The sequence below is a fragment of the Alkalilimnicola ehrlichii genome (assembly GCF_003399765.1).
Taxonomy (GTDB): Bacteria; Pseudomonadota; Gammaproteobacteria; order Nitrococcales; family AK92; genus AK92.
The window spans coordinates 55,922-102,817 of the sequence record NZ_NFZV01000017.1; the positions used below are offsets into that span (position 1 = coordinate 55,922).

The window sequence follows — 46,896 nt, forward strand, 5'->3', positions numbered from 1 at the left end:
ACCAGGCCCTAGGGGGCTTGCTAGAGCAGCTTGGCGAGACGGACGCGGCTCGGGAGTGTTTCCGGAAAGCCGTTGAGCTTTTCACCGGGCAGCCGACATTGGCCGAGTTAAGCGAAACCGATAAAGCGGCTTTGGCCGGTCATGGCACAAGTGCCGGGTCGTAAAGCGAGCTTGCCTACCGCGGGTCAGCTTATCTGCCCGCGGTAGATACCTACCTGTGCCGTGCTAACCCAAAGACTAAGCTTCGACGCTTTGTTCCTCTTCCATGGTAGCGCCGCGGTCGGCACAGCGAGCGCTGAATTGGCCGTTCTGGTGCGGTTGGCCTAGGCGCCCGAAACTGCCCGCGCCGTGTACCAGGCGATCCTCTATTCGTACCAGCGACGGGTCCAAGCGGGCGGCATAACTTGCTACTGGCGAGTTATAGCGCCCCAGTATGCGGACGACTACGGCTGCCGCTTCGGTGCCGCCATCGGCATGGACGGTGAAGGGACGTCCGTCGTCCGTCGTGCCCTGCCCAGTGATCATGAAGCGTCCCATGCTGGTCGGTTGATGAATGGAGCAGAGGCGGATGTCGAAGTTGTACCGCGTTTCCCCAATGATCACCGTGCCGCTGCGGGCCGGTAACGGGCTTGCCTCCCACTGCGTGGCATCGATGCCTGCGGTTTCTTCGCCCATACTCGTGGAATCGTGCTTGCCGGTGTCGCAGCCGATAGCCAGGGTGCCGATGAGCATCATCGCCGCAATAATGCGCGCATCCATACGTATTCTCCCTTTACGTTTTCGTTACGCACATACGTCGTTGTAAACCTTCTCGCCAATATTGCTCGGCAAGGCGAGCAAGCGCCGCCGAGGCCCGACAACATTGGCGAGAAGGTTAAGGCACGTTGCATGCCCGCTGTTTTATCGCCCCGTAATACCCGATGGAGAAGCCAGCCTTGCCTTGGCAGGCCGTTGTACGAGGTATCGAAGGGCGTATGCCGTCCCTCTCGGATATAAGGGCCGATGCGGCAGAACAGGAAGGCCGGCTGTGGGAAAAACTACTCGCAGAGTAACACGGTGGCACCAGTCGTTAAGCGTTGCTCCAGGGCGTCTTGCGCCTGTGCTGCCGAGGCAAGCGGATAAGTCTGGTTGACTGGAATGGTAAGCACGCCTTGGCGCACCCAATCGATAAGCTCAGCGGCAGAGGCTTCGAGTGCTTGGCGTTCGGCGATATAGGTAAATAAGCTCGGACGAGTGAGGTAAAGAGAGCCTTTGCCGGCGAGCAGCCCAATATTAAAGGGCGCAATAGCCCCCGAGGACTGGCCAAAGCTGACCATCGTGCCCAGCGGTTTGAGGCAGTCTAGCGAGCGCTCGAACGTGGCCTGCCCGACCGAGTCGTAAACCACATCCACTCCGCGCCCGTGCGTGAGCGCTCGGGTTGCCTCGACAAAGTCGTCCTGTCGATAGTCGATCGGATGATCGCAGCCGTTGGCGCGCGCCTGCTCGGCTTTCGCCGCAGAGCCGACGGTGCCGATGACCGTTGCCCCTAGATGTTTGGCTGCCTGGCATAGCAGGCTGCCGACGCCGCCGGCTGCGGCGTGTACCAAAACGGTGTGTCCGGGGGCAACGGGAAAGGTCCGCCGCAGTAAGATCTGGGCCGTCATGCCCTTTAATAGCATCGCCGCCGCGGTTTGGTCGTCGATATCGTCGGGTATCCGTACCAGCCGCTCGGCCGGCAGCGTGCGGCGTTCGCAGTACGCGCCAGGGGTAGGATAGACATAACCTACCCGGTCGCCGGGTTGTAAGTCTTGCACGTGTTCGCCGATGGCTTCGACTACGCCTACGGCCTCGACGCCGGGCGTAAACGGCAAGCTCGGCGGTGGGTATAGGCCGGTGCGAAAGTAGATATCGATGAAGTTAAGGCCGACTGCCCGATGTCTGACGAGCACCTCGTGCGGGCCGGGTGCGGTAGGGTCCGGAACGTTCTCCCAGCGAAGGACGTTGCTGTCGCCGTGTTCGTGCACGAGGATAGCTTGCATGTTCGTTGCTCCCTTGGGTCTACGGCGGCCTTCTTGTCTAAAGCCAGCTTTGTATCTGGCGACCGACTAGGCTCGCGAGGGCCGCGATGTGCTCCGGACGGTCGTTCAGGCAGGGGATGTAGCGGAAGTTCTCGCCGCCGGCGTCCAGAAATAAATCCCGGTTTTCCATGGCGTTTTCTTCCAAGGTTTCCAAGCAATCGACGGCAAAACCGGGGCACACCAAGTCTACCTTACGAGTACCGCTGCGCGCCATTTTCTTCAGTGTCTTGTCCGTATACGGTTTGAGCCATTCCTTAGGCCCGAAGCGGGATTGAAAGGTCATCACCCACTCTTGCTCGTGCAGGCCGAGCTTAGCGGCGATCAGCTCCGCTGTGCGGGCGCACTGGTCGCGATAGGGGTCGCCCAAATCGACGTATTTACGCGGAATACCGTGAAAGGAGAGAACTAGTTTGTCGGCAGTACCGCGTTGTTCGCGGAACTCGCGAATACTATGCGCCATGGCCTCGATATAGCGCGCGTCGTCATGATAATCGCGGACGAAGCGAAGCTCGGGTAGGTTGCGTCGTTTGCGCAGCAGCTTGCTCACAGCGTCGAACGTCGATGCCGTGGTGGTTGCGCTGTATTGCGGATAAAGCGGAAGTACGAGCAGGCGTTCGACGCCGGCAGCCTCCAGCTCGGCCAATGCCTGCTCAAGCGAGGGGTTGCCGTAGCGCATGCCCAACGCCACCGGTATCGGCTGTTCGAACCGCTCGCGCAGCGCTTTTTGCAAGGCTGACGCCTGGCGGCGGGATATGGCGAGTAAGGGCGAGCCTTCCTCGGTCCATACCCGCCGATAGGCTTGCGCCGAACGGCGCGGGCGAGTCCGCAGGATGATGCCGTTGAGCACCAGCCACCACAGCGCACGCGGGGCTTCGACAATGCGGGGATCGCCAAGGAACTCCCTCAAGTAGCGTTTCAACGCTGCCGGGGTGGGTTCGTCGGGTGTCCCTAGATTGGTTAGCAGTACGCCGATGCGGCTGCCATGCGGCTCCGTATCCATTGCTTATCCCCGCGCCGGGTGGCTTTACGTTTATTCCTCTTCGCTTGCCGGTCGTGGGTGTAGCATGGCTGCTTCCACGGCGGCCAGAGCGCTCATGTTAACGATGCCGCGCACGGTAGTGGACGGCGTCAGAATATGAGCGGGCTTGGCGCTACCAAGCAAAATCGGACCAACCGACACGCCTTCCCCAATCGTTTTCAATAAGTTGAAGGAGATGTTCGACGCATCCAAGGACGGCATGATCAGCAGATTGGCCTGTCCCTTGAGGTTGGAGTTGGGGAAAATGCGGTCGCGGATCTGTTCGGAAATCGCTGCATCGCCGTGCATCTCGCCCTCGACTTCCAGCGACGGGTCGCGATCCTGAATCAGCTGCAAAGCCTCGCGCATTTTCTGCGCCGACGGGTAGTCGGAGCTACCGAAGCTGGAGTGCGACAACAGGGCGACTTTGGGCGTGATGCCGAAGCGGCGCACTTCGTCCGCGGCCAGTACCGTGGCTTCGGCGATCTGATGCGCGGTAGGATCGTGATTGACGTAGGTATCGCACACGAAGAAGGTGCCCTTAGGCACGATAAGACCGTTCATCGCGGCCATGTGGCGTACGCCCGGGCGCGGCCCGATGATCTGCTCGACGTAGCCCATCTGCCGGTGATAGCGGCCGACGAGGCCGGCCAGCATGGCGTCGGCCTCGCCGCGCCGAACCATAAGCGCCGCGATGACCGTGTTGCGGGTGCGTACGATCTGCCGCGCCCGCGCCGGGGTCACGCCCTTGCGCTCCATGATTTCGTGATATTGCTGCCAATACTTGCGGTAGCGCGGATCGTCTTCGGTGTCGACCAGCTCGAAGTCTTTGCCGGCTTCCAATCGCAGACCCAGTTTCCGGACCCGCATTTCGATGACTTTGCGCCGCCCGACGAGCACCGGAAAGCACAGCCCGTCGTCGACCACCGCCTGCACCGCGCGCAGTACGCGATCCTCTTCGCCTTCGGCGTAGACCACCCGGCGCGTGTCCTGCCGGGCGCGCTCGAAGATCGGCTTCATGACCAGGCCGGATTGGAATACGAACTGGTTGAGGTTGGCGCGATAAGCGGCGAAATCCTCGATCGGCCGGTTTGCGACGCCGCTTTCCATCGCCGCGCGGGCAACAGCCGGCGCGATTCGCGTAATCAGGCGCGGATCGAAGGGCTTTGGAATTAAGTATTCCGGGCCGAATTTCAGCGGCTTGCCGCCATAGGCCGCTACTACCACGTCGGAGGATTCCGCCATGGTCAGATCGGCAATCGCCCGGACGGCGGCTAGCTTCATTTCCTCGTTAATCGTGGTGGCGCCGACATCCAGCGCGCCACGGAAAATAAACGGGAAGCAGAGAACGTTATTGACCTGGTTCGGATAGTCCGAGCGGCCGGTAGCAATGATGCTGTCCGGGCGAGCCTCCTGGGCGACTTCCGGCAGAATCTCAGGAATCGGGTTGGACAGCGCCATGATGATCGGCTTGTCCGCCATCGTCTTGATCATGTCGGCGGTAACCAAGCCCGGACCGGACAGGCCGAGGAAGATATCCGCACCGACCATCGCTTCGCTCAGGGTGCGTGCTTCGGTGTCCGCGGCATAGATTTCTTTGCGCGGGTCCATGCCGTCTTTACGGCCTTTATAAATCACGCCGCGGGAGTCGCAGGCGATGATGTTTTCCGTCTTCAGCCCCATGCTGACCAAGAGGTCCATGCAGGCGATTGCCGCTGCCCCTGCGCCGGAGGTGACCAGGCGGACTTCTTCCATCTTCTTGTCTACCACGCGCAGGCCGTTGAGAACGGCAGCCGCGGTAATGATGGCCGTGCCATGCTGATCGTCGTGGAAGACGGGAATATTCATCCGTTCGCGCAGCGCCGACTCGACCTGGAAACACTCCGGAGCTTTGATGTCTTCCAGATTGATGCCGCCGAACGTAGGCTCCAGGCTGGCAATGATATCGACCAGCTTGGCCGGGTCGCGCTCGTCGATTTCGATGTCGAACACGTCGATCCCGGCGAACTTTTTGAACAGTACGCCTTTACCCTCCATCACCGGTTTCGCGGCGAGTGGGCCGATAGCGCCGAGGCCGAGCACGGCGGTACCGTTGGTAATCACGGCGACCAGGTTACCCCGCGAGGTGACGGTGGACGCTTCTTGCGGGTCGTCTACGATGGCTTCGCAGGCGGCCGCTACGCCAGGAGAGTAGGCAAGCGCAAGGTCGCGTTGGTTGGCCAGCGGTTTAGTGGGCGTTACTTGTATTTTGCCGGCGGGAGCTTGGCGGTGGTACTCGAGTGCGGCATCACGCAGATCGTCGGACATTTATTCTCTCCGGAATGCGGTGGCGGCTGAGGCATTGGGGGGCGGCAAGCATGACTCGACAAGGCCCGATTTGGCGATAGCCAACAGGCCTCTTGACAGAGCTTATGCTGGTCCCCCGCAAGCGCAGGCGCATAGTATAGAATGTCGGCCCTATACAAGGCCACAGGTATCGATGTGCAAGGCCTGTGGAATTCTCTCCTCCACCTATCTTCGCCGGCATGTGAGAAAACGTTCGGGCGGAGGCTTTCCGCCTTGTCCTTTTCCCAGCTGCTAGATAGGTGCATATTCGTGGTCTGCACACCATAAGGAAACACTGAGTAACTCCCTAGCAGGAAGCGGCAAAAGTCGCTCCTGGCCTTTGGGTCGTTAGCTACTTCAAGACCCACCCGGTAGGGATTGGTAAGGAAGTTACCTACTGTTTCCTTAAATCTATGATATACGCCCGGACGCATTCTTAGAAATAGCGCAAAGAAATGCTGATAGTTGTCTTAGGTAACGAGCTTATGACGCTAACCGCCTTGAGTCTTGCCGCGTTATTAAAATATAGTTAGATCAACAAGATCCTTTCCTATCTGGCACGCTCTCATGGTCGAGAGTGCGGAAAAGCGAATAATAAGAATGGAAATTGGAATGTCCCATGCAAGGAGAGCCCCGGTGCTTGCTTGTCAAGAAAATGCCGGTTTACCGTTGTCGGTCGGTGACGTGACATGATGCGGCTACCCTATCTTAAAGGCCATCAGCGCTCGGCGGAGGGCCTATATAAACAACGCCTCATGTTTCTTGGCCAGCCTTTTACCGAAGCAACGCTATTAGACAGCATAGAATCTCGCTTACGGCGAGACGTAACCGCGGTTGCGAAAGCTGGGTATCCGAAGGACGCGCCCAATAAACCGGCGGAAGTTTTCGTTGCTTGTGCGTGCGCCGGTTTTCGCCAAGACGCCGATGCCTGCGGGCCGGCGGTGGACTTGGCTAAGTGCTCGCCCGCACATACTCGCGCTGTTCTGGACGCCTGGATGCTCTGCTCGCCACCGAATCTCGACGATGAGTTTCTAGGCCTGGCGCGTGCCTATGCTCCATTAGGCCCCGGTTTGGTCGAGCTTTATCAGGCAACCGGGCGGACCATTGCCAACGACTCGATCGAGGCGCTTGAATCCCTGGCTACGGAGGATGCGGCATTAAGAGCGGCGTTATTGCATTACGCGGCCGTTCGAACCGATGCGCCCGTAGAGCACTTCGCCTCTTTCTACGACAGCCAGGATGAGCGCATCCAGCTCAGCGCCGTATGGGGAGCGCTACTAAGACATGACATAGACGCGAAGCAGATCGTCCGGAATAAGGCCCAACAGACGGAAAACGTAACTCAATGGGGACGTTTGCTCGCGCTGCTCGGCGAAGTCGAAGACTTGCCGTTGCTACAACGGCTTGCCGAGGTCGAGCCCAAACAGGGGCTGCCGCTTTTGGCCTTGCACGGGCGGCGGGAGAGCGTACCGCTATTGCTGCATGCCCTCACGAGCGCGGAAACCGCGGAATCGGCGGCATCGGCCTGGTATCGCTTATTCGGCATTAACTTACCGCAGAAGCCCCGTTTCGCGGTGGTTGATAACGCCGGTAAGGAAGAGGTGCCGGTTGGCGGAGAGACGGCGGATGCTTCGGCCGCCGAGATGCAGTGGGAGCAGATGCGCGAGCAGTGGCCTGACGATGAGCGTCGCTTATACGGCTGTAGCGTCAATGCCCCGAATCTTGCGAGCTTAGCTCTGCAGCGGGCCGGCGAGCAGGCCGTCGACTTGTTGGATTTGCTGCTATTCATCAGCGGCGGCCAAGTATATTGCCACCCCCGCTTATTTATCGAGATCCGACAAAGTCAGCTCTCAGCTTACGAAAAGCCTAGGAGTGAGGACGGTAAACATGCTTGAACTCGTTAATCGCAGCGATTGGCAGGCAGGTTTGTTTCCCGGCTGGAACATACAAGCGCGCCGCCAATTTACCCTGGTTGTGAAAGCGGGGTTTCAATTCGACGAAGCGGGCACGGTCGAGCCGCTCGAAGAAAGCGCGGCCATCGAACCAAGCGAGCGCTATTTTGATAAACCGGCTGAGAGTAGCCTTGCCGCTGCTCCCGATGTGGCGCCGTTCAAACTGGGGAGCGAGGTACTGCTTACCGGCACGGCATACCCGGCCAAGCAGGGCGCGCGGGCGGCGGAAACCGAGCTGGCCATTGATTTTGGTCGCGGCGAGCCCTGGAAAAAGCGGTTGCTTGTTATTGGCGCCTGGCACTGGGCCAGGCAATTTATATCCGCCGCCCCGAGCGATCCGGAGCCGTTGACGGCGGTGCCGCTGCGTTATGAATATGCCTACGGCGGTGTTGACGAAGGCCACGGCATCGCTTTTGCCGCCAATCCGGTCGGCCTCGGTTACAGCAAATTCGACCGGCGCCGCATTGGCCGGCCCTTGCCGCAAATAGGCCAGGGTAGGGAATTTGCTCGCAATCCCAGCAAACGAAAAAGCCCGGCGGGTTATGGCCCTTTACCTTACGACTGGTCCCCGCGTCGCGAGTTGCGTCCGGCCACGGACGAAGCGGCGGCGGATGCCGGCGCGTGCCCGATGATCCCTCCGTTACCCGCGGCGATGCACAACGCAGCACCCGTCGATCAGCGCTTCGACGAACCTTTTTGCGGCGGAGAAAACGTTCGTCTGAGCGGTTTCTTTGCCGAGCAACGCTCGGTACAGCTCGTGCTCCCAAGCCTCCGGCCTCACGCATGGCTGCGGGTTGGCGAGGCGTCGGAAGTTCTTAACCTTGTCTGTGACACGCTAGTGATCGACACCGATCTGCGGCAGTTTCACCTGGTCTATCGCGCCGCCATTCCGTGGCGGTGGCAGCCGCCAAAAGCGGTTGGGTCGTGCTGAGCGAGCGGATAACGAGTGACGGCGAAACGCGGAAGGAAACCGCCTAATGATACGTATCATCGGAGTTGGCACTGCAACTCAGGCCGGGAATCAGCCTTTCGCCGCCCTGGCGGCGCTTGCGACCAATAGAGTCGGGGCCCGGCCCGAAGCCGACAAACGCGCACCGGCCGTGCGTGGCGGCGAAAACGTGCCGATCCTAGTCGCTCGTGCCGGTACGGAAGACGTCTACGGGCCCGATTGGGAGGAGTTGCTGCTGCCTTCTCCCTATGACTCCCCGCCGCCGCTGGCGGATGACCACATCGTCCGGGAGTTTTATCTCGCCGACACTCCGCAAGAGCGGATGATGCGCTTAGCGCATTTCGCTCTGAAGCCGCTTCTGGCAAGCCTTCCCGACAGCGCCCTAACGGAATCCACTCTCGTCTATCTATTAGTACCGCCTCCCGACGTAACCCGCAGCCGAGGCGTTGACTGGGAGCACGTTATCGAGCGGCTGCGGGTGAGCAATCGAAGATTGGCTCCTTGCCAATTCCGCTGTGTGCCGCTGCAAGAAAGTGCGGCCGACGAGTTGAATAGCGTCCAGGCCGAACTGGCGGCAGGACACTGGCACACGGTGCTATTTGGCGGCGTAGACTCTCTGGTGGACGCTCGCACGCTATGGGAGCTTGCTCTGCAGGAGGGCCGCGCCGCGACGGAAGGCTCCGGTCAAGGTGTCGTTGCCGGCGAGGCCGCCGCTTTTATCGCCCTCAGCGGGGCGGATGCCGACGATGGCGCTACCCACAGCTACTTAGCCGCCGTCGCCAGCGAACCGGAGCCGAATGTCGGGCAGGCCGACGAACGGATTATGAGCGGGTTATATAACGCTGCCCGCCGAGCGCTGGAGCAAGCCGGATGGGTACCGCAGCGCGTCGATCAGGTATCGGTCAACCTGCAAGCCGAAGTCGTCGATGAATTGGAGTGGCATCAAGTCAGTCGGCGCTTATGGCGAGTCGCCGACGGCCTCCGGGCGCCCCCTTTACAACGTCCGGCGGCGGTCTTTGGCGATGTCGGCGTCGCTGCCTTGCCTTTGCAGCTGGCTTTGGCGGACGCGGAAATTCACTACCATAACGAGTGGCAACAATTTGGCGCTTATGCAACCCCGACGGCCATACTCATCTGCGAGGCGAGCGATAAGCCGGTACGCGGAGCGGTATGCCTACAAGCTATTTCATAACAACGAGGAAAGGAAACCATGGGCAACGTTCTGATTAACGGCCGGTCGGCCGTGCATGCCGGCTCCGGCGGCGTCGTAACCACCGTCGATGTCTGCCGAACACCCAGCGGCAAGGGAACGGACGATATTCCCTATACCAATGTCGCCCAGTCGGCGGATGCCGGCGGCACGGCATCGAGCGTCAAGATCAACGGCCATCCGGTCTGCGTGCGGAATTCGGTGTTCAGCAAAAGTATGGGGGACGAGGCCGGGCGCAAAGGCGGGATTGTCTCCGGTACCACGCAAGGGCAGGCCGAATTCGTGACGGCCTCGCCCAACGTTTTTATTGAAGGCGTACCGGCGGTGAGGATGGGCGACATGATGGTGTCCAACAACCGGAATACGCCGCCCGAGCCGTTGCAGCAGCCGGGCGGCACACCGCCTCCGGATTTGGCGGCCGGCGACCCGCAAGCGCAAGAGCCGGACGAAGGGCCGGACCATCACGGCCTGGAAATCAAAGGCGGCAATCTGCCCGGCCTGCGAGGCAGCGTCACCCTCGTGCAGCAGGGGGACGAGTAATGGCCGGGGCGACGGTACGCAGCCGCCCGCTGGGGGGCGGCGAAACCTGCGAAGCCGGCCCTGAAGGCATTGAGCGGCGCCGCATCACCTACAGACGCCTGGCGCACGGAAGCTATTACCTGGGGTTGAGGTATCGTGACAATCGAGCGCAGTACGGAATGCCTATTACGTCTGCGGGACCGCACGATGTTCGCGTGCAAGGTTGCGCGCTCGGCAGCTTTTGCGCGGCGCTGGCGGAGCGTCCCTATCCGGCGGAAGATTTCAGTTATTGGATCCCCATCGAGTTTTCCTCCAGCCGCTCGGAGCAAGAAGCGCTCACCGAGTGCCCGCGGACGACGGCCGTATTTCCGGTAACGAGACGCCTCGACGGCAAACTGACCCACCTGCGCGACGGCTGGCTGTATATTTTTCTCAACGGTCATTTATGGCGGGAAATATACTGCGACGGAGTCTTTAGCGAGTTTCGCGACGTCAACCTCGTCACGCAGCAGGGCAAGAACAGCCGCTCGGCCGACGGCGTCGAAGGTCAGCAGGATATGATCGTCCTGCCCGAATGGGAGCCCAAGCGCGCGCCCGAGGTTCATATGGCCTTCTCCGGTGTGCAATGGACGTGGGAATACATCTGCCGCCTCGGCGGCATGGGCTCGGACGATCCGCGTTACATTCCCGCTTTGCAGGAACGTTTCGCCGATATAGAGGTAGATGAAGATTTACGGGGCCGGCGTTTGCAGCCGGTAAAGCTGAGCGAGTACGATCCAAGCCGTAACGCCGACATCCTCGCCGACACGCTTGTACCCGTTGCGCAAGCCCACGAAGACTCCAACCTTAACGGACCTTCCGGGGTGCCCCTCTTGCACGGTTTGACGCGCCGATCGCATAACGGAGAGCGCCTCTACCTCGACAGCGGTTTGCCGACCTTAGTGCTGCACGACCCGATTGGCGAGGCCCGCCGCCTGAGCACGCGTTACCTACGCCGCTGCCTAAACTTGGCCAAATGGTCGCAGGAGAATGCGCGCAAGCGGTTGGTTGCGGGCTACGTTTCCGAAATCGTCAAGCATAATGGCTCGTACAAAGATCGCATCGACGAAGCCCATCTCTCGGTTTTTACCCGTAATTACGAGGATGGGCTTAAATCCCGTACCGAGCAGCAGAGCGACGCCTGCGACGAGTTGGTGAACTACTTACGCCGACCCGGCGGCCCCGAGAGCGTCGAGACGGCTTTTCTCGATTACCAGCTGGAAGAGGCCGAGCGGCGGCGGGAATGTCGCGCCCAGGGCGAGGAAGGTTTGGCGCTGTGGGCGGAGTTGATCGAAAGCCTCGCCCACGTCGAGATCGGCAAAACATACTTAGAAGAGCAGCTTGCCGAGCCGGACAGTTTAACCCGCAAGGCGCTAAGGGTTGTCGATAATGCCGACCTGGAGGAGCTGGATGCGGAGCGGCCGGAACCTGAAACACCGTCGCTCGACCCCGCCCACTGGCCGGCGGCCGAGGGTGTCAGGGAGCGGGTCAAACGCGCGCTTTCGGTGACCGAAAAGTCGTATAAGGCGGTAGAAAGCCTACTCTCCACCTTGGCCCGCCCCTTTGCCGAGGCTAACCGTCATTGGGACGAGGTCCGGCCGATGTTGGAGCGACTGTACGGCGTGCGAATTACGGAGCAAGCGCTAAGCTACAGCGTCTGGCGCCGCATACACCTGCCGGGCCCGCCGTCGAATTTCGGCTCGCAACTCGCCATCGCCGTCAAGCCGGAAGCCGGCGTCTCGGGGCGTGCCGATCCGCCGGTGCGGGTAATCAACTTCAACGGTATCTCCGTCTTATCGCAGCGCTCCAAGGAGTTTCTGGATCGGGTGCCGATCCGGTTCGTCAACGCCATCCAGGTGATTAGCCTGACGATGAGCTGGCGCGACCTGGTCGAGAACGGTGTCGAGACGCGTGCCGATCAATTCGCCATGATCCAGACCCTACTCGACACCGTCGCCACGGCGATCGCTTTGCGGCAGGTTTATGTCGGCATGTTTCGCCCGGAGTTGGCGACCAGCATGCTAACCCGCACGCTCGGCGCCACCATCGGTCTGGGCGCGAATGTGTTCGGCGTTCTGTCGGATCTTGAGAAGATGGGAGAGCAGAACGACGAACTGGAAAGGCAGGCAGCCGGGTCCTACGCAGTCAGCGCTGCGGGGACTGCGATTGCGATTGCCGGCATGATCATTACCTTGTCCAATCCGGCCGGCTGGATCTTGATCCTGGCCGGTACGGTGGTGACGATCGGCGGCATTCTCAGCCTGAACTGGACCTTACCGACGCCGATGGATCTGTGGCTGCAATATTGCACGTTCGGCAAGTACCCCTACGGCGAGGGCTTTGCCGAAGCCGGCGGGCAGATGGCGGACGACGCGCCCTACCCGCGCTGGGCGGACGACCCAGAAGCCGAGCTGTACGCGTTGTATCGCCTTATTTACAGCGTTGTGGCGCAGATGCATTGGCGGCCGCGAGAGCGCCCGGTCAACGGTTTGTCGGTGATGGCGACCTTAAGGAACTTCGACCCGGACCATGGCCGGGTGTACCTGTCGGTGCGCGTTCGCGAAACGGACGGCGAGGGCGAGCCGCGCTGGCGGACCCTCACCGATCGCGAGGAGCGCTTTCGCGCCGGGGTGGTCGAGCAGTTGAGCGACGAGGAGCGCGGCTTTTTAACCCTGAGCTGGCGCCTGGAAGACATCGATCTTCCCAGGGCCGCCGACTATGCCGTCGCCCAGGTGACGCTGGACCCCTACGGCAACGGGCGTTACCTGCTGCCGGACGAGCATGGCATGCGTTTGACCGCGACCCGTTATCAGTCGAGCCCGGTCACCCGCTCGCTGGATTTGCCGTGACGGGCCTCTAAGCTTGCCGCCGGCATTCGTTCCACCTGCGGCAAAGCTTACGGCCCCCATACCGGATCGCCGGAAGACCAGCTGGGGTCGGAGAGGGCGATGACCTCGCCGGTGGCTTCGTTGAGTAGGTGGACACGTTGCTCGGTGAGGAGGCGGGTAACCTCGCTGAACGCGATGATGCCGTCGATGCCGGTGCTGTCGGCGTAGGTGATCCAGCCACGGGTTTGGTAGACCGTTTCGGCGGCGCCGGTGGTCAAGTCGATGCGGCGGATCTCGCATTCCCGCACATTCGGGATGCTGCCTCGGCACCAACTGTAATAGGCGGCGTCGCCGCCCGGCGAGTAGAAGGGATCTCTTAGCACCCTGCCCAGGTTGTCTTCTTGAAAAAGGACGGTGTGCCGGTTGTCGTTAATCGACGTTTCGACGATTTTGGTATCGTCCACGTGATAGATCAGACGATCTCCGTCGGGGTGCCAGCGGGGGTGCGCGCACACCTTGCCGGGGCAGTCGAGCCGGTGCGGGTTGCTGCCGTCAGCGTCCCGCAGATAAAGGTCGGCGCGCTCTGTCCCCTCGCCGATCCAGGCGAAGTAGGCGATCCGGCTGCCGTCGGGCGAGTAGCGCGGGTACATCTCCCGGCGATGCTGCCGGTGCAGCGGCGAGTGGCTGCCGGAATCGAGATCGATTTGGGTCAGGGTGCGTACTAGGTGGCCGGTCTCGCCGACGGTGACGTGGCCGAGCAGGTGCGCGCCGTCGGGGGCGAAGTCCATGGCGGCGATCTGGTCGGGTACCGCCAAGGTGCGTTGGCGGCCGCTTGCGAGGTCGACGATAACGATCTCGAAAGTTTCCATGTTGCGGTTGCGGGTGTAGCTGAGCTGACCGTGCAGCGCCACCCCTTCCAGCGCGACCTCGGCCGTTGGCGCGCGCTCGCAGCCGCCGAGCAGGAGCATGAAGCAGGCAAGGCCGCAGACGAAAAGAAGCCTCATGATGTCCTATCCTTATTTGTTTTTTCCTATCGCGGATGGAGTTTAGCAACTCCGGGCGCCATAGGGGAGCGGCGGTATTCCCGGCCTGAACGGAACCTTGCCGACGCCGATGGATCGGTGGCTGCAGTTGAGTACGTTCGGCAGCCCCCTACGGCAACGGGCGTTACCTGCTGCCGGACGAGCATGGCATGCGTTTGACCGCGACCCGTTATCAGTCGAGCCCGGTCACCCGCTCGCTGGATTTGCCGTGATAGGCCTCTCAGCTTGCCGCAGGCACTTCGCCCGCGGCAAGTTCAAGGTTTACGGCCCCCACACCGGGTCGCGGGAAGACCAACTGGGATCGGAGAGGGTAATGACTTCGCCGCTGGCTTCGTTGAGTAGGTGCACGAGCTGCAAGGGGCGGAGGCGCGGCCCTTCGCTGAAGGTAATCACGCCGTCGATGCCGGTGCTGTCGGCGTAGGTGATCCAGCCACGGGTCTGGTAGACCGTTTCGGTGGCGCCGGTGGTCAAGTCAATGCGGCGGATCTCGCTTTCCCGCACATTCGGGGGGCTGCCTCGACGCCAACTGTAATAGGCGGCGCGCCGCCCGGCGAGTAAAACGGGTGCCTTAACTCCCTGCCCAGGTTGTCTTCTTGGAAGAGGACCGTGTGCCGGTTGTCGTTAAGCGACGTTTCGACGATTTTGGTATCGTCCACATGGTAGATGAGGCGATCCCCGTCGGGGTGCCAGCGGGGGTGCGCGCACACCTTGCCGGGGCAGTCGAGCCGGCGCGGGTTGCTGCCGTCGGCGTCCCGCAGGTAAAGGTAGGCGCGCTCCGTGCCCTCGCCGACCCAAGCGAAGTAGGCGATCCGGCTGCCGTCGGGCGAGTAGCGCGGGTACATCTCGTTTTGATGGAAGCGCTCGAAGGCGCTGTGCTCGGCGGAACCGAAATCGATTTTAGTGAGAGTGCGCATTGTCTGGCCGACATCGCCGACGGTGACGTGGCCGAGCAGGTGCGTGCCGTCGGGGGCGAAGTCCATGGCGGCGACCTGGTCGGGCACGGCCAAGGTGCGTTGGCGGCCGCTTGCGAGGTCGACGATAACGATCTCGAAGGTTTCCATATTGCGGTCGCGGATGTAGCTGAGCTGACCGTGCAGCGCCACCCCTTCCAGCGCGACGTCGGCCGTTGGCGCGCGCTCGCAGCCGCTTAGCAGGAGCATGAAGCAGGCAAGGCCGCAGGCGAAGACGTGTCTCATTTGAATTATTTTCCTTTCCATGGCGACAGGCCTATTTTAAGCCAGTTAATCGTTAAATGGCTTATGGCAGGCTACCGAAGGCGTATTGTCGGCCTTCCGCTTAAGGCGCTTGCGTTTCTCTCGGCTGAGGAACAAGCTTTAAGAAAACGCTTAACAATAACGTTAATTAAAGAAGGAAAATAACGAATGAGCCTTCTCCGGGGGTGGGGAGTCGTCGCGGTGGCGGCTTTGTGGTTATTGGCGGCAGGTTGCGAGCGGCAAGCGCCGGAGCCTTTGGCGGTAGAGGCGTCCGAGTGGCACGCCTACATCGATCGGCACTCGGCCGGTGGCGTTTCCGCCGTGCAGCCGTTACGGGTTCGCTTTAACACAGCAATGGTTGAGCCTGCCCAGGTGAATCGGCCCTTGGAGGCGGGCGTTGCGCTTTCCCCGCAGGTGCCGTTCGAGGCGATGTTTACCCGGGTTGACGAGCTTTCGATCACGCCCCGGCGCGCACTGCAACCGGGGCAGGAATACGAGGTGACGCTAAACCCGGCGTTGGCGCCCGGTATTGAGGTCGGCGGCGATTTTCGCTTCCGCGTCGTTGTCCTGCAGCAGGCTATGGACCTGCGTCTGCACGGTTTGGTGCCGAGCGGGGAGCCTGGGCGGATGCGCCTGCGCGGGCAGTTGATCACGGGGGATGCGGCGCCGGAAGCTGGCGTGGCGCGGGTGATTACCGCTACCCAAGAGGGGCGCTCCCTGCCCGTGAGTTGGGAGCATGCGCCGGACCGGCGCTATCACGAATTTACGGTTGCCGATATCGAGCGCGGCGCGCAGGCGAGCCGGGTGCTCATTCGCTGGGACGGCAGCGCCGTCGGTGCCGAGCAGCAAGGCGAGCGCGAGCTGGCGGTGCCCGGCAGCGAAGAATTTGCCGTGACCGGCGTCCGCGTGGCGACCGAAGGTAGTCGGCATATCGTCGTGACGTTCTCCGAGTCGCTCGATGCGCGCCAGAACCTGTCCGGCTTGGTGCGGATCAACGGAGCCCACGTGCGGACGCAGGTCGATGGCGGGACCTTGCGCGTATATCCGCGCTCGCAGGTCGTCGGTGCCGTGACGCTGCGGCTGGAAGGCGGGGTACGTAGCGCCGCGGGCGCACGCCTGGGCGAAGCATTCGAGCGCGAGCTGGTGTTGATGAGCCTGCGGCCGGGGGTGCGGTTTGTCGGTAAAGGCGTCATTCTGCCCGAGGCGGAGCATCTAACCGTCCCGTTCGAGGCGGTGAACGTGAGTTCCGTGACCGTGACGGGCTTGCAGATCTACCGCGATAACATCGGACAGTTCCTACAGAATAACACGCTGGACGGCGAGCGCGGCCTGCGCAACGTCGGCCGTTACGTTTGGCGGAAGGAAATTCCACTCAGCAGTTTGCCGCGCGACGAGTGGCAACGTTACTTGCTGGATGTCAGCGAGTTGGTAGGCGAACAGCCGGGCGCTTTGTGGCGGTTGTCGCTCAGTATCGAGCGTTCGCAGGCATTGTTCGATTGTGGCGACGAGCATATTGCTGAGCCGCGGCCGGCCGCGGCACCCTTGCCGAATTGGGAGGGGCCGGGAGAGGTGGCCGCCAGCGGTTGGGACGGCATTGAGCAGTGGTACTCCGCTAGCGGCTACGTCACCTACAGCGACCGCCAAAACCCCTGCAAAGACGCTTACTACGAGTTTGCTCAGGAGGCTCGTTCGGAGCGTAATTTCCTCGCATCCAATCTCGGTCTTTTGGCTAAACAGGGCAGCGACGATACGCTGCATGTGGTGGTCTCCGACCTGCGGCGCTCGACGGTAGTGAGCGGTGCCGAAGTCGATGTTTTTAACTATCAACAGCAACGTATCGGCCGCGGCGTGACCGATGAGCATGGGATGTTATCGGTCGCGCTCGAAGGCGTGCCGTTTTACCTCGCCGCGCGCGCCGGCGACGAGCGCGGTTATCTGAAACTTGCCCGCGGCCTGGCCTTGCCGACCAGTCAGTTCGACGTCGGCGGTGAGAAGGTGCGGGATGCGATCAAGGGCTTCATTTACGGCGAGCGCGACGTGTGGCGGCCCGGCGACGAGATTCATCTCACGTTCGTGCTGGAGGACCGCGACGGCCGCTTGCCGCAGGGCCACCCGGTGAGTTTGGAGCTGTACGACCCGCGCGGTAACCGGACCGTCAGCCGGACGAATAGCCAGCCGGTGGGCGATTTTTATACCTTTACCTTGCGCACCGAGGAGCACGCGCCGACCGGTCGTTGGCGGGCGGTGGCTCGTGTCGGCGATCGGGTATTCGATACGCCGATTCGTATCGAAACCGTGGTCCCGAACCGGTTGCGGGTCGAGCTGGAGCTTGAGGACGAGGCGCTTCGGGTCGACCGGCCCGCGACGGCAACGCGCTTATTCGCCGAATGGTTGAGCGGGGCTTCGGCGGCCGGTTTGAAAGCGGACGTGCAAGTCCGTTTGGCATCCCGTGCGACCCGCTTTAGCCGGTTTCAGAATTTTCAGTTCGACGACCCGGCGCGCGAGTTCCAAGGCGAACCGCAGACGGTCTTCGAAGGCAAGCTGGATGCCGAGGGCAAGGCGCGATTCCCGGCGCAGCTCATGCCCGGCAACCCCTCGCCCGGTATGCTGCGAGCCACGTTCACCAGTCGCGTGTTCGAAGAAGGCGGGAATTTCAGTACCCAAAGCCAAGCCTTCGATTACCATCCCTACCCTACTTACGTCGGCCTGCGCCTGCCGCCGGGCGACGAGTCGCGCAATATGCTGCTGACCGACACCGATCATACGGTCAGGATCGCCACCCTGGACAACCAGGGCGAGCCGGTTGCGCGCGACAATCTGGAAGTGGCCTTGTACAAAATTTCCTGGCGCTGGTGGTGGGATAAGAGCGGCGAGTCGCTGGCTCGCTATGCCAGTGCGGCGGGGAATGTGGCCGTTGAGCAGGGTCGCGTCAGCACCAATGCCGAGGGCGAAGGAGAGTGGACCTTACGCGTTAACTATCCGGCCTGGGGGCGTTACTTGTTGCGGGTGTGCGATGCCGACGGCGGCCATTGTACCGGCCAGGTGTTCTACATCGACTGGCCCGGCTGGGCCGGCCGAGCGCAAGAGGAGCGCGGCGACGGTGCCAGCCGGCTGACGCTGTATACCGATCGCGCCCGCTATGAGGTCGGAGATGTGGCGACCGTGCAGTTACCGCCTGCCGGTCAAGGCAGAGCGCTCGTCAGCGTCGAAAACGGCAGCCGCATGCTGGCTGCCTACTGGCTTGAGTTGGCCGCAGAGCAGACGACTTTCGAGCTGCCGATTACCGCTGAGATGGCGCCGAACGTGTATGTGAGCGTTACGTTGTTGCAGCCTCACGAGGGGCGGGATAACGACCGGCCGCTGCGCTTGTTCGGTATTGTGCCGATCATGGTGGAAGACCCCGGCACCCATCTGGCGCCGCAGCTATCGCTGCCGGAGGAGGTCGCGCCGCGGGTGCCGTTTACCGTCGAGGTCGCCGAGCGCGACGGGCGGCCAATGACCTACACCCTGGCGGTGGTCGACGAAGGTTTGCTGGGGCTGACTAATTTCCAAACCCCAAATTTGCACCGTTTCTTCTATCAGCGGGAAGCGCTGGGGGTGCGGACCTGGGATTTGTTCGACGAAGTTGCCGGGGCCTATAGCGGCGAGTTGGAACGCTTGCTCGCCATCGGCGGTAGCGATGTCGCCGAGGAAGACGACGAAAGTCGACGCAAACGGCGTTTCCCGCCGGTCGTGAAGTTCCTCGGTGCGCATCGGCTTGAGGCGAATGCGACCCAGACTCACGAGATCGAGTTGCCTCAGTATCTGGGGGCCGTGCGGGTAATGCTAGTGGCGGGCGATCAAGGCCGCTATGGCCGCGCCGAGCAGACCGTGCGGGTGCGGGAAGCCTTATCTTTGCTGCCGACCTTGCCGCGCTTGGTGCGTCCGGGCGAGCGTTTTATCGTGCCGGTGCATGTCTTCGTTACCGACGAGCGACTCGGCGAGGTGGAGGTTAGCCTGGCGGGAGGCGAGTATTTTAACGTCTTGGATGAGCCGGTGCAGCTGAGCTTCGACGGTGCCGGCGAGGCTATCGCACGGCTGGCGATCGAGGTCGGCGATCAAGTGGGCACCGGCACTTTGCGGATCGAGGCGCGGGCCGGCGCTACGGTGGCCGTCGAGGAGGTCCATCTGCCGGTGGTTAGCGCTAATCCGGCCAGCGTCGAGCGGGTGCATGCCGAGTTGGCGCCCGGCGAGGTGTGGTCGCACGCGTTCTTGCCGCACGGCTTGCCGGGTACCAATACTGCGAGCCTGGAGCTGAGCGCTATCCCGCCGCTTAACCTGGGCGAACGGCTCGATTACCTACTGCGTTATCCGCACGGCTGCGGCGAGCAAGTCGCGTCGGCTGCTTTCCCGCAATTGTATCTGCCTGCCCTGCTGAAGCTGGGCGAGGACGATCGGGCGCGGGTCGATACGAATGTGCAGGCCGCGATCGACCGATTGCGCGGTTACCAGAACAGCGATGGCGGTTTTTCCTATTGGCCTGGCAGCGGGGGGAGCCACGACTGGGTCAGCAGCTATATCGGCCATTTCATGCTTGAGGCCTCTCGGCTGGGGTATGCCGTGCCGCCGCAAGTGCTGGAGCAATGGCGGGAATATCAGGCGGCGCAGGCACGCGGTTACCTCGCCGGTAACGATCAAGGCCGGTTGGCGCATGCGTACCGTTTGTACACGTTGGCGCGGGCGCAGCAGCCGGAGATGGCGGCCATGAACCGCTTGCGGGAGAATGCCGCCCTCGACGGCGTGGCGCGCTGGCAGTTGGCAGCGGCCTACCTGCAAGTGGGCCTGCCGGATGCGGCCGCCGACTTGATCGGTAGCATGCCGCGTCCGCCCGCAGCGTATGAGGAGCCGGGTGCGACCTTCGCCTCGACGCTGCGCGACGAGGCGTTGCTGTTGCCGGTACTCCGGGGCTTAGAGAGAAACGATGAGGCGGCTGCACTGGCCGAACGGATGGCGGATGGCTTGGCCAGTCGCCAGTGGTATAGCACGCACTCCTTGGCTTGGGCTTTGTCGTCTTTGGCTCAGCACTACGGTGTTGCCGAGACCGAGCGCTTTGCTTTCGCCTGGCGCCAGGGCAAGTCGAAGTGGCAGCAGGAGGAAAGCGATCAGCCCTTGTTGCAATGGGCGTTAGCGCCCGAGCCGGGGCCGGTGGCGGTGCGTAACGATACCGAGCAACCCCTGTTCGTGGTGCTGAGCAACACCGGCGTGCCGGCGGCAGGCGAGGAAACGGCGCGCTCGGCCGGCTTGACCTTAAGCGCGCAGTTCGTCGACCGGGAAGGCAAGCCGGTGGCCGTTGAGCGCTTGCAACAAGGGCGCGACGTTCACGTGCAAGTGCAGGTAGTGAACCGTAGCGGCCGCCGACAGGAGAACATTGCGCTGACGCAGATTTTCCCTAGCGGTTGGCAGATCAACAACGCGCGCTTGGCCGGCGCCGACGAGGGCGAGATCGTCGACTACCAAGACATCCGCGACGACCGGGTGCTGAGCTATTTCGGGCTGGAGGCGGACGAAGCCATCAGCTTGACGGTGTCGGTCAACGCGAGCTTCGCGGGGCGCTTCTATCTGCCCGGCTGGCAGGTCGAAGCGATGTACGATGCCGCCGTGCACGCGAGCACCGAAGGCCGTTGGGTTGAGGTGGTTGCCGATTAATGGCGAGTAAGGCGGTCGCGGGGGAGCCCGTCGCCCAGCGTAAGCCGCATGGCGGGTGGTGCCTCTGGCTACCGTTGTTGGCGGTATTGGCGAGCGGGGCGATCTACGCCCTGCTCTATTGGCCGTTACCGGAGCCGTTGCTGGACAGCCGTTACGCACGCGCCCTGATCGACCGCGACGGGCGCTTGCTGGGGGCCAGTATCGCCGCCGACGAGCAATGGCGCTTCGAACCTTTGGAGGAGGTGCCGCCGCGTTTTGCCGAAGCCTTGCTGGCATTCGAAGACCGACGCTTTACCCGCCACTCGGGCATCGATCCGGTGGCTATCGTGCGGGCAACGCGGGATAACCTGCGCGCGCGCCGCGTTGTCAGCGGCGGCAGTACGTTGACGATGCAGCTCGCACGTCAGGTGGCCGGCCATTCGGAGCGTACTCTTGGGGCGAAGCTTTACGAAGCATGGCTTGCGCTGCGTATCGAGCGCCGCTATAGCAAGGATGAAATTCTGGCTTTGTATGCAAGCCACGCCCCGTTCGGCGGTAACGTGGTGGGTCTGCCGGCGGCGAGCTGGCGTTACTTCGACCGTCCGCCGGAGGAGCTTAGCTGGGCGGAGGCGGCTGTGTTGGCCGTCTTGCCCAACAGTCCGGGGCTTATGCACCCGGGGCGCAATCGCGATGCGCTCAAGGCAAAGCGCGATCGTTTGCTGACACGGCTGCACCAGAAAGGCCTCCTCAGCGAGTTGGATTACCGCTTGGCGTTGGCGGAGCCGCTGCCGGCGGCGCCGCGTCCGTTGCCCCGGGCGGCGCCGCATTTATTAGCCACCTTAAGTAGCCGTCATCCCGAGCAGGCTCGTTTTCACACCAGCCTCGATCGGACGTGCAAACCGCCGTTGTCGCCATCGCGGCGCGCGAAGGCAGGCGGCTTACGCGCTCAGGCATTCAGGACTTGAGCGTGTTGGTGATCGACCACCGCACGTTGACGGTTATCGCCTATGTCGGTAATCACGGCGGCGGCGACCCCCACCGCGACGGGGCCGCCGTCGACGTGATTCAGCGCCCGCGCAGCAACGGCAGCTTGTTAAAGCCGTTTTTGTACGCGTTGATGTTGCAGGAGGGCTTGCTGGTGCCCTCGACTCTGGTGCCGGACGTGCCGACGAATTTTGCCGGTTACGCACCGGAGAACTTCGACCGCCAACACCGCGGTGCCGTGGCGGCGAGTACGGCGCTGGCTCGCTCGCTCAATGTGCCGGCGGTGCACATGCTGCGCGAATACGGCGTCGAGCGTTTTCACGACCAACTGCAAAGCTTGGGTAAGACAAGCTTGTTTCGGCCGGCCGACGACTACGGCCTGGCGCTGATTCTCGGCGGCTCGGAGAGTACCCTGTGGGAGCTTGCCGGGATGTACGCCAACCTCGCGGCCGTCGCGCGGGATGGCGAGCGGCATCGTTACCGGATGCCGACCTTGCTGGTCGATACCTCCTCGACTGCCGCGGCCGCTTACGGGCCTATCGATCAAGGTGCCGCCTGGCTTACCTTGCAGGCGCTGACCGATGTGGTGCGTCCGGAGCAAGAGCGTGCCTGGCAGCAGTTTCAATCGACCCAAACGGTGGCTTGGAAAACGGGCACCAGCTTTGGGCTGCGCGACGGCTGGGCGATTGGGAGTAACGGGCGCTATACGGTCGGGGTGTGGACCGGCAACGCCATCGGCGAGGGCGTGCCCGCGCTAACCGGTACCACGGCCGCTGCGCCGGTGATGTTCGAGGTGTTCAGCCTGTTGGGGCCGACGCGTTGGCTGGAGCCGCCGCTAGGGGCTTTAAAGACGGTGCGCGTTTGTCAGGCCGATGGTTATCTGGCCGCGGGCGATTGCCCTTCGCGTCCGGAGTGGGCTCCTCGGCGGAGCCACTTCGAGCGCGTTTCGCCGTATTATCGCCAGGTGCACGTGGATGCACGGGGTGCGCGCGTCCACGCCGGTTGCGAGGCGCCGGCCGCCATGCACGGGCGGGCTGTTTTCGTCTTGCCGCCGACGATGGAGTATTTCTGGCGCTTGCAGCGGCCCGATTATCAAAGCCTGCCCTCCTGGCGAGAGGATTGTCTGGCAAGCCTTGCCGATTACACCGACGATAAGCCGCTCGATTTGATCTATCCGCAGGAAGGAGCCAGGGTTCTGCTTCCTGTGGATCTGGACGGTTATCTCGGGCGGTTTCTGTTGCGTGCCGTGCATCGGGACCCGGCGGCCACCGTGCATTGGCATCTGGGCGGCTCTTATCTGGGCGCGACGCGGCATTTTCATGTGCAGGAAGTGAGTCTGGAGCCAGGCTGGCACCGGCTGGTGCTGGTCGACGATCTGGGGCGGCAGCAGACGCGTTGGTTTCAGGTGTTAGCGCGTTGAGGAAGCGCTAACTAAGCTTCTCGCGCCTCTCGCCAAGCGGGATGATCGGGGGTAATTTGTAAAGTTGACGGTTTTATCATGTTTTTTCGTCATTTCCGCTAGAATCGCATAAGCAAACACTGCATGATTGCTGGGAAACGCTACCAGCCGTTATTGCGGTGCCTCGACGTGAAAAAAGATGGGGGAGGAGTTATGTTCCAGCAAATTGATCGCGCTGTTGCTTGGGTTATGGAGACGGATGCGAAACTACGGGCCGCTCTGAGAGGGCAGCCTATCCTGAGCATCGGCTTGCTCATAGCCTTTTTGGCGGTGTTGTCGCAAGCCTCCATTTATTTCTACAACACTTACTTGGTAGGCCGGGGCGGGATGCACGAACTTCAGCCGTATCTCGGTATGGAGTCGCTGATCGGGCTCGGCGCGGTCTTGATCGGCTTGGCCGCTATCGTGAGTGTCCTGATCTGGACGTTTGTTATCGTCGGCGGCCTCTACGGCTTGCTCCGTAAGGCGGTGACCGGCGTTTAGAACGCGGTTGGCGAGGCTGCGTTGAGCAGCTTCGCCAAAGCTCGTCTGTTATCCGGCCGTTTTCTTTAAAAAACCATTGAGGCAGGACGAGAAGGCTTCGGGTTGCTCTACATGGAGCCAGTGCCCGGCATTGGGGATCGCCTCAACGCTCGCCTGCGGGAAACGCTCCCGTATCGGCGTTAAGGCCTCGTCGGTGACGTAATCCGAGTTCTCGCCGTGAACGAAAAGGCTCGGCCCTTGATAAACGGCGTCGAAATCGGGAAAACCCTCGATCAGGCGGCGTTGGTCGGACAGAATCTGCAACGGAATGCGCCACTGATAACCGCCGTTTTGACGTTGTAAATTCGTCAGTAGAAATTGGCGGACCATCTCGGTGGGAATCGCCTCGCGCAGGTGAGCATCGGCATCGGCGCGCGAGTCCACCGCGTCGAGCGGAACGTCTTGTAGCGCGGCGATCAGATCCCGGTGCTCGTGCCCGGTGTAAGGCACGGGGGCGATGTCGGCGGCAATTAAGGCTGTTACTCGCGCCGGGTTCTCCAAGGCGAGCGTCATTGCCGCTTTCCCTCCCATGCTGTGTCCCAAAACAATAGCCTGATCGATCCCTTCCCGGTCGAGCAATGCGCGAAGATCTGCCGCCATGGCCGGATAGCTCATGTCCGGATCGTGCGGCGAGCGCCCATGGTTGCGAAGGTCCGGCACGATGACGCGGTAATCCCCGGCCAAGGATTTAGCGTAGCGCCCCCAGTTCGCGCCCGAGCCGTACAGGCCGTGCAGAATCAGTAGGGGCTGTCCTTTTCCTTGTTCGGTGTAGTGGAGTGCCACCGGGCTGTGCGTGCTCATGATGGGGCTTGGGTCCTCTCCTGGCGCTTACGCGCGATCAGCGGCCGAGCGGCGCCTGTTTGCGCCAGCGCGGTCAATTCTTGAATGGCGACGGTCAGCATAGCAAGGTCGACGCTGCTGGTGGAGCGGCAGTCGCTCAAGGTTTGCAACAGGCGGTCTCGTAACGACTGGTTTTGCTCGACCCAACGGGCTGCCTGGGCTTCCGGCTCTTCTTGCTTGTCGCTTGCGGCCAGAATGTCGCTGGTGAGTAGGCGTAATTGGCCGTACAGTTCTTCCTCCAGTCCGACGCGTGCCCGTTCTTGCCAGCTATTGCTGGGTTCGTAGTCGCTGATCCGGTCGCGTAGCCAATTGAGTTGAAGTTCGGTGACTACGGCGAAGTAAACGCCGCCGGCCCGCTCCAGGGAAGTTGCCCGGTCGGTCGCGATCTTGACGATATCCAAGGCGGGATAGAGCGCTTCCAAGCCGGCGACGGTCTCGGCCAGCGTCGGCGGCACGCCAGTCTCCGACAGCCGGTTTATTTGCCGTTTCAGGGCTTTGTTCTCCGCCTCCGGGAGTATTTCCGACATGATCCCGCGCAGACGATTAAGCGCTGGGCGTATGTTGGCGACCGTTTTATCGACCGGCAGCGGGCCGGGCTGGTTGCGTAATAACCATTGAGTCGCCCGTTCGTGCAGCTGACAGAGTTTGAGTAGTAACTGCATCTGGACGATGGACGAAATGCGATTATCAAGTGCCTCGACCTGCTCCCATAAATCGTTGAGCCCGAAGATTTCCTGGGCCGCCAGGTAGGCACGGGTGCTGGCGGCGACGCTAGCGCCTAGCCGTTCGCGTAAGCGGAAGAAGAACGTCGCGCCCATGCGATTTAGAATTTGGTTGGTTACCACTGTCGCGGTGATCTCGGCGCGTAGCCGATGGCCGAGAATTTGGTCGGTGTATCGCTCCCGTAGCGGTTGCGGGAAATACTCGAGCAATATCCCTTCCAGGCAGGGTTCGCGGACTAAGGCGTCGTCCAATAACTCGCCGTAGCTGGTAATCTTGGCGTAAGACAGCAGTACCGCCAGTTCCGGCCGGCTCAGGCCGAGGCGACCTGCAATCCGTTCGTTGAGCGCTTCGTCGTCCGGTAGTTGCTCAAGTGCACGCGCTAACTGGCCTTCCTTTTCCAGCTGACGCATGAAGCGCGACTGTTCGTCGAGCAGGTCGCTGCCGCGGAGTTGGCAGAGGCTAAGCGCTTGGGTCTGACGGTAGTTGTCGTGCAGGACGAGTTGAGCCACTTCGTCCGTCATATCGCTGAGCAGTTGATTTCGCTGTTTGGTGGTTAAGTCGCCTTCGGCGACGATACCGTTTAATAGAATCTTGATGTTGACTTCATGGTCGGAGCAATCGACGCCGCCGGCGTTGTCGATGGCGTCGGTATTGATATGGCCGCCGCGTTCGGCATATTCGATGCGGCCAAGTTGCGTGACGCCAAGGTTACCGCCTTCGCCGACCACGCGACAGCGCAAATCGCCCCCGTTGACCCGCAGGCTGTCGTTGGTTTTGTCGCCGACCTCGGTATTCGATTCCGTACTGGCTTTCACATAGGTGCCGATGCCGCCGTTCCAGAGGAGGTCTACGGGTGCTTTGAGAATGGCTTGAATCAGGGCCGAGGGGCTGAAGCTCTCCTGCTCCACACCCAGCGCTTGCCGCGCCTGCGGCGAGAGCTTGATGACTTTGGCGGTACGGGAGTAAATGCCGCCGCCTGCGGAGAGTGCGCTGCGATCGTAGTCTTCCCACGTCGAGCGCGGTAGCTGAAACAAGCGCTCGCGCTCGGCAAAGGATTTGGCCGCATCCGGGTCGGGATCGATGAAAATATGCCGATGGTCGAATGCGGCAACGAGCCGAATGTGGCGGGACAGCAGCATACCGTTCCCGAACACGTCGCCGGACATGTCGCCGATTCCAACGACCGTAAACGGTTGGGTTTGGATATCGAGCCCGAGTTCGCGGAAGTGGCGTTTAACCGCTTCCCAGGCGCCGCGGGCGGTAATGCCCATTTTCTTATGGTCGTAACCCGTCGAGCCGCCGGAAGCGAAGGCGTCGCGTAGCCAAAAGCCGTATTCGGCAGCAACGTCGTTGGCAAGATCGGAGAATGTCGCGGTGCCTTTGTCGGCAGCGACGACTAGATAAGGGTCGTCATCGTCGTGCCGTACGACGTTGGGGGGCGGTTGTATGCCGCCATCGACCCGGTTGTCGGTAATATCGAGTAAACCGCGAATGAAGTTCGAGTAGCAATCGCGTACTTCGTTATGCAGGGTATCCCGATCGGTCGGGGTTTGCTTGAGCACGAAACCGCCTTTGGCGCCGACCGGCACAATGACCGAATTTTTCACCATCTGCGCTTTCATCAGGCCGAGGACCTCGGTGCGGAAATCCTCCCGTCGATCGGACCAACGCAGGCCGCCGCGCGCGACTTTGCCGCCGCGCAAATGCACCCCTTCGAAACGGGGCGAGTAGACGAATACTTCGAATTCAGGATGCGGTTGCGGGACTTCCGGAATGGAGGCCGGCGCGAGTTTGAACGACAAGAACGGGCGCGGCTCGTCCGCGCCTTGCCGATAGAAGTTGGTCCGCAGGGTTGCCTGTATGGCCGCAAGATAACGGCGCAGAATGCGGTCCTCGTCGAGGCTCGGCACATCGTCCAAAGCGACTTCGATGGCCTCCGCCAACTCCCGAGCACGTTCCCGATTGGCAACCGTCGGATCGAAACGGGCGCTGAAGAGTTGGACCAGCAGCCGGGTGATATGCGGGTATCCGGCTAAGGTTTCTTCGATATAGTTCTGGCTGAAGGTGCTGCCGGCCTGCCGCAGATACTTCCAGTAAGCGCGCAGCACCACGACCTCGCGCCACGTCAACCCGGCTGCCAACACGAGGCGGTTGAAGCCGTCGCTCTCGACATGGCCGTGCCAGACGGCAGAGAACGTATCCTGAAAAATCTCCCTGACCTGTTCGGTATCCCGGTCGCTGTCGTAGCGTAGGCCGAAATCGTGTATCCAGCGTTTGGCCTTAAGGCGCGGCTCGATGTCGTAAGGGTGCTCGTCGATAACCTCGACGCCCATGTTCTCCAACATCGGTAGGACGTCGGATAGCGTGATCGCGCGCCCGCAGTGGTAGAGCTTGAAGCGAAACTGCTCCGGCTCGGCCTCAAGCGGTTGATAAAGGCTGATGGCCAGCCCGCCGCCGTCGAGCCGGTCGAGTCGTTCGGTGTCCAGCGCGGCGGTGCGGGCGGGCGTTTCTTCTCGGTAAGCGGCATTGAAGGCGTCGCCGTATTCGTGGAAAAACGCGTTCCCTGCTCTTCCCCGAAATGCTCCAGCAAGGCCTGATAATAATCGTCGGACCACGAGCGCATGGTACGTGCCAACTGCGCTTCTAGGGCTTGATGGTCGTAATCCGGATAGCCTGGGCGCCCGAGCCGTACGATGATATGAATGCGGGCCAGCACCGACTCGGAGAGCTTGATATTGAATTCCGAATGCTCGCCGCCGAACGCTTCCTCCAGGATTGTCTGCATTTGCTGCCGGACTTCGGTGGTGTAGCGCTCGCGCGGAGCGTACACCAAGCAGGATACGAAGCGCTGGAACGTATCGTAACGAACGAACAGACGAACCCGCTGCCGTTCCTGTAAATGCAGAATGCCGACGGCGATGTCGTGCAGCTGCTCGGGGTTGGTTTGGATCAATTCGTCGCGCGGATAGGTCTCTAGAATGTTCACCAGCGCCTTACCGGCGTGGCTGCTATGCGGGACGCGCGCCTTCTCCAGCACATAATCGATTTTCCGCCGCAACAGCGGTATTTCTCGCGGACTACGGTTGTAGGCGGCCGATGTGTAGAGGCCCAAAAAGCGATGCTCGCCGATGACCTCGCCTTTTTGGTTAAAGCGCTTGATGCCGATATAGTCCATGTAGCCCGGCCGGTGCACGGTCGAGCGGCTGCTGGATTTGGTCAGCAGCAGAACCTCGGGGCGGCTCGCCTCTTGCTGAACTTTTGAAGGAAGCACCGAAAAGCCCGCCGAGTCCTTCTTCGGGCTCGACGTTTGCAAAATACCCAAGCCGGTGTCGGCAACCCGCTCCAGTCGCGGCTCTTTGCCGCTGTTTTTCAAGTCGTAACGGCGGTACCCGAGAAAGGTGAAATGATCGTTGACGACCCACTTTAGAAACGCCTCGATTTCCTTGAGCTCTTCGTTCGGAATCGGTGGCGGGGTGCGTTTCAGGCCGGCTAAGGCATTCTTGAGTTGTTCGCGCATCGATTGCCAGTCGTGCACCGAGCGCTCGACATCCGCCAGCACCTCTCGCAACTCGTGGCTAATGCGGGCGAGCATTTGCGTTTCGGTTTGCCGATCGACCTCGAAGTGCATGCAGGCGTAGAGCTTACCGTCCCGGCTATCGGAGCCGGCGACCGCCAGCGGCGAGCCTTCTTTATCGTGGCCAAGGCAAATGACGGGGTGAACGATCAGGTGCACCGTCAACCCAAGTCGGGTTAACGCCATATTGACCGAATCGACCAGGAACGGCATATCGGGGCTGACGATCTGGACCGTGGTGTGAGTCGATTCCCAACCGTGTTGTTCTATGTTGGGGTTGTATACGTGGATACGCGGAAAAGGTTCGTCCTGGCGTCGCAAAAGCTGCCAATGGGATATGGCGGCACCGTAGAGATCGTCGTACTGGCGCTCGGCAAGGTCGGTGGCTGCCGTGCCCTGATAATAGGCGGCGATGAATCGGCACACGCCTTCGGCTTCCGCTTTGCTCCAGCGACTAACGACTAAGTCCTGTAGTGCGTCGATAATGGCGGTTTTATCGGTTTCCACCACGTAGGCCATATGCTCACCTATGTTCAGTATTTCCTTTAAGGATGCGATCCGATCCGTGCTCTAAGCAAGTGGATTGCCTTATCCCCTATGGCGGCCATTCTAACCTAGAGTTTGAGTAGAGATGATGAGGCTGTGACGGTGTCTACACATCTGCATCAACTCAGGCTATCGTAGTCGACCACCAGTCCGTAGTAGAAAAAGGAAGCATAATGGCCGGTGATTCACGCGAGATCCGCACGCATGCAAAGCAGTATTTCGCCAGCCATCGATTCGGGCCGGACGAGCAGACGCGTATCTGCTTGTTTCTGCAAGGTGTGAAAGGAATCAACGCCACGATTCTCGCCAAGGTGGAATTCCAGCCCTTCGAGTGGTTGCCCTATAAGTTTCTCCATAATCAGTGTTTTAAAGAAGTCGAACTTTCGACATTGCTTGGAAAAAGCACCGTCTGGAGTACCAACCCCTTCGTTTATCTGGACGCTACTAACCTAAACCTCAGCCTATGGCAGGAAACCGATGCCGGGAGCTATCTGCAAGGCTTTCTACAGCTCGATCGCAGCTTTTACGAGTATCTAGCATTAAGCCAAGCCTTCATGGCCGATATTCGCTTTTTGCCCTTGTTGCCGGTCGATATGCCTTTAGATACGCCGTTTCTGCAGACCCTAAAAGAGGTCGAGGAGGAAAACGGGCGACAGATGCAAACGCAAATGCGATTGCTGAAAGATTTAGATGTGGGGCTTGAGCAGGCGGAAAAAGAACAAATCATCGAAAAACAACATAAAGCGGTCAACGGCTTGTTCGAACGCTTGCTGAGCGAAATCACCGCCATGGAAGCCTGATCGGGAGCCAGACGAATGCCGGTATTCAACGACGGCAAGCAGGATATTTACTACGAGCTATACGGCGCTGCGGGCACTCCCGTCGTCAGCCTGGTGAACGGCCTGTCTATGCGCACGAGCCATTGGGCGCCGTATTTCGACCTACTGCCTAAGCTCGGCTGCCGGGTGCTGACCTACGATCTCCTGGGTCAGGGGCAATCTTCAAAGCCAGTGCTGGGGGTGAGCTTCGAGGAGCATGCCGTGCATCTGGCGGCGCTCCACGAGCATCTCGGGATCGAGAAACCTTACGTGATGGGGATCTCCTTCGGTGGCGTGGTGGTGCTCAAATACGCGAGCTTGTTTCCGGAGCGGATCGGCGGTTTGCTGCCGGTCAGCACGTTCAGCGAGCTCGACGAGCAGCTTCGCTGCCACGCTCACAACCTCTACAAAGCCATCACGCGCGTAGGGTTCGAGTTTTATCTTGAGCTGCTTATGCCGCTGAACTTCACCAATCGTTTTCTGGCCGGCAACCGTGCATTGACGGAAGTGATCAAGCGCGTCGGCGTAAATAGCAACGAACTCTATGGGATACAAAACCTCATGGAGTCGCTCGCGCACTTTGAAAGCATGACCGGCGAGTTGGGCGACATCCACTGCCCCACCTTAATTATGAACGCCGAATACGATGCGTTGACGCCGCGTCATTTGCACGACCTGTTGCGGCGTAAGATCGAAAACTCGCGTTTGGTGCTGGTGCCGCATATGGCGCACGCATTCACCCTTGAGGTGCCGGATTTGACGGCTCGCCTCATTGCGATGTTTGTCGAACAGGTGGAATCGGGGCAGTGGCGCGGGGATCAAACAGTGTGGCAAGTGGACGACGACTTTCAAGCCGAGCCCTTATTACACCCCTGTCAGGGGAATCATTTGCGTTTTCTGCCGCCGTTGGCAGCTTCGTAAAAAAGCTTTGATGCACCCTTGCATTTTTGCCGTTCCTCGTCGAGTCTGAGGGAAACGGCCCCGGCAAGCGAGGAGCGGCTTATGCATCCGCGTACGCAGTGGAAAGTGGCGGTTCTGCCCGGCGATGGTATTGGCCCGGAAGTGGTTGCCGAGGCCGTGCGCGTCCTCGAAACGCTGGCGGCAAACAGCCGGCTGGCGCTTGAGCTAACCGCCTTACCTTGGCCCGCTACCGCTTACCATGCCCGGCACGGCGTCATGATGCCCACCGATTGGCAACAGCAATTGGCCGGCTTCGACGCTATCTTGCTCGGCGCCTTGGGCGACCCTGGGCCGAGTTCCGATAGTGAGCGCTACCGACTCTCGGACGGCGTTTCCCTGGAACCCCTGCTGGCTATTCGAAAAGGTTTCGACCAATGGGCCTGCGAGCGGCCGGCGGCCCCTCTCAAAGGTGCGCCGCAGTATCTCGCCGATCCTCGTGCGCGCGACATCGACATGCTGGTCGTGCGGGAGAACAGCGAGGGCGAGTATGTCGGCCAAGGCGGGCGTTTGCAGCGCGGAACGCCGCATGAAGTGGCCACGCAGATTGAAGTCTTTACCCGCTTCGGTGCCGAGCGCATCTTTCGCCACGCGTTCGAGCGGGCGCGGCAACGCGCAGACTGCCGCGCCAAACAAGGGCGGCGGCGGCAATTTGCTGCCGGTACCGAAAGCCAAGTGTGTTTAATTACAAAACGTAATGCCTTGCAGCATTGGGGCGAGTTATACACCGAGGTATTCGCGTGTGTCGCGGCCGATTACCCGGACGTTGCAACCCACCATGAATTGGTGGACGCAGCCTGCATGAAGTTCGTCACCGCGCCTTGGCAGTTTGACGTCGTAGTGGCGAGTAACCTCCAGGGCGATATTCTCACCGATTTGGCTGCCGTGCTCTGCGGTGGCATGGGGGTGGCACCCTCCTGCAATATCAATCCCAGCGACCGCCGCCGGCCCCCTATGTTCGAGCCGACTCACGGTAGTGCGCCGGATATTGCCGGCCGCGGTTTGGCGGACCCGACGGCAATGCTACTAACCGCCGCGATGATGCTCGACTGGATGGGGGAAGAGGACCCGGCGGCCGCGGCCGCCGCCCGCCGCTTACGCCAGGCGGTCGAGGCCGATCTGGCCGTGCATGGCGGCGAACGACGATCCACCGCCGAGGTGGGCGATGCAGTGCTTGCTCAACTCGGCTGACCCGACCGTTTCGTAACCAAGCCCCCTAGAGTCGCAACCCAAAACACAGGAGGAGCGGCATGAGCCAACACCATCTCTCGCCCTTATTGAAGCAGGCAACCGGTGTTCTGGCGGCACGCGGCGAAGGCGCTTACGTTTTCGACCAAGCCGGCAAGAAGTATTTGGATTTCACCTCCGGTATCGGCGTGACCAGTACGGGTCATTGCCACCCGAAAGTGGTGGAGGCGGCGCAAAAGCAGGTGGGCGAGCTGATCCACGGCCAATATGCCACCGTGCTGCATCCGGGGCTGTTAGCGCTCAGCGACCGGCTGGCGGAGAAAATGCCCGCCGGTATCGACACCTTGTTTTACGCCAATGCCGGTACCGAAGCGATCGAAGCCGCGCTGCGGCTTGTCCGGCAAGCGACCGGGCGCCCGAACATTATCGTCTTTCAGGGCGGTTTCCATGGTCGCACCATGGGGTCTTTGTCGATGACTACCTCCAGCGTCGGCCTGCGGGCCGGTCTGCAACCGATGATGGGCGGCGTGGTGGTGGCTCCTTTCCCCAGCGCCTTCCGCTACGGCTGGGACGAAGCCGCTGCCACCGACTTCGCCCTGCAGGAGCTGGATCATCTCTTCGTGACTCAGAGCGCACCGCGGGAAACCGCGGCCATGCTGATCGAGCCGGTGCAGGGCGAGAGCGGTTACGTTCCTGCCACCATGGCCTTCATGCGCGGGTTGCGCGAGCGTTGCGATAAGCACGGTATTTTACTGGTTATGGACGAGATCCAGGCCGGGTTCGGTCGTAGCGGTAAGTTTTGGGGGCACGATCACTTTGCCGTGCGACCCGACATCGTAACGACCGCCAAAGGGCTGGCCAGCGGTTTTCCCTTGTCCGCCTTCGGCGCTAATGAAGCGTTAATGGAGAAGGGTTGGCCTGGTTCCCAGGGCGGTACTTACGGCGGTAACGCGGTGGCTTGCGCCGCCGCCTTGGCAACCATGGATGTCATCGAGCAGGAAGGTCTGGTGGAAAACGCCGCCGAACAAGGAGCCTACCTACGTAAGCGACTCGAGGAGCTGCAAAGCCAGTATCCTGCGATGGCCGACGTCCGCGGCTTGGGTTTGATGCAGGGTGTTGAAATGCATACCGCCGAGGGTAAGCCGGACGGCGAGCGGGCCGGGCGGCTGCTCAAAGCATGCGAGGAACGCGGGCTCTTGATGCTGCGCTGCGGCCCGTATCAGCAGGTCGTGCGCTGGTTGCCGCCGCTTATTGTCAGCCGTGAGCAGGTCGACCAAGCGGTCGATATCTTCACCGAGGCATTACAAGCTACGGATTGAACCTGCCGTTGCTAATGGCCGCCACGGATATCGGCGGCCATTGGCGTTGTGCCGGTGTGGACGCCTTCTTTCGCTGACGGTAGTAGGCGAATTCGTCTACTATGTCGTGTAAGCATACGTTTTGACTTAAATATAGGAGTCTCAGGGTGGCGGCCGTTATCGGGATTTACACGGCGGAGAAGTCCGGTGCACCCGTGGGTGCACGCGATGCGGTAGAGGTGCGAAGGGGGTGCGGTATCGTCGGCGACCGGCATTTTCGGCCTAACGGCGCCAATGCGGCCGATCAGATCACCTTAATCGAGCAAGAAGCCGTGACGGCCTTTAATGAAGCGCACGGGCTTAGCGTAGCTCCGTGGGAGTTGCGGCGTAATCTCGTCACCGAAGGCATCGACCTCAACGCATTGGTTGGCCGGGAGTTTCAGGTGGGGGCTGTGCGCTTGCGAGGCATCGAACTGTGCGAGCCGTGCGCGACCGTTGGCCGCCTATTGCAACAACCCGAGCTTAGCCCGACACAAGTCATCAAGGCGCTAATGGGTAAGGGGGGCTTGCGGGCGGAGATTGTTAGCACCGGCGTGATACGGATCGGCGATGCCGTATGCGGTAGCGCCGCCCCCGCGGAGGTGTAGCATGACCGATGCTGGCAAGCCTTCGCAGGCGCTAGTCGAAGCGCAGACACGGGAATGGGTCGCCCGGGTCGTTGTCGGGCTAAATCTCTGCCCGTTTGCCGGGCGGCCGTTGGCATCCGGGCAGGTGCGATTCCGGGTCAGCGAAGCCGAGACGGCGGAAACCTTGCTGGAGGATTTGCAGGCGGAGCTGGCATGGCTCGACGCGCAGCCGCCCGAGGAGACGGAAACCTCCTTACTGATCGTACCGCACATGCTGGCCGACTTTCATGACTATAACGATTTTCTGGCGCTGGCCGACATGCTTCTGGAACGGTTCGGTTGGGAAGGCCGGTTCCAAATCGCCAGCTTTCATCCGCATTATCAATTCGCCGACACGCAGCCTGACGCCCCCGAAAACTACACCAATCGATCGCCATGGCCGATGCTGCACCTGCTAAGGGAAGACAGCCTTGAGCAAGTACTGCGTCACTATCCGGAGCCGGAACAGATCCCGCTACGCAATATCGAGACAATGAACCGTTTGGGGCGGGACGCGCTGATAGCGTTAAGAACACCGCCGGAGTCGGGCGAAGACGGTTAAGACAGCACGTCCGACACCTGAAAGCGCCGAGCCGCCGGCGCAAGCGTCACGCGATACAAACGCTCGAACCCTTCTTCATAGCGCGGCGGTTCCAAGTTCTTCAAGGTTCCGAACAGGCCTGCCGGCGGGACGGGCTTGGCTCGTTGTCGATTCCTGCGGAAACTACCTTTGGGGTCCGGCTCGAAGAAGTAGCCGATGGGCTCGAACCCTGCTTTGAGAGCCGGTGCGATGTATTGAGCGCGTTGTGCCGCCGTATGGTTGATTTTGTCTACCACGAAGCGTTGCCGGGTTTCGAGGCAAAATGCCAGTAGACGACGCTCGCGATGATGAGTGCGCAGCAGGTCGAGGCTGATCCTCACGTGAGTATCGAAAAAGTATTCCTTGTAAAATGTGCTCTTGCCGGCGCCCTGAATACCGATCAATAGAATGGCTTCCATAGATTAGAAATATATGGGGCCATATACGGCGAGCGGCTGGGGGGAACTATGAATTTTTTCGAAGAGCAAGACCGCGCCAAGCGGCAGACTTGCCGCTTGCTCGGCTTGCTGGTTATTGCCGTCGTTTTCTTGATCGGCGCTGCGCTCTTACTGGCGGCTGGTGCCCTAGCCTTATTCGACTGGGGGGCGACAGCTCGGGGCGAGCCTTTCTTTTGGCGTTTGGATAGCGGACGAGCGCTTTGGCTTACGCTACTCATTGTTGTCGTCGTGGTTGTCGGGGCCTTCTATAAAAGTCGGCAGTTGCGCGGAGGCGGCGCCGTCGTAGCGGCCCGTTTGGGCGGTGTTGCCATCGGCACGCAGACGCAAGACCCCGCCGAGAGGCGGGCGTTAAACGTGGTCGAAGAAATGGCGCTTGCCGCGGGAATGCCGGTGCCCATGGTGTACGTGCTGCCGGATGACTCCATCAATGCGTTTGCCGCCGGCCACTCGCTCCATAATGCTGTGATCGGTATTACCACAGGCGCGATTCGGCATTTGAATCGCGCGGAGTTGCAAGGCGTGGTGGCGCATGAATTCAGCCACATACTGCATGGCGATATGCGGTTGAACATGCGTCTGGTGTCGCTGCTGCATGGCATTAACCTGCTCGACCAACTGGGGCGGCAGTTTCTCCGCGGCAATATTTTTATGGCGGCCTTCGGCATGGTGCTGGCGTTAGCCGGCTCGGCAGGCGTTATGTGTAGTCGGGCGATCAAGGCGGCGGTCAGTCGCCAGCGGGAGTTTCTGGCGGATGCCGCCGCCGTCCAGTTTACCCGCGACCCCGGCGGCATCGCCGGTGCTTTGAAAAAGATAGGGGGGGTGTTGGGCGGCTCCGCGCTTGAGGCGCAGGAGGCGGAAGCGTTCAGTCATTTATACTTCGGCGACGCCCTACAGGAGCGCCGGTTCGGCGCCTGGTTTGCGACCCACCCGCCGCTATACGAGCGGATACGGCGAGTCGAACCGCATTGGGATGGTGTTTTTACGGTTATCGACCCCGGTGCCGAGCGGCCCGTCGAGGCTCCGTCGGCACAACCGCCGCCGGCCGCTGACCAGGCATTGAGCGCACTTTCTTTAGTTGGGTTGTCCGCAGCGGTGGACGATTTGATCGGCGCTATCGGACAGCCGCAGCAAGCGCACTTGGCGGAGGCGCAAGCTATCTTGGCAGAGCTTGATCCAGCGCTGCAAACGGCCGCTCACGATCCGACGCAGGTAGCGGCCTTGGTGTTCGGCCTCTTGCTAAGTTGCGACGCCAATGCACGGGAGCGACAGCTGCGGTTTTTGCGCGACCGGCAGCCCGCCGCAGAGCGGCTGTATAGGGAGACGTTAGCAACGAAGCTTACCGCCTTGGAGGGGCGTTTTCGCTTGCCGTTGATAGAGCTAGCGATGCCCACGATCAAACAATTCGCTTTATCTGAGCACATTGTCTTTGTCGAAACCCTGCAACGGCTGCTAGCCGAGGCAGGGCATGAGGACATTATGGAGTGGGCCTTGGGGCGAATTGTTTACCAAAGCGTCGTGGGTGCTGAGCCTGCGCAAGCACGCTACACGCTTGAACAAAGTGCTGGCGAAGCGGGATTATTAATCTCCGCTATCGCTTATGCCGGTCAAGCGTCGGACACGGCGGCGCAAGCGGCTTATACCGCAGCGGTACGAGCGCTGCCGGGCGATTTCCCGGCGTTAGTCGAGCGAAAGTGCCTTGGTGCGGCTGTGCTCGATGCCGCTTTGGCTAAGCTGATAATGCTTAAGCCTTTGCAGAAGCCGTTGTTGCTGAAAGGTTTGGCGAGGTGTATCGAGCATGATGGCTGGGTGGCCGTTACGCAACTGGAATTGCTCAGGGCGGTGGCCGATACCTTGGACTGCCCGATGCCGCCCTTGGCTAAGTCGTTACAGGTTTGACGAGCAGCGGCGCTATAGTGGACTCAGCGCCACTAGCGACCAGCGAGCGAGGAGTATGATTTCTCGGCACCACAGGGATGGGATCGACGGCTGCATCGGGTGTTTGGACACCGAGCATTTGCCGGCCACATTGATTTCCACTAAAGGCTTTCATTGCCACGTTTGGCAAACGGCTTTGGTTCGGCAGGGCCGTTACGGGCCGGAGCGGCTATCGGTGGTGGTAAAAAAGCGCACGGTGCAGCCAACCTCGGCGAAGTGAAAGCTCTGCAACGTGAGTACCGTCGCCTCAAGCGGGCGCTTGGCGATATCGTTCCGCGGACGCTGTTCGTGCATACCGATGTCGATGGCCGCCCCGGGGTGATTGCGTTGGCCGAAGTGGCCCAACCGTGGTTCGACCTTGCCAACCCTGGCAACGAAGAAGAATCCCTCCACCTATTGCAGCTGTGGCCGGATGCAGGCCATCAGTTCACGTTTTTCGTACGTGCGGCGACGGCATGGGCGGCGCAGGACATGATGATCGACCTCACTGGCGACAGTAATCTAGTGTTAGACCGCAGTCGCGCGGTGCGCTTCATTGACAGTTTTCGGGTGTTTTTTTACGCCGACATGCTCTACAGCACGGATGCCGCCGATTCCGCGCTGGAGCAGCGGATCGACATATGCCGGCGCCGCTTGGCTTACCTGCAACGGCTCGCCAAGCGCATCCGCTAAGAGCTTTAACGGGAATTTGATAATAGGGTTTCTGCCAGGTGCCTAGTCCCAAAGCCCCTGCGATGCTCGGCAGCGCCAACGGACAAGGGCAAGCCCCTTCGATCAACGTCTTCCCAAATGAGTAAGACCAAGCCGGTTAACAGGGTGCGGTTGTTGGGAAGCGTAGAGAACTGAGAACGGAGCGCTCTTACTTCGCCCTTTGGCTCGCCGAGCATCGCAGGCTTCGAGCGAAAAGGCCCGAAGGGGCGCGGCAGGGAAGCCGCGCGTCTGTCGTCGGGCCAGGGATGGCCCGTCGGCAGACCCCGTTCGAAGCCGAGAAGCGCAGGGGACCCCGCCGTAGGCGGGGCGAGACAACGGGCTGCCCTTCTTTTGGTTCCTTTTCTTGGGCAAGCAAGAAAAGGAACCCGCCGTGCGGGGGCGGAACCCCGCCTTCCAAACAATTCGCGCGCAGCGCACCAAACTAAACCACCAACACCAAAACCCAACCACCCCCCAAAAAACCTAACTCGCTCACCCCCCTTAGCGAGAGGCCGTTAACAAACCCGGCCGCCGGTCCGTCAGCGGGCGAGCCTGCTGGTAGGCATGAGCCACCCGAAGCACCAAATCGTCGCGATGCCGCGGCCCCACAATGTGAAGCCCGATCGGCAGCCCGGCTTCGGTAAAGCCGCAGGGTACCGAGATGGCAGGCTGGCCGGTCATGTTGAACGGATAGGTAAACGGCGTCCAGGTCGGCCAGCGCTCGTGCGGCCAGTCTTCGGGTACTTCCAGCCCCGCTTTGAAGGCGGCGATGGGCAGCGCCGGTGTGACCAACAGGTCGTAACGCTGATGGAATAAACTCATCCTCTCGATCAGCGCGCCGCGCTCGTTCATCGCCGCCAGGTAATCGAGCATGGAAAAACCGCCGGCGTCTTCGGCCACTTTCACCAGATTCGGGTCCATTTGCGCCAGCGCGTCCCTATCGAGGTCGCGTAGCGCGTTGGCTGCACCGGAGTAGAACAGGCAGCTGAACGCTTCCAGGGGATCGCTAAATCCAGGGTCGGCGCTGTCGACCCGCGCCCCCTGCTCTTCCAGTACCGCAACCGCTTGCGCCACCGCCCGCGCGATCTCCGGGTCGACCTGTACGTAGCCCAGATCGGCGCTGAACGCGATGCGCAGGCCTTTAATGCCTTTAGCTAACTCGGCAACGTAGTCGACCGCCGGCGCGGGCAAAGTCGGGTCGCGCGGGTCGGGCTCGCTTATCACGTTCAGCAAGAGCGCGGCGTCCTCCACGGTCCAGGTCATCGGGCCGGGGTGGGCAAGTTGGCCGAAGGGGCTGGCGGGCCAGATCGGGCAGCGGCCTTGAGTGGGCTTGTGGCCGACGATGCCGCAAAAGGCACCCGGGATACGAATCGAGCCACCGGCGTCGGTGCCGAGCGAAAGCGGGCCCATGCCGAGAGCGACGGCTGCGGCGCTGCCGCCGCTGGAGCCGCCGGCGGTTTTATCCGGGTTCCAGGGGTTGCGGGTGACGCCGCAGAGCGGGCTGTCGGTGACGCCTTTCCAGCCAAACTCAGGGGTGGTGGTCTTGCCCAAGGGCACGAATCCGTGGCGGCGGAGCGCGGCGACGGCCGGTGCGTCGATGGTCCAGGCTTGGTCGGGAGAGATGGTTCTCGACCCCTTCAGATTGGTCCAGCCTTTGGTGAGAAAGACATCCTTAATGGCGACCGGAACGCCGTCCAGCGAGCCGAGCGGTTGTTGTCGCAGCCAGCGCTGCTCGGAGCGGCGAGCAAGCGCCAGCGTGGTTTCTTCGTCGACAAGGCAGTAGGCGTTAACCGCGTCGTTGTGGCGCTCGATGCGCGCTAATCCGGCTTTGGCGGCTTCTACCGGCGATAGCGCCTTGCGGCGATACAGGTCGAGCAACTCGACGGCGGTCATCTCGGCAACGTGGGTGCTCCCGCTCATGGTTTCGCTCCTCGCTGGTGGCGCTATAGGAAATGTTGGCCGTGCGAGCCAGCATTTCCTTTGGCAGCTTGTTAGAAGGTTTGCATAGCGTCCTTTTATGCTTGCGGTACGTAGCCGCGCTGTTTATCGACTTGGTTCGCTAACGGCTCGCCGCGTCGCCAACGTTCGAAATTTTCGACGAATTGTGCGCTCAGCGCTTCGCGCCAACCGACGACGTCGCCGGCCATATGAGCGGAAACGAACACCTCGGGCATGGCCCATAAGGGATGGTCCGCCGGCAGCGGTTCTTGCTCGAACACGTCGAGCGCGGCGCCGGCAATGCGACCTTCCTGCAGGGCTTTGACTAAGGCGTCGGTTTTCACGATGGCGCCACGGCCTATGTTGATAAAGCGGGCGCTAGGTTGCATGGCGTTGAAGGCGGCGGTATCGAACAGGCCTTGCGTTGCTTCGGTGAGCGGAGCTGCAACCACTACGAAATCGGCTTTCGGCAACTCGTCCAAAAGCTCGTCGGAGCCGCGTACGCTGTCGAAGTCGGGATCTTCCGCGCGGGCGCGGCTGGCGATGCCGGTGGTGTGCAGGCCGAGCGCGCCGGTAAGACGGGCGATCTGACGGCCGATGGCGCCGGCGCCGACGATGAGCACCCGTTTCCCTTCCGCCCGTTCGGTGTCGCGGTGTTGCCAGCGGCATTTCGTCTTTAGTGCCAGGCTGCCGTGGAAGTCTTTGCAGTACATCAGGATCAGGCCGAGAACATATTCGGCGATCGGGCGGTCAAATATGCCACGAGCATTGGTAATGGGAATGTCGCTGTTACGCAGAGCGGGAAATAAGAGCCGGTCAACCCCGGCGCTGGTGGCATGAATCCAGCGTAGGCGTTTGGCATAGGGCCAGGCGCGCTCGACCAAATTGGTACGGAAGTCGGTAACCATGAGCACTTCCGCGGTGTCGAGGATGGCGTTCAGGGTGGCCTGGTCGCTGGCGAACATCAGCTCCGCTGTTCCGAGCAAGCTATCGAGGCCCGGCGGTGGTCCTTCGTCCTCGGCGTGGAGGACGGCGATCCGGGTTCTCTCGGTCCCACCTTGGCGGTTTGTGCTCATGGCGCCTCCTAGGCAAGTGACGCGACGTGGGAAGCTGCGGGAAACGTTGCGTCGTTTCCCTAGATCTATCTCAGAACGTAACCGCCCGAGCCACTTCCCGGCAAGTCTTGAAAAGCGATTCGTGCCGTCATTCACGCTTTTGACGATTGCCCCCTGGTGAGACGGCGCGCTCGGCACTAGGCTGGAAGAAGGTTGCGCGGATTCCATGATGGCGGCCGCTTTGCGGTCGGCCCTGTATCGGTGAGGAGGTGCTTATGGCAGACAGGATCATCGACCCGGAAGAGTACGAGACCGACGAACCGATGTGGAATCCGGCTATGCGCGCCATCCCCATGCCGGGTATCCGCAAAATGGTTAATCTTGCCTCGCAGATGAACGATGTCATTCATCTGTCGATCGGTCAGCCTAATTTTCCGACTCCCCAGCATATCGTCGATGCCCATATCGAGGCGCTACAGGCGGGGCAGACGGGTTACACCATGGACGCGGGCCTGCCGGAGTTGCTCACTGCCTTGTGCGAGTACTACAGCGAGCGTTACGACCGACAGCTGACCGAAGAGAACTTTATGGTGACCACCGGCGCCACGGAAGCCATTTACCTGGCCTTGAGCGCTACCGCCGCTCCCGGGCGGCAGTTTTTGGTGCCGGACCCGACGTTCTTGCTCTATGCGCCCTTGATTCGTATGAACGGCGGCGAGGTGAAGCCCATCCCGACCCGTGCCGAGCATGGCCATCAGCTCGATCCGCAGGAAGTGATCGACAATATCGGAATGCGTACCTACGGGATCGTGCTCAACTCGCCGAGCAATCCGACCGGCACGGTGTACCCGCGCGAGACGGTGGAGGCAATCGTGCAGGAAGCGGCGTATCGCGGTATCCACGTGTTCAGCGACGAGGTGTACGACCACCTCATTCTGGACGACATGGAGTATCCGAGCGTCATCCGTTGTACCTCAGACCTGGATCACGTGGTCGTGGCCAGTAGTTTCTCCAAAACGTTCAGCATGGCGGGGCTGCGGATCGGCTGGCTGATTTCCAGCCAGGGGCATATCCGTAAATTGCGGCGTTATCATATGTTCACCACCACGGTGGCGAATACGCCCGCCCAATGGGCTGGTGTGGCCGCCTTGCGCGGCGATCGTAGCTGTATCGACGAGATGCTGATCGATTATCGCGCGCGGCGGGATCGTTTGGTGCAGCTAGTGAGCGAGGCGCCGCATTTGACCGGTTATTGGCCGCAAGGCGCGTTTTATATGTTGCCGTCGCTGCCGCCCAATGTGGATGGGACCAGCGTGGCTTTGCGGATGTTGGAAGAGACGGGAGTGTGCACCGTGCCTGGGGACGCCTTTGGCGATTCCTGCCCGAACTCCCTTCGAATCAGTTACTCCACGTCCATGGAGCAGATCGAGGAAGCCTTCGAGCGGATGATCCCCTGGTTGGCGAAGCAGAAGTTTTGAGGGGGCTTACGCCCCCTCTCGACATGGGTTGCCGCGTTACGGCATCCGAACCGCAGTGGCGGCTTGATTGTAGCCGACGCCCGAGCCGATCATGACGACCAGGTCGCCGGATTTGATCTTGCCGTGTTGTATGGCGTCGTCCAGTGCCATGGGAATGCAGGCCGATCCCGTGTAACCGTAGGTTTCCATGATCGTATGTGCCTTCTCTCGCGGCAAGCCGATCTTGTCGGCGACGGTTTCGACCGTCCGCTTATTGACTTGAGTAAAGATCACCTGATCGACGTCGTCGACGGTAAACTCATTCTCATTAGCCAGACGCTCGAATAATTCCGGCCAACCGTCCTCGTTGATCTCGGGCGGGTAGCGTTTCATCAAGCGCACCTGCGTGCGGCCGCTTTCCACCGATTCCTTAGTCGCCGGTTCTGCCGTGCCGCCGGAGTAAATGCCCCAAGCATCGGCATAGGCGCCGTCGGCTTTCATGGTGGTGCCGATAAAGCCCGGCTTATCGGAAGGTTCGACGACGGCGGCGCCTGCGCCGTCACCGTAGAAAAACACCATCGGGTCGGTCGGGTCAGCGAGTTTACGCATCATGTACGCGCCGATAACGAGAACCGTGTTAATCGCCGGATTGGTGGCGATAAAGCCGGCCGCCGAGGCCAAGGCCGTCGGGAACGAAGCGCAGGCACAGACGACATCGAAGGTGCCGGCCCGTTTGGCGCCCAGTTTCTCTTGCAGTACGGTCGATGTGGCCGGCGTGACATAGTCCGGCGAGTCGGTGCCGAGGATGATCAAATCGACATCTTCCGGCCGTCGGCCCGCCCGTTGCAGCGCCTGATGCGCAGCGGGCAGCGCCAAATCGGAGGTTGCCCAGTCGTCCGGTGCATAATAACGCTGGCGAATACCGCTGGCGGCTTCGAACTTGCCGATCACCTCCGGTTTGCCAAGTGCGGTAAAGCGCTCGGCGAGCTCCGCGTTCGAGATGCAGCGCTCCGGGTGGTAATGGCCGGTGGCGATGATGGTGGCAATACGTGGCATGCTATCCCTCTGTATAAAAATCACCTGCGTATTGGAGCGGCTTCACCGCCATTAGTTCAGCGCTTAGGCATATAAAGGTCTGTTAATGTTCCGGCGGCGGCTTCGGCGGCCATGGCGACGGTTTCCGACAGTGTCGGGTGCGGGTGTACGGTCAGCGCGATGTCCTCCGCTTCGCATCCCATTTCGATGGCCAAGGCGACTTCGGCAATTAGATCGCCTGCATTCGGGCCGGTAATCGCGCCGCCGATGATGCGGCCAGTGGCTTTGTCGAACAGCAGTTTGGTGATGCCTTCGTCGCGTTCAAGGCTCAAACTACGGCCGTTTGCCGCCCAAGGAAACACCGCTTTGTCGTACTCGATGCCTTCTGCCTTGGCTTGCTCTTCCGTCACGCCCGCCCAGGCAACTTCCGGGTCGGTATAGGCGACGGCAGGAATCGTGCGGGCATCGAAGGCGTGCTTGTGGCCGGCGATGACTTCGGCCGCAACTTTCCCCTCGTGGCTGGCTTTGTGCGCTAACATGGGCTGGCCGACGATATCGCCTATGGCGAAAATGTGCTCTACCCGCGTCCGCATAAACTCATCGACGGCGATGATGCCGCGCTCGTCGGCACCGAGCCCCGTTGTCTCCAGGCCGATTCGGTCGCTGTTCGGCTGTCGGCCGACGGCGACCAAAACCCGGTCGAACGTCTCCTCGCTATCGCCGTCCGGGCCTTCCAGGCGGATCTTGACGCTTTTCTTATTGGTTTTGACGACGCTCGCTTTGGTCTTTAGCAGAATACTCTTATAGCGTTTGTCGATACGTTTGCGTAGCGGGCGCACCATGTCGGGGTCGGCGCCCGGCATCAGACGGTCGCCCAGCTCGGCAACCGTGACTTTGGCACCCAAGGCTTGGTACACCGTGGCCATTTCCAAGCCAATAATACCGCCGCCGACCACGAGCAAGCGCTTCGGTACTTCTTCGAGTTCCAGGGCGGCGGTCGAGTCCATGATGCGCGGGTGGTCGAGGTCGAAACCGGGCGGCGCGATCGGCCGCGAACCGGCGGCAATGATGCAATGCCGGAAGCGGATACGCCGCTCGCCATCGCTTGTCGTTACCCGCAGTTCATGTGCCGAGGCGAATTGCCCCTCGCCCTGAACGACGTCCACTTTGCGTTGTTTTGCCAGTCCTGCCAGGCCGCCGGTGAGTCGCTTAACGACTTTCTCCTTCCAGCCTCGGAGTTGGTCGAGGTCGAGCTCCAGGGCGCCGAATTTCAAGCCGTGATCGCGAAAGCTGTCTACCTCGTCGATCACTTTGGCCGCATGCAGCAGGGCTTTGGACGGAATGCAGCCGACATTGAGGCAGACGCCGCCGAGGTTGGCGTAACGTTCGACCAGTACGGTTTTCAGCCCTAGGTCGGCGGCGCGAAAAGCGGCCGTATAGCCGCCGGGGCCGGCGCCTAGCACCAATACGTCGCAATCGGCCTCGCCCTCGGCGGCGACCGGTGTGGCTGCCTGCTCGGCCGGTGTGCTGGGTTCGGCTTTGTCGCTGGCTTTGGACTCTTGCTCCGGCGTTTGCGCGGGTTCGGGCTGTTCTGCGGCGATCAGAGCGATAACATCGCCCTGTTTCACTTTGTCGCCGACTTTGACTTTGACGTCGGTGATACGGCCGCCGCTGCTGGCGGGCACTTCCATGGTGGCTTTGTCGCTCTCCAGCGTAATCAAGGACTGCTCCGGCTCGACACTATCGCCCACCGCAATCAGCACTTCGATAACCGCCACCGCGTCGAAGTCCCCGATGTCGGGGACGGTTAGTTGGGTTTCCTTCGCCATAATCTTCGTTCCCCGTATTAGAGAAGTAAGCGCCGAATGTCTGCCAGCAAGCCGCTCAGATAGGTGGCGAAACGAGCGGCGGCGGCGCCGTCGATCACGCGATGGTCGTAGGAGAGCGACAACGGCAGCATGAGCCTGGGGACGAATTCGTTACCGTCCCAAACCGGCTTCATGGCGCTGCGGGAGACGCCGAGAATGGCGACTTCGGGAGCATTGACGATGGGGGTAAAGGCTGTGCCGCCAATCCCGCCGAGGCTGGAGATGGAGAAGCAACCGCCTTGGAGATCGTTGGGGCCGAGCTTTTTGTCGCGCGCTTTCTGCGACAATTCGCCAAGCTCCGTAGCAATCTCGTAAATACCTTTGCGGTCGACGTCTCGCAGCACCGGTACGACCAACCCCTCGGGGGTGTCGACCGCGACGCCTATGTGCACATAGTGCTTGAGAATCAGCGCATCGCCTTCCGGTGCCAGCGAGCTGTTGAACGCCGGAAACTCGCGCAATGCAGCGGCACTGGCTTTGACCAAGAAGGCTAACGGCGTGAGTTTGACGCCGCGCTTTTCTGCCTGCGCTTTCTCTGCCTTACGGAAAGCCTCCAATTCGGTGATGTCCGCCTCGTCGAATTGGGTGACGTGCGGAATATTAAGCCAGCTCCGATGCAGATGCGGGCCGGAAAGCTTCTTGATGCGCGACAGCGGTTGCCGTTCGACCGGGCCGAATTTCTCGAAGTCGACCGGCGGAATCGACGGGATGCCGGCGCCAGCGGCGGCTGGTGCGCCGCTTTCCAAGGTTTGCTTGACGTAGCCTGCGACGTCTTCGCGTAAAATACGGCCTTTTCGGCCGCTACCGCTTACCTGCGAGAGGTCGACGCCCAGCTCGCGGGCGAATAGCCGTACCGCCGGGCTGGCATGCGCACGCCGATGCGCTTCGGCATCGATTTTCTCATCGACCGGCGGTGGGCGGCGCGAGGTGCCGGCCGGGGCGGGAGGAGGTGTCGGGGATTCCGCTGTCGCTTGGTCCTCGCGAGGCTCTTCCTGCATCGGGTCTTCTTCCGGCTCCTCGATGCGAAGCGGTTCCTCCTCTTCCTTCTTCTTCTCTGCGGGCTTGGTCGCTGTTTCCTCGCTGACCGCAAGCGTGCCGATCACACTGCCTTTGGCGACTTTGTCGCCGGGGGAGATCTTGATCGATTTAATGGTGCCGGCCATCGGCGATGGCACTTCCATCGTAGCCTTATCGCTTTCCAGGGTAATCAGCGACTGCTCTTGTTCCACCTGGTCGCCAGGTTGGACCAGCACTTCGATGACATCGACTTCGTCGAAATCGCCGATGTCCGGTACTTTGATCTCTTGTTCGTTTGCCACGAGCGCTCCTCCAATGCCGTTTGGGGCGGCGTCGTCCGGACCTTATTGGGTAACCGGGTTCGGTTTGTCCGGGTCGATGTTGTACTTCTTGATGGCTTCGCCGACTTTTTTCGCCGGTAGCTGGCCGTCATCGGCGAGCGCTTTGAGCGCGGCGACGGCGACGTAGTAG

Annotated in this window: 35 protein-coding genes and 1 pseudogene (1 of these 36 running past the window's edge); 20 read left to right on the forward strand and 16 right to left on the reverse strand. The window is 61.2% G+C overall.

Going from position 1 to position 46,896, the window contains the following annotated elements:
• Positions 1-164 carry the 3' end of a heme biosynthesis HemY N-terminal domain-containing protein gene (locus CAI21_RS15425; RefSeq protein ID WP_116303109.1) on the forward strand. It extends 1,084 nt beyond the left edge of the window, so the window shows 164 of its 1,248 coding nt (coding positions 1,085-1,248); its start codon lies off the left edge, out of view; it ends in the stop codon at positions 162-164.
• Between the two features lie 73 nt (positions 165-237).
• On the opposite strand, the gene CAI21_RS15430 is transcribed toward CAI21_RS15425, so the two are convergent.
• The 4 genes from CAI21_RS15430 to CAI21_RS15445 form a co-directional block, all read right to left on the reverse strand.
• The gene (locus CAI21_RS15430) at positions 238-759 is read right to left on the reverse strand and encodes a hypothetical protein (protein ID WP_116303110.1); all 522 of its coding nucleotides are present in this window, start codon (positions 757-759) and stop codon (positions 238-240) included.
• A 278-nt stretch (positions 760-1,037) separates the two neighbouring features.
• The gene (locus CAI21_RS15435) at positions 1,038-2,018 is read right to left on the reverse strand and encodes a quinone oxidoreductase family protein (RefSeq protein ID WP_116303111.1); all 981 of its coding nucleotides are present in this window, start codon (positions 2,016-2,018) and stop codon (positions 1,038-1,040) included.
• 37 nt (positions 2,019-2,055) lie between these two features.
• Positions 2,056-3,057: a ferrochelatase gene (gene hemH / locus CAI21_RS15440; RefSeq protein WP_116303112.1), complete on the reverse strand. Its 1,002-nt coding sequence runs from the start codon at positions 3,055-3,057 to the stop codon at positions 2,056-2,058.
• Between the two features lie 30 nt (positions 3,058-3,087).
• Complete coding sequence (locus tag CAI21_RS15445) at positions 3,088-5,382, reverse strand: NADP-dependent malic enzyme (protein ID WP_116303113.1); 2,295 nt, start codon at positions 5,380-5,382, stop codon at positions 3,088-3,090.
• 707 nt (positions 5,383-6,089) lie between these two features.
• Here CAI21_RS15445 and CAI21_RS15450 point away from each other — a divergent pair.
• From CAI21_RS15450 to CAI21_RS15470, 5 genes are read left to right on the forward strand one after another with little or no spacing between them, the layout of a single operon-like run.
• A complete protein-coding gene (locus CAI21_RS15450; protein ID WP_116303114.1) occupies positions 6,090-7,295 on the forward strand; it encodes a hypothetical protein in 1,206 nt (401 codons plus the stop codon).
• Complete coding sequence (locus CAI21_RS15455) at positions 7,288-8,283, forward strand: DUF2169 family type VI secretion system accessory protein (RefSeq protein ID WP_116303115.1); 996 nt, start codon at positions 7,288-7,290, stop codon at positions 8,281-8,283. The genes CAI21_RS15450 and CAI21_RS15455 overlap by 8 nt, the downstream gene beginning before the upstream one ends.
• A 46-nt stretch (positions 8,284-8,329) precedes the next feature.
• On the forward strand, positions 8,330-9,493 hold the full coding sequence (locus tag CAI21_RS15460) for a hypothetical protein (protein WP_116303116.1): 1,164 nt from the start codon (positions 8,330-8,332) through the stop codon (positions 9,491-9,493).
• Between the two features lie 18 nt (positions 9,494-9,511).
• Positions 9,512-10,051, forward strand: a complete 540-nt coding sequence (locus tag CAI21_RS15465; protein WP_116303117.1) for a DUF4150 domain-containing protein — start codon at positions 9,512-9,514, stop codon at positions 10,049-10,051.
• On the forward strand, positions 10,051-12,918 hold the full coding sequence (locus CAI21_RS15470; RefSeq protein WP_116303118.1) for a toxin VasX: 2,868 nt from the start codon (positions 10,051-10,053) through the stop codon (positions 12,916-12,918). Before CAI21_RS15465 ends, CAI21_RS15470 begins: the two co-directional genes overlap by 1 nt.
• A 47-nt stretch (positions 12,919-12,965) precedes the next feature.
• On the opposite strand, the gene CAI21_RS15475 is transcribed toward CAI21_RS15470, so the two are convergent.
• The 3 genes from CAI21_RS15475 to CAI21_RS15485 all read right to left on the reverse strand — a co-directional run bounded on the left by CAI21_RS15475 (position 12,966) and on the right by CAI21_RS15485 (position 15,136).
• Complete coding sequence (locus tag CAI21_RS15475) at positions 12,966-13,901, reverse strand: TolB family protein (RefSeq protein WP_116303119.1); 936 nt, start codon at positions 13,899-13,901, stop codon at positions 12,966-12,968.
• Between the two features lie 300 nt (positions 13,902-14,201).
• Entirely contained in the window at positions 14,202-14,441 is a 240-nt protein-coding gene (locus CAI21_RS15480) for a hypothetical protein (protein ID WP_116303120.1), read from the reverse strand.
• Positions 14,408-15,136, reverse strand: coding sequence for a TolB family protein (locus tag CAI21_RS15485; RefSeq protein WP_181919466.1), 729 nt, complete (start codon positions 15,134-15,136; stop codon positions 14,408-14,410). The genes CAI21_RS15480 and CAI21_RS15485 overlap by 34 nt, the downstream gene beginning before the upstream one ends.
• On the opposite strand from CAI21_RS15485, the gene CAI21_RS23255 reads away from it, so the two are divergent.
• The 5 genes from CAI21_RS23255 (at position 15,128) to CAI21_RS15500 (ending at position 23,744) form a co-directional block, all read left to right on the forward strand.
• Positions 15,128-15,319 (forward strand): hypothetical protein, encoded by a 192-nt coding sequence (locus tag CAI21_RS23255; protein WP_181919467.1) that lies wholly within the window; start codon positions 15,128-15,130, stop codon positions 15,317-15,319. The two genes, CAI21_RS15485 and CAI21_RS23255, sit on opposite strands and share 9 nt — an antisense overlap.
• A 3-nt stretch (positions 15,320-15,322) precedes the next feature.
• Positions 15,323-20,839, forward strand: a complete 5,517-nt coding sequence (locus CAI21_RS15490) for an alpha-2-macroglobulin family protein (protein WP_116303122.1) — start codon at positions 15,323-15,325, stop codon at positions 20,837-20,839.
• Complete coding sequence (locus CAI21_RS24065; protein WP_220348488.1) at positions 20,839-21,783, forward strand: transglycosylase domain-containing protein; 945 nt, start codon at positions 20,839-20,841, stop codon at positions 21,781-21,783. The genes CAI21_RS15490 and CAI21_RS24065 overlap by 1 nt, the downstream gene beginning before the upstream one ends.
• The gene (locus CAI21_RS24070; protein ID WP_220348490.1) at positions 21,711-23,222 is read left to right on the forward strand and encodes a penicillin-binding transpeptidase domain-containing protein; all 1,512 of its coding nucleotides are present in this window, start codon (positions 21,711-21,713) and stop codon (positions 23,220-23,222) included. The genes CAI21_RS24065 and CAI21_RS24070 overlap by 73 nt, the downstream gene beginning before the upstream one ends.
• Positions 23,223-23,414: 192 nt before the next feature.
• The gene (locus CAI21_RS15500) at positions 23,415-23,744 is read left to right on the forward strand and encodes a hypothetical protein (protein WP_116303123.1); all 330 of its coding nucleotides are present in this window, start codon (positions 23,415-23,417) and stop codon (positions 23,742-23,744) included.
• 48 nt (positions 23,745-23,792) lie between these two features.
• Here the strand turns inward: CAI21_RS15500 and CAI21_RS15505 are convergent, their stop codons facing one another.
• The 3 genes and pseudogenes from CAI21_RS15505 to CAI21_RS25085 all read right to left on the reverse strand — a co-directional run.
• Positions 23,793-24,584 (reverse strand): alpha/beta fold hydrolase, encoded by a 792-nt coding sequence (locus CAI21_RS15505; protein WP_116303124.1) that lies wholly within the window; start codon positions 24,582-24,584, stop codon positions 23,793-23,795.
• Positions 24,581-27,961, reverse strand: coding sequence for an NAD-glutamate dehydrogenase (locus CAI21_RS15510; protein WP_220348492.1), 3,381 nt, complete (start codon positions 27,959-27,961; stop codon positions 24,581-24,583). The genes CAI21_RS15505 and CAI21_RS15510 overlap by 4 nt, the downstream gene beginning before the upstream one ends.
• A gap of 53 nt (positions 27,962-28,014) precedes the next feature.
• Positions 28,015-29,439: pseudogene (locus tag CAI21_RS25085) on the reverse strand (NAD-glutamate dehydrogenase); the annotation flags it as partial.
• Positions 29,440-29,639: 200 nt separating this feature from the next.
• Between CAI21_RS25085 and CAI21_RS15515 the strand changes: the two are divergent.
• The 6 genes from CAI21_RS15515 to CAI21_RS15540 all read left to right on the forward strand — a co-directional run bounded on the left by CAI21_RS15515 (position 29,640) and on the right by CAI21_RS15540 (position 34,954).
• Positions 29,640-30,266 carry a hypothetical protein gene (locus CAI21_RS15515; RefSeq protein ID WP_116303125.1) on the forward strand — a complete coding sequence of 209 codons (627 nt, stop codon included), beginning with the start codon at positions 29,640-29,642 and terminating at the stop codon, positions 30,264-30,266.
• A 15-nt stretch (positions 30,267-30,281) separates the two neighbouring features.
• Positions 30,282-31,205, forward strand: a complete 924-nt coding sequence (locus CAI21_RS15520; RefSeq protein ID WP_116303126.1) for an alpha/beta fold hydrolase — start codon at positions 30,282-30,284, stop codon at positions 31,203-31,205.
• A gap of 81 nt (positions 31,206-31,286) precedes the next feature.
• The gene (locus CAI21_RS15525) at positions 31,287-32,432 is read left to right on the forward strand and encodes an isocitrate/isopropylmalate dehydrogenase family protein (RefSeq protein ID WP_116303127.1); all 1,146 of its coding nucleotides are present in this window, start codon (positions 31,287-31,289) and stop codon (positions 32,430-32,432) included.
• A gap of 59 nt (positions 32,433-32,491) precedes the next feature.
• A complete protein-coding gene (locus tag CAI21_RS15530; protein WP_116303128.1) occupies positions 32,492-33,748 on the forward strand; it encodes an aspartate aminotransferase family protein in 1,257 nt (418 codons plus the stop codon).
• Between the two features lie 146 nt (positions 33,749-33,894).
• Entirely contained in the window at positions 33,895-34,374 is a 480-nt protein-coding gene (locus CAI21_RS15535) for an MOSC domain-containing protein (protein ID WP_116303129.1), read from the forward strand.
• A gap of 1 nt (position 34,375) precedes the next feature.
• Positions 34,376-34,954 (forward strand): DUF1415 domain-containing protein, encoded by a 579-nt coding sequence (locus CAI21_RS15540; RefSeq protein ID WP_116303130.1) that lies wholly within the window; start codon positions 34,376-34,378, stop codon positions 34,952-34,954.
• Here the strand turns inward: CAI21_RS15540 and CAI21_RS15545 are convergent.
• The gene (locus CAI21_RS15545; protein ID WP_116303131.1) at positions 34,951-35,391 is read right to left on the reverse strand and encodes an AAA family ATPase; all 441 of its coding nucleotides are present in this window, start codon (positions 35,389-35,391) and stop codon (positions 34,951-34,953) included. The genes CAI21_RS15540 and CAI21_RS15545 overlap by 4 nt on opposite strands.
• Before the next feature lie 48 nt (positions 35,392-35,439).
• On the opposite strand from CAI21_RS15545, the gene CAI21_RS15550 reads away from it, so the two are divergent.
• Complete coding sequence (locus CAI21_RS15550) at positions 35,440-37,326, forward strand: M48 family metallopeptidase (protein ID WP_116303132.1); 1,887 nt, start codon at positions 35,440-35,442, stop codon at positions 37,324-37,326.
• Positions 37,327-37,479: 153 nt separating this feature from the next.
• A complete protein-coding gene (locus CAI21_RS15555; RefSeq protein ID WP_147305142.1) occupies positions 37,480-38,037 on the forward strand; it encodes a hypothetical protein in 558 nt (185 codons plus the stop codon).
• Positions 38,038-38,556: 519 nt separating this feature from the next.
• Here CAI21_RS15555 and CAI21_RS15560 read toward each other — a convergent pair.
• Both CAI21_RS15560 and CAI21_RS15565 read right to left on the reverse strand, forming a co-directional pair.
• On the reverse strand, positions 38,557-39,975 hold the full coding sequence (locus CAI21_RS15560) for an amidase (protein WP_116303134.1): 1,419 nt from the start codon (positions 39,973-39,975) through the stop codon (positions 38,557-38,559).
• A gap of 95 nt (positions 39,976-40,070) precedes the next feature.
• Entirely contained in the window at positions 40,071-41,069 is a 999-nt protein-coding gene (locus CAI21_RS15565; RefSeq protein ID WP_116303135.1) for a D-2-hydroxyacid dehydrogenase, read from the reverse strand.
• Between the two features lie 254 nt (positions 41,070-41,323).
• Between CAI21_RS15565 and CAI21_RS15570 the strand changes: the two genes are divergently transcribed.
• On the forward strand, positions 41,324-42,526 hold the full coding sequence (locus CAI21_RS15570; RefSeq protein ID WP_116303136.1) for a pyridoxal phosphate-dependent aminotransferase: 1,203 nt from the start codon (positions 41,324-41,326) through the stop codon (positions 42,524-42,526).
• 36 nt (positions 42,527-42,562) lie between these two features.
• Here CAI21_RS15570 and CAI21_RS15575 read toward each other — a convergent pair whose 3' ends face one another.
• The 3 genes from CAI21_RS15575 to CAI21_RS15585 are packed head-to-tail and all read right to left on the reverse strand — an operon-like array spanning position 42,563 to position 46,727.
• Complete coding sequence (locus CAI21_RS15575) at positions 42,563-43,561, reverse strand: 3-oxoacyl-ACP synthase III family protein (RefSeq protein WP_116303137.1); 999 nt, start codon at positions 43,559-43,561, stop codon at positions 42,563-42,565.
• 56 nt (positions 43,562-43,617) lie between these two features.
• Positions 43,618-45,369: a dihydrolipoyl dehydrogenase gene (gene lpdA / locus CAI21_RS15580; protein ID WP_116303138.1), complete on the reverse strand. Its 1,752-nt coding sequence runs from the start codon at positions 45,367-45,369 to the stop codon at positions 43,618-43,620.
• A 17-nt stretch (positions 45,370-45,386) separates the two neighbouring features.
• The gene (locus CAI21_RS15585; RefSeq protein WP_116303139.1) at positions 45,387-46,727 is read right to left on the reverse strand and encodes a dihydrolipoyllysine-residue acetyltransferase; all 1,341 of its coding nucleotides are present in this window, start codon (positions 46,725-46,727) and stop codon (positions 45,387-45,389) included.
• Positions 46,728-46,896: the final 169 nt, after the last annotated feature.

Excerpts from the sequence above, each read along its gene's own strand:
- CAI21_RS15430 (WP_116303110.1), bottom strand. The coding sequence starts at position 759 with ATGGATGCGCGCATTATTGCGGCGATGATGCTCATCGGCACCCTGGCT.
- CAI21_RS15435 (WP_116303111.1), bottom strand. The coding sequence starts at position 2,018 with ATGCAAGCTATCCTCGTGCACGAACACGGCGACAGCAACGTCCTTCGC.
- hemH (WP_116303112.1), bottom strand. The coding sequence starts at position 3,057 with ATGGATACGGAGCCGCATGGCAGCCGCATCGGCGTACTGCTAACCAAT.
- CAI21_RS15445 (WP_116303113.1), bottom strand. The coding sequence starts at position 5,382 with ATGTCCGACGATCTGCGTGATGCCGCACTCGAGTACCACCGCCAAGCT.
- CAI21_RS15450 (WP_116303114.1), top strand. The coding sequence starts at position 6,090 with ATGATGCGGCTACCCTATCTTAAAGGCCATCAGCGCTCGGCGGAGGGC.
- CAI21_RS15455 (WP_116303115.1), top strand. The coding sequence starts at position 7,288 with ATGCTTGAACTCGTTAATCGCAGCGATTGGCAGGCAGGTTTGTTTCCC.
- CAI21_RS15460 (WP_116303116.1), top strand. The coding sequence starts at position 8,330 with ATGATACGTATCATCGGAGTTGGCACTGCAACTCAGGCCGGGAATCAG.
- CAI21_RS15465 (WP_116303117.1), top strand. The coding sequence starts at position 9,512 with ATGGGCAACGTTCTGATTAACGGCCGGTCGGCCGTGCATGCCGGCTCC.
- CAI21_RS15470 (WP_116303118.1), top strand. The coding sequence starts at position 10,051 with ATGGCCGGGGCGACGGTACGCAGCCGCCCGCTGGGGGGCGGCGAAACC.
- CAI21_RS15475 (WP_116303119.1), bottom strand. The coding sequence starts at position 13,901 with ATGAGGCTTCTTTTCGTCTGCGGCCTTGCCTGCTTCATGCTCCTGCTC.
- CAI21_RS15485 (WP_181919466.1), bottom strand. The coding sequence starts at position 15,136 with ATGAGACACGTCTTCGCCTGCGGCCTTGCCTGCTTCATGCTCCTGCTA.
- CAI21_RS15490 (WP_116303122.1), top strand. The coding sequence starts at position 15,323 with ATGAGCCTTCTCCGGGGGTGGGGAGTCGTCGCGGTGGCGGCTTTGTGG.
- CAI21_RS24065 (WP_220348488.1), top strand. The coding sequence starts at position 20,839 with ATGGCGAGTAAGGCGGTCGCGGGGGAGCCCGTCGCCCAGCGTAAGCCG.
- CAI21_RS15500 (WP_116303123.1), top strand. The coding sequence starts at position 23,415 with ATGTTCCAGCAAATTGATCGCGCTGTTGCTTGGGTTATGGAGACGGAT.
- CAI21_RS15505 (WP_116303124.1), bottom strand. The coding sequence starts at position 24,584 with ATGAGCACGCACAGCCCGGTGGCACTCCACTACACCGAACAAGGAAAA.
- CAI21_RS15515 (WP_116303125.1), top strand. The coding sequence starts at position 29,640 with ATGGCCGGTGATTCACGCGAGATCCGCACGCATGCAAAGCAGTATTTC.
- CAI21_RS15520 (WP_116303126.1), top strand. The coding sequence starts at position 30,282 with ATGCCGGTATTCAACGACGGCAAGCAGGATATTTACTACGAGCTATAC.
- CAI21_RS15525 (WP_116303127.1), top strand. The coding sequence starts at position 31,287 with ATGCATCCGCGTACGCAGTGGAAAGTGGCGGTTCTGCCCGGCGATGGT.
- CAI21_RS15530 (WP_116303128.1), top strand. The coding sequence starts at position 32,492 with ATGAGCCAACACCATCTCTCGCCCTTATTGAAGCAGGCAACCGGTGTT.
- CAI21_RS15540 (WP_116303130.1), top strand. The coding sequence starts at position 34,376 with ATGACCGATGCTGGCAAGCCTTCGCAGGCGCTAGTCGAAGCGCAGACA.
- CAI21_RS15545 (WP_116303131.1), bottom strand. The coding sequence starts at position 35,391 with ATGGAAGCCATTCTATTGATCGGTATTCAGGGCGCCGGCAAGAGCACA.
- CAI21_RS15550 (WP_116303132.1), top strand. The coding sequence starts at position 35,440 with ATGAATTTTTTCGAAGAGCAAGACCGCGCCAAGCGGCAGACTTGCCGC.
- CAI21_RS15560 (WP_116303134.1), bottom strand. The coding sequence starts at position 39,975 with ATGAGCGGGAGCACCCACGTTGCCGAGATGACCGCCGTCGAGTTGCTC.
- CAI21_RS15565 (WP_116303135.1), bottom strand. The coding sequence starts at position 41,069 with ATGAGCACAAACCGCCAAGGTGGGACCGAGAGAACCCGGATCGCCGTC.
- CAI21_RS15570 (WP_116303136.1), top strand. The coding sequence starts at position 41,324 with ATGGCAGACAGGATCATCGACCCGGAAGAGTACGAGACCGACGAACCG.
- CAI21_RS15575 (WP_116303137.1), bottom strand. The coding sequence starts at position 43,561 with ATGCCACGTATTGCCACCATCATCGCCACCGGCCATTACCACCCGGAG.
- lpdA (WP_116303138.1), bottom strand. The coding sequence starts at position 45,369 with ATGGCGAAGGAAACCCAACTAACCGTCCCCGACATCGGGGACTTCGAC.